General features: G+C 42.9%; 47 protein-coding genes and 2 rRNA genes. 26 read left to right on the top strand and 23 right to left on the bottom strand.

Annotation, left to right across the window (positions count from 1 at the left end):
- The 10 genes from C4S61_RS18825 to C4S61_RS18780 form a co-directional block, all read left to right on the top strand.
- A partial coding sequence (locus C4S61_RS18825; RefSeq protein ID WP_146064425.1) for a transposase occupies positions 1-146 on the top strand: 146 nt, incomplete at its 5' end.
- A 462-nt stretch (positions 147-608) separates the two neighbouring features.
- Positions 609-1502, top strand: coding sequence for an NAD-dependent epimerase/dehydratase family protein (locus tag C4S61_RS18820; RefSeq protein WP_103926338.1), 894 nt, complete (start codon positions 609-611; stop codon positions 1500-1502).
- Positions 1503-1602: 100 nt separating this feature from the next.
- A complete protein-coding gene (locus C4S61_RS18815; RefSeq protein WP_103926337.1) occupies positions 1603-2538 on the top strand; it encodes a tetratricopeptide repeat protein in 936 nt (311 codons plus the stop codon).
- A gap of 162 nt (positions 2539-2700) precedes the next feature.
- Positions 2701-3054 carry a DUF2200 domain-containing protein gene (locus C4S61_RS18810; RefSeq protein WP_103926336.1) on the top strand — a complete coding sequence of 118 codons (354 nt, stop codon included), beginning with the start codon at positions 2701-2703 and terminating at the stop codon, positions 3052-3054.
- A gap of 256 nt (positions 3055-3310) precedes the next feature.
- On the top strand, positions 3311-4144 hold the full coding sequence (locus C4S61_RS18805; RefSeq protein ID WP_103926335.1) for a universal stress protein: 834 nt from the start codon (positions 3311-3313) through the stop codon (positions 4142-4144).
- A gap of 110 nt (positions 4145-4254) precedes the next feature.
- The gene (locus C4S61_RS18800; protein WP_103926334.1) at positions 4255-5142 is read left to right on the top strand and encodes a dienelactone hydrolase family protein; all 888 of its coding nucleotides are present in this window, start codon (positions 4255-4257) and stop codon (positions 5140-5142) included.
- Positions 5143-5311: 169 nt separating this feature from the next.
- On the top strand, positions 5312-5941 hold the full coding sequence (locus C4S61_RS18795) for a hypothetical protein (protein ID WP_103926333.1): 630 nt from the start codon (positions 5312-5314) through the stop codon (positions 5939-5941).
- 27 nt (positions 5942-5968) lie between these two features.
- Positions 5969-6571 carry an MgtC/SapB family protein gene (locus C4S61_RS18790; RefSeq protein ID WP_103926332.1) on the top strand — a complete coding sequence of 201 codons (603 nt, stop codon included), beginning with the start codon at positions 5969-5971 and terminating at the stop codon, positions 6569-6571.
- Positions 6568-7020 (top strand): cupin domain-containing protein, encoded by a 453-nt coding sequence (locus tag C4S61_RS18785; RefSeq protein WP_103926331.1) that lies wholly within the window; start codon positions 6568-6570, stop codon positions 7018-7020. The genes C4S61_RS18790 and C4S61_RS18785 overlap by 4 nt, the downstream gene beginning before the upstream one ends.
- Before the next feature lie 50 nt (positions 7021-7070).
- Positions 7071-7544 carry an acyl-CoA thioesterase gene (locus C4S61_RS18780; protein ID WP_103926330.1) on the top strand — a complete coding sequence of 158 codons (474 nt, stop codon included), beginning with the start codon at positions 7071-7073 and terminating at the stop codon, positions 7542-7544.
- 165 nt (positions 7545-7709) lie between these two features.
- Here C4S61_RS18780 and C4S61_RS18775 read toward each other — a convergent pair whose 3' ends face one another.
- A complete protein-coding gene (locus C4S61_RS18775; protein ID WP_103926341.1) occupies positions 7710-9758 on the bottom strand; it encodes a family 20 glycosylhydrolase in 2049 nt (682 codons plus the stop codon).
- Between the two features lie 181 nt (positions 9759-9939).
- On the opposite strand from C4S61_RS18775, the gene C4S61_RS18770 reads away from it, so the two are divergent.
- From C4S61_RS18770 to C4S61_RS18765, 3 genes are all read left to right on the top strand, one after another.
- Entirely contained in the window at positions 9940-11271 is a 1332-nt protein-coding gene (locus C4S61_RS18770) for a GntP family permease (RefSeq protein WP_103926329.1), read from the top strand.
- 67 nt (positions 11272-11338) lie between these two features.
- Entirely contained in the window at positions 11339-11599 is a 261-nt protein-coding gene (locus tag C4S61_RS21920) for a hypothetical protein (RefSeq protein ID WP_160111274.1), read from the top strand.
- A 647-nt stretch (positions 11600-12246) separates the two neighbouring features.
- Positions 12247-13401, top strand: coding sequence for a DEAD/DEAH box helicase (locus tag C4S61_RS18765; RefSeq protein ID WP_103926328.1), 1155 nt, complete (start codon positions 12247-12249; stop codon positions 13399-13401).
- Positions 13402-13481: 80 nt separating this feature from the next.
- Here the strand turns inward: C4S61_RS18765 and C4S61_RS18760 are convergent, their stop codons facing one another.
- On the bottom strand, positions 13482-15407 hold the full coding sequence (locus tag C4S61_RS18760; RefSeq protein ID WP_103926327.1) for an AAA domain-containing protein: 1926 nt from the start codon (positions 15405-15407) through the stop codon (positions 13482-13484).
- A 63-nt stretch (positions 15408-15470) separates the two neighbouring features.
- Between C4S61_RS18760 and C4S61_RS18755 the strand changes: the two genes are divergently transcribed.
- Together C4S61_RS18755 and C4S61_RS18750 are read left to right on the top strand one after the other, a co-directional pair.
- A complete protein-coding gene (locus C4S61_RS18755; protein WP_103926326.1) occupies positions 15471-16076 on the top strand; it encodes an acyl carrier protein phosphodiesterase in 606 nt (201 codons plus the stop codon).
- The gene (locus C4S61_RS18750; RefSeq protein ID WP_103926325.1) at positions 16063-16521 is read left to right on the top strand and encodes a hypothetical protein; all 459 of its coding nucleotides are present in this window, start codon (positions 16063-16065) and stop codon (positions 16519-16521) included. Before C4S61_RS18755 ends, C4S61_RS18750 begins: the two co-directional genes overlap by 14 nt.
- A gap of 16 nt (positions 16522-16537) precedes the next feature.
- Here C4S61_RS18750 and C4S61_RS18745 read toward each other — a convergent pair whose 3' ends face one another.
- The 5 genes from C4S61_RS18745 to C4S61_RS18725 all read right to left on the bottom strand — a co-directional run bounded on the left by C4S61_RS18745 (position 16538) and on the right by C4S61_RS18725 (position 23338).
- Positions 16538-17077 carry an inorganic diphosphatase gene (locus C4S61_RS18745; RefSeq protein ID WP_103926324.1) on the bottom strand — a complete coding sequence of 180 codons (540 nt, stop codon included), beginning with the start codon at positions 17075-17077 and terminating at the stop codon, positions 16538-16540.
- A 71-nt stretch (positions 17078-17148) separates the two neighbouring features.
- Positions 17149-18246 carry a hybrid sensor histidine kinase/response regulator gene (locus C4S61_RS18740; protein WP_103926323.1) on the bottom strand — a complete coding sequence of 366 codons (1098 nt, stop codon included), beginning with the start codon at positions 18244-18246 and terminating at the stop codon, positions 17149-17151.
- Entirely contained in the window at positions 18239-20350 is a 2112-nt protein-coding gene (locus C4S61_RS18735; RefSeq protein ID WP_103926322.1) for a sensor histidine kinase, read from the bottom strand. Before C4S61_RS18735 ends, C4S61_RS18740 begins: the two co-directional genes overlap by 8 nt.
- Entirely contained in the window at positions 20347-21054 is a 708-nt protein-coding gene (locus C4S61_RS18730) for a hypothetical protein (protein ID WP_103926321.1), read from the bottom strand. The genes C4S61_RS18735 and C4S61_RS18730 overlap by 4 nt, the downstream gene beginning before the upstream one ends.
- Before the next feature lies 1 nt (position 21055).
- Complete coding sequence (locus C4S61_RS18725; protein ID WP_103926320.1) at positions 21056-23338, bottom strand: Rv1355c family protein; 2283 nt, start codon at positions 23336-23338, stop codon at positions 21056-21058.
- Positions 23339-23540: 202 nt separating this feature from the next.
- Between C4S61_RS18725 and C4S61_RS18720 the strand changes: the two genes are divergently transcribed.
- The gene (locus C4S61_RS18720; protein ID WP_103926340.1) at positions 23541-24014 is read left to right on the top strand and encodes a response regulator; all 474 of its coding nucleotides are present in this window, start codon (positions 23541-23543) and stop codon (positions 24012-24014) included.
- On the opposite strand, the gene C4S61_RS18715 is transcribed toward C4S61_RS18720, so the two are convergent.
- The 3 genes from C4S61_RS18715 to porX are packed head-to-tail and all read right to left on the bottom strand — an operon-like array spanning position 24015 to position 27213.
- Positions 24015-25226, bottom strand: a complete 1212-nt coding sequence (locus C4S61_RS18715) for an alanine dehydrogenase (RefSeq protein WP_103926319.1) — start codon at positions 25224-25226, stop codon at positions 24015-24017. It lies immediately after the preceding gene.
- Positions 25216-25647: a tRNA (adenosine(37)-N6)-threonylcarbamoyltransferase complex ATPase subunit type 1 TsaE gene (gene tsaE, locus C4S61_RS18710; RefSeq protein ID WP_103926318.1), complete on the bottom strand. Its 432-nt coding sequence runs from the start codon at positions 25645-25647 to the stop codon at positions 25216-25218. The genes C4S61_RS18715 and tsaE overlap by 11 nt, the downstream gene beginning before the upstream one ends.
- A gap of 6 nt (positions 25648-25653) precedes the next feature.
- Positions 25654-27213, bottom strand: a complete 1560-nt coding sequence (gene porX / locus C4S61_RS18705) for a T9SS response regulator signal transducer PorX (RefSeq protein ID WP_103926317.1) — start codon at positions 27211-27213, stop codon at positions 25654-25656.
- Positions 27214-27272: 59 nt separating this feature from the next.
- Between porX and C4S61_RS18700 the strand changes: the two genes are divergently transcribed.
- From C4S61_RS18700 to C4S61_RS18675, 6 genes are all read left to right on the top strand, one after another.
- Complete coding sequence (locus C4S61_RS18700) at positions 27273-28505, top strand: HD domain-containing protein (protein ID WP_103926316.1); 1233 nt, start codon at positions 27273-27275, stop codon at positions 28503-28505.
- 15 nt (positions 28506-28520) lie between these two features.
- Positions 28521-29543, top strand: a complete 1023-nt coding sequence (gene lpxD, locus C4S61_RS18695) for a UDP-3-O-(3-hydroxymyristoyl)glucosamine N-acyltransferase (protein WP_103926315.1) — start codon at positions 28521-28523, stop codon at positions 29541-29543.
- A 36-nt stretch (positions 29544-29579) separates the two neighbouring features.
- The gene (locus C4S61_RS18690; protein WP_103926314.1) at positions 29580-30974 is read left to right on the top strand and encodes a bifunctional UDP-3-O-[3-hydroxymyristoyl] N-acetylglucosamine deacetylase/3-hydroxyacyl-ACP dehydratase; all 1395 of its coding nucleotides are present in this window, start codon (positions 29580-29582) and stop codon (positions 30972-30974) included.
- Positions 30971-31750 (top strand): acyl-ACP--UDP-N-acetylglucosamine O-acyltransferase, encoded by a 780-nt coding sequence (gene lpxA / locus C4S61_RS18685; protein ID WP_103926313.1) that lies wholly within the window; start codon positions 30971-30973, stop codon positions 31748-31750. Before C4S61_RS18690 ends, lpxA begins: the two co-directional genes overlap by 4 nt.
- 4 nt (positions 31751-31754) lie before the next feature.
- On the top strand, positions 31755-32372 hold the full coding sequence (locus C4S61_RS18680; RefSeq protein WP_103926312.1) for an ABC transporter ATP-binding protein: 618 nt from the start codon (positions 31755-31757) through the stop codon (positions 32370-32372).
- 63 nt (positions 32373-32435) lie between these two features.
- Positions 32436-32921 carry a hypothetical protein gene (locus C4S61_RS18675; RefSeq protein WP_235010109.1) on the top strand — a complete coding sequence of 162 codons (486 nt, stop codon included), beginning with the start codon at positions 32436-32438 and terminating at the stop codon, positions 32919-32921.
- A 46-nt stretch (positions 32922-32967) separates the two neighbouring features.
- Here the strand turns inward: C4S61_RS18675 and C4S61_RS18670 are convergent, their stop codons facing one another.
- A complete protein-coding gene (locus C4S61_RS18670; protein WP_103926311.1) occupies positions 32968-35355 on the bottom strand; it encodes an endonuclease MutS2 in 2388 nt (795 codons plus the stop codon).
- The gene (locus C4S61_RS18665; protein WP_103926310.1) at positions 35355-35708 is read right to left on the bottom strand and encodes a DUF4296 domain-containing protein; all 354 of its coding nucleotides are present in this window, start codon (positions 35706-35708) and stop codon (positions 35355-35357) included. The genes C4S61_RS18670 and C4S61_RS18665 overlap by 1 nt, the downstream gene beginning before the upstream one ends.
- Positions 35709-35813: 105 nt before the next feature.
- Between C4S61_RS18665 and C4S61_RS18660 the strand changes: the two genes are divergently transcribed.
- From C4S61_RS18660 to C4S61_RS18650, 3 genes are read left to right on the top strand one after another with little or no spacing between them, the layout of a single operon-like run.
- Positions 35814-36692 carry a DUF58 domain-containing protein gene (locus C4S61_RS18660; RefSeq protein ID WP_103926309.1) on the top strand — a complete coding sequence of 293 codons (879 nt, stop codon included), beginning with the start codon at positions 35814-35816 and terminating at the stop codon, positions 36690-36692.
- Positions 36685-37581 carry a hypothetical protein gene (locus C4S61_RS18655; RefSeq protein ID WP_103926308.1) on the top strand — a complete coding sequence of 299 codons (897 nt, stop codon included), beginning with the start codon at positions 36685-36687 and terminating at the stop codon, positions 37579-37581. The genes C4S61_RS18660 and C4S61_RS18655 overlap by 8 nt, the downstream gene beginning before the upstream one ends.
- Positions 37562-38605: a vWA domain-containing protein gene (locus tag C4S61_RS18650; RefSeq protein WP_103926307.1), complete on the top strand. Its 1044-nt coding sequence runs from the start codon at positions 37562-37564 to the stop codon at positions 38603-38605. Before C4S61_RS18655 ends, C4S61_RS18650 begins: the two co-directional genes overlap by 20 nt.
- Here the strand turns inward: C4S61_RS18650 and C4S61_RS18645 are convergent, their stop codons facing one another.
- Entirely contained in the window at positions 38606-39688 is a 1083-nt protein-coding gene (locus C4S61_RS18645) for an alkane 1-monooxygenase (RefSeq protein ID WP_103926306.1), read from the bottom strand.
- Between the two features lie 166 nt (positions 39689-39854).
- Between C4S61_RS18645 and hemN the strand changes: the two genes are divergently transcribed.
- A complete protein-coding gene (gene hemN / locus C4S61_RS18640) occupies positions 39855-41213 on the top strand; it encodes an oxygen-independent coproporphyrinogen III oxidase (RefSeq protein WP_103926305.1) in 1359 nt (452 codons plus the stop codon).
- On the opposite strand, the gene C4S61_RS18635 is transcribed toward hemN, so the two are convergent.
- The 10 genes from C4S61_RS18635 to C4S61_RS18585 all read right to left on the bottom strand — a co-directional run.
- Entirely contained in the window at positions 41214-41918 is a 705-nt protein-coding gene (locus C4S61_RS18635; protein WP_103926304.1) for a sulfite exporter TauE/SafE family protein, read from the bottom strand.
- On the bottom strand, positions 41918-42343 hold the full coding sequence (locus tag C4S61_RS18630) for a FixH family protein (protein WP_103926303.1): 426 nt from the start codon (positions 42341-42343) through the stop codon (positions 41918-41920). Before C4S61_RS18630 ends, C4S61_RS18635 begins: the two co-directional genes overlap by 1 nt.
- Positions 42344-42351: 8 nt before the next feature.
- On the bottom strand, positions 42352-43779 hold the full coding sequence (gene ccoG, locus C4S61_RS18625; RefSeq protein WP_103926302.1) for a cytochrome c oxidase accessory protein CcoG: 1428 nt from the start codon (positions 43777-43779) through the stop codon (positions 42352-42354).
- Between the two features lie 49 nt (positions 43780-43828).
- Complete coding sequence (locus tag C4S61_RS18620) at positions 43829-44758, bottom strand: cbb3-type cytochrome c oxidase N-terminal domain-containing protein (RefSeq protein ID WP_103926301.1); 930 nt, start codon at positions 44756-44758, stop codon at positions 43829-43831.
- 190 nt (positions 44759-44948) lie between these two features.
- Positions 44949-47084 carry a cytochrome-c oxidase, cbb3-type subunit I gene (ccoN, locus tag C4S61_RS18610; RefSeq protein WP_103926299.1) on the bottom strand — a complete coding sequence of 712 codons (2136 nt, stop codon included), beginning with the start codon at positions 47082-47084 and terminating at the stop codon, positions 44949-44951.
- Positions 47077-47265, bottom strand: coding sequence for a cbb3-type cytochrome oxidase assembly protein CcoS (gene ccoS / locus C4S61_RS18605; RefSeq protein ID WP_103926298.1), 189 nt, complete (start codon positions 47263-47265; stop codon positions 47077-47079). The genes ccoN and ccoS overlap by 8 nt, the downstream gene beginning before the upstream one ends.
- Position 47266: 1 nt before the next feature.
- The gene (locus tag C4S61_RS18600) at positions 47267-49696 is read right to left on the bottom strand and encodes a heavy metal translocating P-type ATPase (protein ID WP_103926297.1); all 2430 of its coding nucleotides are present in this window, start codon (positions 49694-49696) and stop codon (positions 47267-47269) included.
- Positions 49697-49768: 72 nt separating this feature from the next.
- The gene (locus C4S61_RS18595; protein WP_103926296.1) at positions 49769-50395 is read right to left on the bottom strand and encodes a hypothetical protein; all 627 of its coding nucleotides are present in this window, start codon (positions 50393-50395) and stop codon (positions 49769-49771) included.
- A gap of 373 nt (positions 50396-50768) precedes the next feature.
- Positions 50769-50880, bottom strand: a 5S ribosomal RNA gene (gene rrf / locus C4S61_RS18590).
- Between the two features lie 115 nt (positions 50881-50995).
- Positions 50996-51085 (bottom strand): 23S ribosomal RNA (locus C4S61_RS18585); the annotation flags it as partial.

Below are 51085 nucleotides of genomic sequence, written 5' to 3'. Positions count from 1 at the left end.
AGCGGGCTACCGACGTAGAGCCCGTCTTCGGCCATCTCAAATACAACAAAAGAATGGGCAGGTTCCTGCTCAGAGGCAAAGAAAAGGTCGAAATAGAAACAGGCCTGTTAGCCATCGCTCACAACCTGGCCAAAAAGGCCGGGTAAAACCTCCTCGCTCTACTTTTTCAGCCTTAGCGGACATTTTTCTCCCCCCAATAATCCCAATTCGCTAAAAATCAGCCGAAAAATCACTAAACTTTACGCTGACTGAAAGTCAAAAAAAATGGAGACCAAAAACTGAAAATCGGCCTCCATTGCGTAAATTCGGCTATTCAAATTTTAATATGAAATTTTGAGACAGCCTCAAGCTATCTCCCAGCCAGAGGTTTTTACCTCGGGATTAATAGTGCCGAAACATCTGGCAAAGTCCCGTAGGGACGAACGATATTATTTCATCAGCATTACCCAAATTCCTCGCGATATACGGCTTCGAATATCGATTTTTTAAAAGTCTAAAAAGCATTGGATTCATTCAGCTTTAGACTATATCTTAGCTAAGTGGAAAACAGTTCGGAAACCAAACCGAATTGACCCGGGCAAATCTAAATACCCAAACCCCTAATCAAAATGCGCATCTTTTTTACCGGAGGATCCGGAAAAGCCGGCCGACACGTGATCCCCTACCTACTAGATCAAGGCCATCGGGTGATGAATGTAGATTTGAAACCGCTGGATCATCCTGGTGTGGACAATCTGATTGCTGATATCACCGATTCCGGTCAGATGTTCAATGCAATGAGTTCCTATGCAGGATTTGACGAATTGGAGCCGGGAACCGGCGTGCCGAAGTTTGACGCGGTGGTGCATTTTGCCGCAATTGCGAGAATTCTGATCAATCCGGATAACGAGACTTTTCGTGTCAATGCTATTGGTACTTACAACGTGATCGAAGCCGCTGTCAAACTGGGTATCAAAAAGATCGTCATAGCCTCCTCTGAGACCACGTACGGGATTTGCTTTTCAGATGGAATGACCAATCCCAACTACCTGCCCCTAGATGAGGAATACGATGTGGACCCTATGGACAGCTATGGTCTATCCAAAGTGGTGAACGAACAAACTGCCCGGGCTTTCCAGCGGCGATCAGGAGTGGATATCTATGCCCTTCGCATCGGCAATGTGATCGAGCCGCACGAATATGCGGAGCTATTTCCCCATTATTTCAAAAATCCGGAAGTCCGCCGCAGAAATGCTTTCTGCTACATCGATGCGCGTGATTTGGGTCAGATCGTGGATTTGTGTCTGAAAAAGGACGGTTTGGGATATCAGGTGTTTAATGCAGGAAACGATCACAACGGAGCGATTATTCCGAGTAAGGAACTGGCCGATCGGTTTTTTCCGGGCGTACCGCTCACGCGGGAACTGGAAGAGCATGAGGCCTTATTTTCCAATCGAAAAATCCGTGAAGTTTTAGGATTTCAGGAAGCGCATAATTGGCGGAAGTACGTGAAGGGGGAATAGGCTATGATCCGAACCTTGGAGCTGAGTAATCAGACTTTGGGTTAAAAATCCTTCCGAATGTTTACTTTCAACCTAGTTTTAATTCAGAGATTCTTCCATTATGCGACAAATTTACCTGAGCTTTTTCCTTTCCATCCTCTTTGCATGTACTACCGACACCAAAGAAAAAGTCAGCGACCTTCCGAATTCGGACTCCCTTTTCACGACTCCTTTGGGAAAAACTTATCAGATCCCAACCCCTTCTGCCGAACTGATGGCACAATACCAAAAAGCAAAATCGGCTTTTGAGTCCAATCCCGAAGCTGTGGAGGCCATCATCTGGTACGGCCGTCGAACTGCTTATCTGGGGCAATTCCGACAGGCAATTGACATCTATTCAAACGGTTTGGAGAAATACCCAAACGACCCCAGACTTTATCGGCATCGTGGACATCGATACATTAGCATGCGGGACTATGAGCGGGCAATTGCAGATTTTGAGAAAGCCTCTAAACTGATAGTCGGCACCACTGACGAAATAGAACCCGACGGAATCCCCAATGCGCTCAACATCCCAGTCAGTAGCCTTCACAGCAATATTTGGTATCATTTGGGACTGTCCTATTACCTTACCCATCAGTATGACAAAGCTTACACCGCCTTCCTGAAATGCCGGGAAAGCGGCTCTCATTACGACAATATGGTATCCAGTACACACTGGCTCTATATGATTCAGCGACGACTGGAAAATCCCGACAAAGCAGATTCCCTTCTGGCACCGATTCACGCTGATTCCACGGTGATCGAAAATCAGAGCTATGCAAATCTTTGCCGCCTCTACAAAGGCTGGATACCGGTGGATTCATTGATTCAGGAAGGCCCCGGTAACCCATCAAACGATGCAGTGCGATACGGGGTAGCCAATTGGTATCTGTACAACGGTGATACCACTAAAGCCAGGCAACTGATGGAAGCATTGGTCAGCGAAAAGGCTTTTTCTTCATTTGGGTACCTTGCTGCTGAGGGTGATTTGCTCCGCTATTTTGACTATGATTAAAATTCTGAAGTAAACAGCTGATTCGACAAAATACCCGGTAAATTCTGCTCTACCCCTACCTTTTGTCATTTTCCATCAATCAGCTTAATCTAGTTCCCACCTTAGCATTTCGAAATAGCCCACACTCTACAAGAAAGGGTATATTTTAATGAAAAGTTAGCTATGAAAGATCAGGATCAACGAATTGCAAATATGTCCTTTGCGTCAGTTTACCCGCATTATGTCACCAAAGTGGAGAAAAAAGGCCGGACAAAAGAGGAACTCCATCAGGTAATCACTTGGCTGACCGGCTATTCGAGCCCGGATCTGGAAAGATTAATTCAGGAAAAAGTAACATTTGAGCGGTTTTTTGGGGAGGCCAACCTCAACCCAAATGCATCCTTGATCACCGGAGTCATTTGTGGGTACCGCATAGAAGACATACAAAATCAACTCACACAACAGGTTCGCTACCTTGATAAATTAGTGGATGAATTGGCAAAAGGAAGAAAAATGGAGAAAATTCTCCGAAGCTAGGATTGAGTTTCCGTCTTGGTGAACCTTCCCAAGAGTCATTATTTTTTTGGTTAACCCACCTTAACTACTTTTCTCAAGGTATAGCCATCAGAAAGATCCCCCCTCATCTGCCATATTTCCAGCAAGACTATTCCGGAATACCCCTTCAGATTCATTTTGAGCTGATTTCCTGATATTTATCATCTTAAAATGCGATGTCGAGCAAGTGATTTTAGCAGTTGTGTTCTTACCTTGGAGCAATCAATTAAGCAAGACTATGAAACTTGGATCTAAGATTTTATTACTGACTGATTTTTCGGAAGTGGCTGCACATGCTGCCTTATACACCAAAATAATCGCCGCCAAAACGAAGGGGAAAGTGGAGATCATGCACATCGTACAGCCTCCTGTGGATTGGGTCAAGCTGAGCAAAGATCAGGAGCAATACTACCCGGAAACCAGAAAAGAAATTGCGAATGCCAAAGCGAAACTCTCGGAATTAGTCAGCTCATTTGAAAAATCAGGGATCCAAGCTTACTCGTCACTGATCTATAGTTTTGGACCCGAAAATATCTTTTTCCATGTTCAAAACTCCAAGGCAGATTTAGTTCTCATGGGTTCTCGGGGTGCCGGAGTATCTCGAAGTTTCCTACTGGGATCCAATGCACAGAAAGTGCTCCGAAACCTAACCACACCCACTTTAATCGTCCAAAAAGCTCCCGAAGCGCTCGAAATCAAGAAAATCGCATTCCTGACTACACTCGAAAAAGACCAGGAAGGAGCTTACGCCAAGCTCAAAGATTTTGCGGAATTAATGGGTGCTACCCTTGATCTGATTTTCATCAATACCCCTTACAATTTCTTCGAAAATGAGGAGACGGACCGAAAATTTGACAGGTTTACCTCAGACAAATTGAAATTAAACAAGGTCCTGATCAATGCCCACAACATGGAGCGGGGGATTCTATTCTATACACAACAGTACCAACCCGATTTACTGGTCCTCGCCAAATCTGATAAACCCGGCTTGGTCCAGCTTTTTACTCCAAGCCTGACTGAAAATCTTGTCCGGGAGCATGATTTCCCGATTTTATCCATCCAAATTGAATAAATGAACAGAAACCTTCCATTCAAATCATAAAACTTGGGGATCAGCCCAAAAATTATTTTTCCTTCGCTGATTTTGAATAACTTATAGAGCACTAACAAAATCATAAACACATGGAAAAACTCCGTAAAGAAGATATCCCACAGGAAGCCTTTGACCTCTACGATTATTATTGCCACAATAAACTGGATCGAAGGACCTTTGTAGAAAAACTGTCAGTCTATGCCGTGGGAGGTATTACCATCACAGCACTGATGAGTTCGATGATGCCGGATTATGTCAATACACGCACTGTCGAACCGACAGATGATCGGATGCAAAGCTCCGACTATGTGATGTACGATTCTCCGAAGGGCGGAGGTCAAATTAAGGGATTGCTCTCTAAGCCCGCAGGAAGCGGGAAATTCCCCGGAATCGTAGTCGTCCACGAAAACCGCGGACTCAATCCCTACATCGAGGATGTAGGAAGGCGCTGTGCCGTGGACGGGTTTATTTCCATTGCACCGGATGCCCTTACTCCACTCGGAGGCTATCCAGGAAACGATGATGAAGGCCGCGCCATGCAAGCGAAGCTGGATCGAAATTCCATGCTCGAGGACTTTATCGCAGCCTATGAATTCCTAAAAAACCACCCCGATTGTGACGGAAATGTAGGTGTGGTTGGTTTCTGCTTTGGAGGCTGGATAGCCAACACAATGGCCGTCCGTATTCCTGATTTGGGGGCAGCAGTGCCTTACTATGGTGGACAACCGGCGCTGGAAGATGTCCCCAAAATCAACGCCCCTCTTCTGGTAATTTATGCAGAACTTGACGAGCGGGTGAATGCCGGTTGGCCCGCCTATGAGGAAGCTCTAAAAGCCAATAACAAGAAGTATGAAATGATCAAATACCCGGGTGTAAATCACGGTTTTCACAATAACACCACACCGCGATATGATGAGCCTTCGGCAAAGCTGGCATGGGAAAAAACGATCGCCTTTTTCAAGGAAAATCTTAAATAAAAATGGAGGCTAAGGCCTCCATTTTTTTATGTCTTCCAGGCAATGGTACAGGCCTTCACTTAAAGTTTATATTCAAAACATTTTTTTTCGTCATACTTTATTATATCATTTGATTCTCTTCCAACATTTCCGAATATTTGATATGCTCTTTTCCTAATTTCCTTATAAAATGAAACAAATAACTCCCTACACCTCCTACCATGAGGCAATTGAAGCATTTGACAATGGTGGAAAATTTTTCAACCTTTTCTGCCATGCGCATGATGGAGTGGTATCACCGGCCGAATTGGGGAAGGTAGCAGAAGTGGCTGACGACAAGCAGTCCATGATTCTTTACTTGGTGATGTCAATCTCACGCTTGGACAATCGATCCCGAGAACGAATTTTGGCTCGATTGGATGCTCAATTATTTGATATCTACGAAAAGTACCGGCCCGTTCATATGAGTTTGGATCAGATGCTTGAGCGAGGCAAGGCAGGGATGAGCACCACGCTGGTTGGAACGGTAAAAAAAATCAGCAACTCTTCTGCATTTAGTGGGTCCATCATGGTCCCCGTCGTAATTGACGAAGTGACTACTTTTACAATGGTTCCGATAGAAGATTCATACGAAGTTTATGAATTACGATCAGAGCACAGTAAAAATGTAGCCCTAGTGGCACATCACAAAGAAAAGGAAGGCTTGCCGGAGCGAAAACTTCGAGTTGGCGGCATGATTAATTCCCTAAGTGAGGGAGAAGCAGCGAATCAACCAAATACAGTATTTCTTGAAGTGCAATTTTATATGGAGGAAGACTGAAATTCAGCATTTTATTAAAACCATACTTTGGAAAAATTACTGATTGATCATCAATCCATTTCCCTATCACAATGGGATTTTATAATCCGATTGCTGGTAGCAATCGGCATTGGATCAGTCATAGGGCTGGAGCGACAATTTCATGCTATGAAAGAAAACACCCAAGGATTTGCAGGAATTCAAACTTTTGTATTCTTCGTATTGCTGGGTTTTATCGCTGCCCTTTTCTATTTTCTTTTTTCTCCTTGGGCTTATGTAGCGCTATCTCTAGGAGTTAGCCTTCTGATAGCGACTACGTATTGGTTTTCCACTTCAAAGGGTGACCGAGGGAATAACAGGGCGTTCAGTTCCTTTTTGGCTTTCGTATTGGGATCCATGGTTTTTGTGGGTTTGATTGAGATCAGCTTGATGGTCACAGTATTGATTGTGGTAATACTCTCTTCCAAATTGAAGGGAAAGTCATTGGAGCTCAGCATTGGCGCTGTAGCCATTTTGATTGCAGTGATTTCCAACACCCTGGTAAAAATGGGAATTGGCATTTATGCCGGCAGCAGCGCGCTTCGCAAAAATCTTCTACTAGGATATGGAACGATGTTTCTAACAGCACTTTTGGCTTTTTTTCTACTATGACAAAACTTACTACTTTAATTATCAGCTTTCTCCTTTTACTTTCCCTTCCCGTTCTTCTTAACTCCTGTTTCCAAAAAGAAAAACAACTCCCTGCTCCTACCTCGGAGCTACTTTCTGAGTCCTTTTTATCCTGGAATGGAGACTCCCTACCAAACTATCCTATTGGAAAACCTAAAATCTCCATTGTGAAAATCTCCATTCCACCAAATTCTGAGCTTCCCCATCACTATCATCCTGTCATCAATGCCGGAGTCTTGCTGAAAGGTCGGCTGACTGTGGTGGACGTCAAAGGAAATATTCTCGAAATGAAAGCAGGAGACCCAATTATCGAAGTGGTCAACACGATTCACTATGGCAAAAACAACGGGGACGAATCTGCTGAAATTTTGGTTTTTTATGCGGGAGCGGAAGGGATGGAAATCGTGGTAAAAGATTCCATTTCAAATTAAAGACACGATTAATTCTTAATTTAAAAATCCATCATTCAACAATTGCAGCCATGTCATCACACAAGACCACTTTTCAGTTTATCAGCGAACCTGGCGACGTTAATTTCGGGGGAAAAGTCCATGGCGGCACCGTGATGAAGTGGATCGATCAGGCAGCCTACACCTGTGCGAGAAACTGGGCAGAAAGCTACTGTGTAACCGTCTATGTGGGCGGCATCCGCTTTTACAAACCCATCGGAATCGGCGAGGTGATCAAGATTGATTCTCAGGTGATCTACACCGGCAGCTCGAGTATCCACATCATGGTCGAGGTGTATTCCCGAACCTTCGAGCAGAAGAAGTTTGAGAAAAAGACCCATTGCATCATCATTTTCGTGTCTGTGGATGAAAATGGCAACCCCAAAAAAGTAAAGCCTTGGGTACCGAAAACCGATCAGGAAAAGAAGCTCCAAGAATACGCGCTCAAACTCAAAACCCTCCGGGAAGAGATCCACGAGGAGATGCGGCCTTTTTTTAATGAATGACCGTTTTTCAGGATCTAGAGTTCTTCAGGATTTGCAATCCTGAAGGCTTGCTCAAGGATTTGTAATCCTCCAAATCAACCACCTTCACCACTTTGAATCCAGATATAAAACGGATTAGAAATCCGCAAACAGTTCCTCGGGATTGCAAATCCCGAGGAACTGTACCTACCTCACCTCCCTTTTCACCTTTTCCAAAAACAAGCCCTCCACATAAAACTGCCAGTCGGAAAAGTTCAGTGCCTGATTGGCTAGATGGACGTGGTGATCCTGATCCAGCAGGTAATCAGCAGGTTTGTTCAATTGGCGGGTTTTGCCATAGACTTCCTCCACTTTGGATTGGATTGAAGCCCACTCCGCTTCCATTCCAGCAAGTTTGGCTTGGGCCTGTGCTCTTTTCTCTCCGCTCGGTTCGTCGAGTTCTGCCAGCGTAAGAATCGCCCGATTGGAAAATTGAACTGCATGGGCCACTTGCTCATAGACGTCAAGTGTATAAAAATTTCGAACTGCACGCTTTTTGGATACCTGAATACGCTGAAGAATGGAATCTACCCGAACCAAATTCGCTTTAGCAAGTTCGATTTTTTCCTGATACCTAGTAGTCCACACTCCGGCTGAATCCGGATTAGGAAGAGAAATCAAAGCTTCTTCTATCGGATTTTTGAGTTTTCGCAGGCGATTTCGATCTCTTTTTTTGTCCAAAAGCATATTTTTCCAATCCGCCACCGGACCTTCTAAGGCGTTGATAAATTCATGCTCATCCGAGGCAAGGGCAGGCCCAAAAGCCCTTTGGCGATAAGCCTGATGGAGTTCATTCCTTGATCTTTTCTCCCCAGCCCAAGTGTATTCAGCGAAAATGGAAATGCCCCTTTGGTACAATTCAAAATGCGGAGAATCATCATCCCAGAGTGTCAAGAGCAGTCCATCTGCCTTATTTCGTATGGAAATCAAAGCAAAATCCCGGATATTGTTGGTATTGCTCTGATCCTGCGGCATGAGATTCCATCGGGTTTGTCCGGCCGTGGCTCCCATCACGTTGAAGTCGTTGTCAGTAAACCATTTGATCGCCCGATTATTCCCCGGGGACTCGGGCATATCATAGTTCCAACGCATGTAAACACAGTTTTTCGGAAACATATCAATGTACTTGTTCAGATTTGGTTCGTTGACAGACCAAATACTATCGACTTGTGAAGCGGTCAATTCCCTGTCATAAATGGAACGATAGACTCCGGCATTCTTCAGCGGCATATCATCCCAAAAGATCGGTGTTAGACCCTTTTGCGCAGCATAATCACTCACTCGATTGAGCCAGATCAACTGCAGTTCAAGAGGCGATTTCCCGCTATTTCTGCCTGTCGTATGTACTTCATCACCTCCTACATGCAGGTAATTGGCGTAAGGAAAAGCCTTCAAGGCATCTTCATAGAGGTCAAACTGAACTTGATATGTTTCTTCATTCAGGGGATTGAACGCCCAATCGCTCTCCGGATCATCACGTAAAGGTTCGTACTCTTTGTGTTTCAGGATAAATGAAGCATGTCCCAAGCCCTGAACCAAGGGACTGATCCGGATATTTCGGGCTAGGGCATATTCACTGATTTCTTTCCAGTCTTCGATTGAAAATGCATCCTCGGAACCGACTTTAGGCTGCAGTTCATATTGGAGCTTGTCTTCGATTTCGACGATCACTGCATTGATTTTTTGCGCAGCAAAGCGATCCATTAGCTCAAAGTAGTACTCCTTTTTCTCCAAATGATGCTTCACATCCAGATGGACTGCTCGGTATGCAAGCGCAGGTTCGTCGGAAATAGTACAAATCGGAAGTGGTGCATTTTGGTCTTTGGCATCTTCCAGCAACTGTCCTAAAGTCATCAATCCATACCATAGCCCAGCGTCAGTTGAGGACTCAATTTCTACTTTACGATCTGAAATTTCCAGAACATATCCTTCAAAATTGGCATCAAATTCAGGAACCAAAACAAACGATATCAGCTCATTTTGAAAATCAGCAAGGGATTGACGTGAAGTAAAATGGCTTTTCGCTTCTTGGAATACCAGCTCCACCTCATCACCCTTTAAACCTGAGCTTCCTTTAATTTCAAAAGAAACCGGACTAGGAAGAATTATGAATTGAGCATTGGACTGTGATTTTTTTTCACAGGAGAAAATGAGAAAAAGCAAAAACGCGAAAGCTGAGTAAAGACGGAAGCGCATAGGATTTGGGTGAATTGTTTTCCAAAAATTAGGAAAATCCTGACTATTACCACTCAAAAAATCCGTAATCCGACCAAAATCCATAATCGGGCTTTGTTATTCCTCCTTTTTGCCTAATTTTTAGGTTCTAGAATTTGGACCAAAGTCCGAACCATTAGATTTCAACCACAACCAACCCAAAATGCTGACACTTCTGATTATCCTGGTCGCCTTGGCCTTGATCCTGATTGCCATCGTCAAGTTTGATATTCATCCATTCTTGGCACTTTTTGTTGGAGCGATTACCTACGGCTTAATGATGCAAATGCCAACTGACCTGATCGTCAAATCCATTGCCGATGGATTTGGAGGAGTGATGGGAAGTGTAGGTCTCCTGATTCTGCTGGGGGTCATTATGGGGACTTTTTTGGAAAAAACAGGAGGGGCCATCGTCATTGCCGATCGGATTCTAAAGTGGATCGGAGAAAAGTTCGTCAACCTCTCCATGATGTTGAGCGGCTGGATACTATCGATCCCGGTCTTTGGCGACAGCACGATCATCATGATGAATCCGATTGCCAAGTCACTTGCTGCAAAAAGTGGAATTTCCTATGCCGCAACGATTGTGGCACTTTCGCTTGGAGCCATGGCAAGTCACGCCTTAGTTCCTCCTACTCCAGGTCCCATTGCCACGGCAGGAATCTTAGAAGCAGATCTAGGCCAGGTGATTTTTTGGGGAGCAATTGTTTCCTTGATTACCTTGATTCCGCTTTATTTTTTTGTGAACAAGTTTGTGGTAAAAATCCCTTTAGAAGCAAATTTGGCGCTCGATGAAAAATCCCTTGACAAAAAACAACTCCCCGCATTTTCCTCTGCCTTAACGCCAATTTTAGTCCCTTTATTTTTAATTATTCTCGCCTCAATAGCTAACTATCCTACCAAACCATTTGGAGAGGGCCAATTCTTTCAAGTGATCCAATTCATTGGTGCTCCTGTGATTTCCTTACTTATAGGAGCTCTCCTTTCTTTTACTTTACCCAAAAAATTTGAAGTGAAACTCCTCTCCACCTCCGGATGGATTGGTGAATCCATATTACTGGCGGCTCCGGTTATTTTGATCACGGGAGCCGGAGCGGTTTTCGGGAAAATGCTCCAGAATTCCGGGGTTGGTGACTTGGTCACTTCCAGCATGAGTGATGCGAATTGGGGGATTTTTCTTCCGTTTTTGATCGCCTTTGCGCTAAAGACGGCTCAAGGTTCAACTACAGTAGCCATGATCACGACAGCTTCGATTATTGCGCCTATACTCAGTCCTTTGGGATTGGATTCCGAAACGATGAAAGTATTCACAGCATTGGCTATCGGGGCTGGTTCGCTTTGTATCTCACACGCCAATGACAGCGGTTTCTGGGTGGTCACCCAACTCTCAGGAATGACGATCAAGCAGGGAAATATGTCCCATAGCTTGGGGACTTTGATCGCCGGATTGACAGCAATTTTATTGATTTTTGTATTGACTTTGGTGATTGGGTAAAACGTCCGATGTCGGGTGTCCGAGGACCGATGTAAGACCTACTTCATCATTCGAAATTCAAGATTCGATGTTCAATATTTCTTGTCCGATGTCGGATGAAAATGTGGAGTCTACAAGTCATTATTCGATACCTGACTTCCGGCGGAAGGTTAAGCTACTTGTCTTGAGTTATAGGAGGCTCCAAGCAGAACTTCAAATCCAACTTCGATTTGAAAAGTTCTCAATTCCTCTTCCGCTGTCCTTTCAGAACTGTCTGGTGCTTCTGGAAGCGCACCGGATTCTCTCCAGGAAAAGAAAAGCAAAGCAACATACCAACCGCACAGGTTAGCAGGGTAGTTCGATGCATATACTTACAAGCATTTTGGGTTTGGGTAATCGAACATTAGAATTGACCAATACCGTCGATTCCAATTTGCTTTTATTCCGCTGATTTACAAGATGAAATCATCAGGTGGAAGGAATCCAATTTGAAAAGTCAAGGTTTGGTTCGGATCCGAAGGAGACAGAAGCCATTTGAGGACTTCTTCAGATGGTTCAGGACTTCAGACCTGCCCGATGCAAGCGGGCTTGGACCAATCATTATGAAGTCTTCAGACTGCATTTCAATTACCTCTTCTTACTTCAGACAGTCTGAAGACTGCATTAGCCTAAGCACAAGCCTGCCTTTCGGCTAGACAGGTCGAAATACTTGCACTAATTGAGACTTACTCAAATTGATTTTTCGAACCATTAAGGGAATTAAGAAAATTAAGAAACTCAGCTCAAGACCTTGGTCATAGTTTTCAAACTCTAATTTTCTCAAATCTTAATGCCCTTAATTTCTTAATGGTAAAATCAAAATATTGGAAAATAAAAAGTTATTGAGGTTGTTGATGAGTATTTCAACTATAAAAATTGAGCGTAGATTTCCTCCGACCCGATAGGAAAACAGAAGCCTATTGCCGACTTATCCTAACTTTGCTAAAAATACCTTCTATGAATTTTTCCGACTTGGGATTGTCTACAGATCTGCTAAAGGCTGTTCAACGTGCAAATTATGAAAGCCCCTATCCTATCCAGATTGAGGCTATTCCTGCGATTCTTGACCAAAAAGATCTCTTGGGCTTAGCTCCCACAGGATCCGGTAAAACTGCTGCTTACATCTTACCAATTCTGCAACGATTACTTAGCAAAAAAGCCCCGGAAGATCGATTTATCCCGGTTTTGGTGATCGTACCCACTCGTGAACTGGCGGTACAAGTAGCAGAGGTAACAGAGAATTTCAGCCGTTTTTTGCCCCGAAAAATCAAATCTATGGCAGTTTTTGGAGGAGTTTCGATCAATCCTCAAATGATGAAACTGCATGGAGTGGAGATTTTGATAGCCACTCCGGGACGCTTGATCGACTTGCTTGGAAGAAATGCCCTTGGAATCTCCCGGATTCACACCTTGGTATTGGATGAGGCAGACAAAGTACTGAACATGGGTTTCAGGGAAGAGGTAGAACATATTTTGGAATTGCTCCCAGCTCGTCGACAAAACGTACTTTTCTCTGCCACTACAGACAATGAAGTGGATATTTTGATCCAAAAACTCCTCAGAGATCCGGTCAGAATCCAAGTGGAAGAAGCTAATTTCACCCCTGACCTGATCGATCAACGGGCCTATCGGGTAAGCCCTGAAAACAAAGGGCCATTTCTGAGGCAATTGATTAACTCCGGAGATTTGAGTCAGATTTTGGTATTCACGTCCTCCATCAGAACGGCAGACAATGTGGCGACCAAGCTGACCAAGAACGGAATCGCTGCGGTGGCTTTTCACGGGGATAAAAGCCAAGGTGCAAGAACAGAAGCTTTGGCTCGATTCAAGTCAGGCAAAACCCGAGTTTTGGTAGCAACAGATCTCGCTGCTCGGGGGATTGACATTCAATATTTGCCCCTGGTAGTCAATTATGAATTGCCTCGCTCACCAAAGGACTACATTCACAGAATCGGCCGTACAGGTCGAGCAGGATCAGCAGGAGAGGCAATCTCATTGATCACTCCCGAGGAAATGCATCATTTCAAAGTCATCCAAAAGAAGATGGGAAAGTGGGTTACCCTGCTCAATTCTGAGGATTTTGGGAAATCAAAAGAAGAATCAGATTCCTAATTTTGAACTGACTAATTGATTTGACCAACCAAAAATCCATCTAACGAGCCGTGGTCTGTTGCCTGTGGTCTGTCGACTGATCATAAAAACTCATACACACTTCGATACGCCCCTTTTTCCTCAAAATAACCCAAGAGCGAATCAAAAAAAGGATTGTTGGCGAGCGTACTGCTATCACCGATCACGATCAATTTTCGCTTGGCCCGGGTCAAGGCAACATTCATTCTTCGCTCATCCGCAAGAAAACCAATCTCCCCTTTTTCGTTGGACCTCGTCAATGAAATCAGCATCAAATCCCGCTCTTGTCCTTGAAAGCCATCGACCGTATCAATAGTCATCCAGTCTGAAAAAGCCCTGAGATTAGGAAACTCAAACGTATCGAAAATCAAATGTTTGAGCATCCTGACTTGCGCAGAATAGGGCGCAATCAAGCCAATGGACCAATTTTTTTGTTTGAAATGCGCAAATCCGATGCGCTTTAGAGTATCATTCAAATAGGTGCAGGCAAACCTGGCTTCTTCGGGATTGAAGGTGCTCAAACTTTCCTCATTTACCTGATCGGAAAAACCGGAACCTGCCGTATCGATCCATTCCAAAACCGGCTCTTCTTCTGTAAAAGCATGGAATTCGGTATTTTCTGCAGCCTGCAATTTCCCCTTATAAAACCATTCATTGGAAAAACCCATGATATCTTTTGGCATGCGGTATTGTACCTGAAGCATCTGGGCAGTTTGAGGTTGACGATGGATGATTTTTTCAAAAAGGGTAACTGAAAGTCCGGCTTTAGCGGCTTCGTAGGACTTGATTGTCGGTGGCAATTGACAATGGTCCCCTGCGAAAACCACCTTTTTAGCCTTCAAAATGGGAATCCAAGTCGCTGCTTCCATTCCCTGTGCTGCCTCATCAATAAAAACAATATCGAAAATCATTCCCTTCAGATGGGAAGAGGCAGCACCTACCAGGGTACAGGCAAAAACCTGCGTCCGCTGAAAGATGTCAGACCTGATGTAATCCTCAAGATGACTGGCCGCTTCTCTTATCCTGGAAACTTCCTGAAACATTAACTTCCGCTGCGCACGCTCTTCCGACCCATAATTTCGCTTGTATTGCTTTGCGATTTTCAGGTTTGCTTCACGTTCTTTCCGCAGCTTTTTCAGATCCCTGTAGCTGTCATGAAAAGTGATTTTGGCATCAAGCGTTTGATTTAGGATTTTCTCCTCCACGCGAGCCGGATGCCCCAGTCGAAGCGTGGTCACCTGGGCATCGACCAACTTTTCCACCAATAAATCAACAGCTGCATTACTTGGGGCAGCGACCAAAATCCGTAATCCCTGCTCCGTCGCCTGCTTAATCGCAGCGATCAGCGTGGTAGTCTTGCCAGTGCCGGGAGGGCCATGGACGATGGCAAAATCCTGTGCTGCAGTGATTTTTTGACAAGCTTCGTTTTGTGAAAAATTTAGCCCCTCTTGCGCTAAAGGATGTAGTTGATTGAATTTGGGTTTCTTATCTCCCAAGGCTATATCCCGCAGCTCGACAAGTCGGGGATTTTCACCCGCAATCACTTTTTTGACTGCCAGTTCCATTTCCCGATAGGTGTTTTCATCAAAAAGCAGATCCACGCCCAATCGGGAATCCAGCATCCATTCAGGCAGCTCATCCGCCTGAATTGTGACTACCATTGCATCTTTTTTTACTTGGTTGACCACGCCATTCACCCGGTTTTCGGAACCTTGATACCCCTCATGGGTTGAAAAAAAAGTCACCGATTTACCTGAGGAAAATGAGGAAGGATAGCTGGAATCAAATCGCTCAATCTCCACCAAAAGCCGCTCACCCATGCCAATTTTGCTTTTTTTCAGCTGGATCGGATGCCAGGTAATTCCTGCTTTTTTCTTTTCGGCTAAGGTGGTATTCAGAAATTTCTTTTTGTATTGAGCCAAGTCTTCAGCCCACTCCAATTTGAGAAGTTTAAGTCCTTCCTGAAGTTCATCTACTATATTCGACATCAATTCTTACTTTAGAATATTAACAAGGCAAACGTGATAGGGTTTATCCATCAAATTTAAAACATGAACTTTCTGGCGCACGCTTATCTTTCCTTTGACCGAGAAGGCATCCTAATAGGCAATTTTGTTGCCGATTTTATCAAAGGGAAAGAATTAAATCGGTATCATGACGAAATTTTTACAGGGATATTACTTCACCGAGAAATAGACGCATTTACAGACTCTCATCCATTGGTTAGAGCCGGACAATCTTACCTGAGACCGAGATTTAGACATTATTCCACTGTGATTACAGATATTTTCTTTGATTATTTTTTGGGAAAAAATTGGGAAAAATTTTCCAATATCCCTCTGGAAGATTTTGTAAATCAGACTTATAACACGCTTGAATCTCATTCTGACCTACTTCCGGAATCTTTCAAGGAGATGTTTTATTGGATGAAAAGTCAAAACTGGTTATATCATTACAGAGAAATCGAAGGAATCCAAAAAGCACTGACTGGACTGACCCGTAGGACCACTTTTGATTCCAAAATGAATGAAGCCCCGGAGGTTCTTCTTGAAAAAGAAGCGGAATTTGAATTGATTTTCTTCGCTTTTTTCAAGGAATTGGAGACTTTTGCCCGAGCTAAACTCATCCAACTACAGCAAATTCATGGTAGCCATTAAGCCAAAAATATCCACCTACATCTCCTTAAGTTTGATTTTGCTGGTGTTGCTGATTGGTTTGATCCTTTTGCTGCGTGATTTTGCATACAAGGGGAGCTTCGCGTTATGGTTTTACCTGTTGGCCTGCTCTCTAATTACATTGGTGATGCTGATGCTTTTGGTCAAGATGATGGCGGGTTGGCGATTTATCAGTGTGGTTAAGGACCAGCTAGTCGTCAAACTGCCATTAAAAGGCATGACCAAAGTTTACCCTGTGAATGAAATTATGCTTTGGGAAGAAGAAGTCATTCTTGCCAATAAAAAGGAATTCAGGCAGGTAACCATTGCTTTTACGGATAAAAATTCAATATCGGTATCCAATCACGAGCATGAATCTTACGCTGATTTGGTGAATTACCTGAAGAAAAAAGCAGCAAGGCAAATGATCAAAAATAAAAAAGCCTGAAAATTCAGGCTTTGATTTATTTTTTGGTTCTGAAATTCTTATCGTAAAGCTCGACACTTTCTCGGATAATTCGCATTGTGTCTTCTTTTCCAAGAAAGTCCTCCACTTTTACTTCTTTATTTTCCAGTTTTTTGTAGTCTTCAAAGAATCTGTGAACTTCCTTCATCAAATGAGGTGGAAGTTCGTCGATATCATTGATATAGTTGACGGACTGATCACCTGCAGCTACGGCAATGATCTTGTCATCTGCTTCGCCACCGTCTATCATTCGCATGACACCAATTACTTTGGCCCAAACCAAAGTCATGGAAGGAATATCGATCTGGGAAATAATCAAGATATCCAGCGGGTCATGATCTTCGCAAAAAGTCTGCGGAATAAAACCATAGTTAGCCGGATAGTGGACAGCAGAGAATAAAACTCGATCCAGCATCAACATGCCTGTTTTTTTGTCGAGTTCATACTTTCCCTTCGATCCTTTAGGGATTTCAATTACTCCCATTACAAATTCGGGGGCGTCTTTTCCAATGTTGACGTCATGCCAAGGATTAATCATATTTTTTGAATTTTGTTAAAAAATGGCTTTTTGCCGGCGTAAAGATACAATCCCGGGACAACTTTTCGCTCCTAAAATTCTCCTTTATTCAAAGAGGGAAGGGTGACCGTAATTGTCGTGCCTTCGTTGACTTCTGATTCCAAATCAATTTTACCTCCCATCTGTTCTACAGCTTCCTTCACCATGTACAGCCCCAATCCTGTTCCGACATTCTTTTGTGTTGCTCTGGCGAAAAGATTGAATACCTCCGCTCGGTATCGTTCCTCGATTCCGATCCCATTATCTTCAACAGCGATGATGGCATTTTCTTCAACCACATCTATAGTAAGGCTAATCCATTTTTGTCCGCCATGCTCTTTTTGAAACTGGACAGCATTGCTGAAAAGGTTATTAAGAATAACCCGGATTTTAGCTTCGTCACAGAAAAACGGGATTTGTTGATTGACCTGTACATCCACCTTAAAATGTGTCAGATCAAACTTCTCGCGATAGGCTTCCATTTGCTGGTTTACGATTTCCTGAAAGTGTATTTCTGTGATCTTGTGATCAATCTTAGTAGATCGGTAAAAGTCCAGCATCTTGTAGATGAAATCATCCAATTTGCCTGTAGCTGTATCGATCATTTCGAAATACTCCAGGGCATTGGGATCACTTATTTCCAATTTGGCAAGTTTGGAAATTCCCGAAATACTCATCAATGGCCCTCTCAATTCATGGGATAAGCTGTAGACGAATTGGTTCATTTCAGAGTGGAGCTTTTGAAGTTTAATGGTCTTTTCCTTCAGCTCTCTTCTCATAAAAAAGATATCCGCGGCGTTTTTGATGGAATTTTTGATCTGCTCGATATTCCAAGGCTTATCAATGAAGCGATAGACTTCCCCCTTATTGATGGCATCAATGACACTGGCGATATCTGAATAACCGGTCAGAAGAATCCGGATCGGATCCGGATTGATTTTGATCATTTGTTCGAAAAATTCCGTACCTGTCAATCCTGGCATTCGCTGATCGGCGATGACCACATGAATTTCTTCTTCTTTGGCGATTCGAAGACCTTCCTCAGCATCTATGGCTGTAAAAATCTTGAAGTCCTTTCGCAAGCTTGCTCGGAATGACTTTAGGTTATTATCCTCATCATCGATATAGAGCACATGAATTTTATCACTCATAGTTTGGGGCATTTTGATAAATAGGAAGTGAAATGATAAAAGTTGTGCCCTGACCTTCCTCCGTATTAACCTCCAGGGATCCGTTGTGATTTTCAATAATAGAATAAACTATGGAAAGTCCCAAACCTGTACCTTTCCCAACGGGCTTTGTTGTGAAAAAAGGTTCAAAAATTCGCTGTTTCACTTTTTCAGGCATTCCGGGACCATTGTCTTCTATTTCTACAACCACGTGATCGGCGAAGGCCTTTGTACGAACAGTAATTTTAGGGTCAGCAATCGTATCCAAATGATCCGACAAAGCTTGAACTGCATTATTCAGAATATTCATAAACACCTGATTGATTTTTCCGGCGAGACACTCGACTAAAGGCAGCTCACCAAATTCCCTGATAATCCTGATTTTGCCGGGAATGGTACTGTTGAGCAAAATGAAGGTACTGTTGATCCCGTCATGCAGGTCCACTTTTTTAATGTCCTGTTCGTCTACTCTGGAGAAAATCCGAAGACCCTTTACAATTTCAACGGTTCTTTTCGCCCCGTCGTCCATGCCTTTCAGGAGTTGCTCCACCTCATCAAGTACATAGTCCAATTCCAGATCTTCTTCTAGCTGTTTGGCTTCTTTCTTGGTGCCTTCAGAAAACTCCCTTTCCCCTGAATTTCGGTAGAATTCGATGACTTCCATGATATCCTTGATGTCACGTTTGAGGGGAGTAATGTTCGAACTTACAAAGTTGATTGGGTTATTGATTTCATGGGCGATACCGGCAGTCAATTGACCCAAAGAAGCCATTTTTTCCTGATTAACGAGTTGGCTTTGGGTGTTTTGAAGTGATCTCAAGGCATGCTCCAACTCATCAGTCCTCATTCTGACTTTTTGCTCAAGCATGGTATTCTGTTGTCGGATAAGCTCCTCATTTTCGTGAAGAATGAGAAGCTTTGCCGCCTGCTCTTCCTCTTTTTCTTTCTTGAGGATATTTATTTTATCCGCTAAAGCAAAAGAAAGTAAAACCACTTCCAAAGCTGATCCTAATGGCATGATATAAGCCGTCAGATTATTGGTAGGAATAATTCCCATTTCACTGAATACAAAAAGGAAAATGCCGATCATAAAAACAGTCCAAGCCAATAGGTAATACCTCGCTGGACTATAACCCAATTTAAGAACTGAAAGAGCTACCAATAGCACATATAACACAACTATTGATTGCGTGCCTAGAAGAACTTGATAACTTAAAGTTATTGAAAAGAAAAATGCATTCAATAAGATAAAACCATAAACTATAAAAATAAAATAAAACCCTTTATCAAGCTTTGGAACAAAATGTTTTGTTGATAAAAATTGTCGCAAAAACCAAATACCAACCAAACTAACCAGTGAAGAGAAAATAACTCCTGCCTTTAACTTCAACCATTCAGATTCAGGCCAAATCAATTCAATAGTATATCCCAATATGGAAGACTGAGCAAACCAAACCAAAATAGTGTGAATAACATAAATTAAATAAATTTTATCTTTGACGGAGAAATATAAAAATAGATTATAAAAAAACAACCCTACAATAACACCAGTAAAAATTCCAAATATTATATTCTCTCTATTTATCAAACGTTCAATTGTATGAATATCATTGATAGAAGCAGTAATTATGGTTTTGTTAATACTTTTCACTTTTAAATAAATCTCAATATTTTCTCCATGCGGAAGATCAATTTTAAAAATTATTGATTTTGAACGAATTACCCTCTCACTAAAATCATCTAACCTTCCTCCTTTACTGGTTTGAATTACATTTCCACCTTTAACAATATATAATTCAATATTATCCAGAGATGGATTATTTATAAAAAGGTATTTTTCATGTTCACGAGTAACATTTTTAACCAAATATCTAAGCCAAATAATATCATCATTAATTCCAAAATTTAGATTCTCATTATTCAAAGTAACGAATTCCTTAGAATCTAAAACATCATTGATATCAAGATCCAAATTATCACGCTGAATTAAAAAATCATATTTATTGATTATTTTGCTATTTGAATCAATTATCACTGGATTAGCAAGAAAACCCACAAAAATGAATACATTAATAAAAATCATCATGATTTTCTCCAATTAGGATTTTTTATTTTTAAGTTATACTTTATATCAATTGGTCCTTTGGGAGTTTGCTCAGTTCGTTCACATTGTAATTTTTCTCGCAAATCAAAAATATAATCTCTTTCTTCTTTTACTGCTAGTGGTAAATTTTTTACGTCTTTTAAAACTGCTAAAGTTGCAACTAAATCTAGTTTCGGATAAAAAAAAGTTCCTTTGTTCCCAATGCCTTCTTCTATTTCAAAACCCTTTTGAAGCGTTGGTTTTAAAGTATACTCAGCGCATAATGCAAATAAACTTTGAACATTTAGCTGAGCAGCAATTACCAATGAGGTTCTTGATAAGAATAATGCTCCAATTCCATATCCTGAAATGGCTCTACTATTCCACAACCCACCAATCTCACCTGTCCCTGTATCTCGGTATCTCGTAATTAAATCACTTATTCTGTCATCCACTTGAGAAATAGCACTTTCTAGAGGTAGTGGATAGTTTTGGTTAGAAATATGAATTCTAAGTCCACTAACCACCCTGTCGGTTAGGTTTTCATGAACAGTGACTACAAAAACATAAGGGTTATGTATCCATTCATTATTTGATGATGTAACCTTAGTGACCCCATATTCTTTTAGGACATTAATATGCCCCTCTATGAATTGCTGGCAAATCTCGGGTTCATCTATTGCTCTGAAAGCGTTGAAAGTAAACATTTTAAAGCTGAATTAAGGTGTCTTGCACGTCACGACGAAATGCTCTAACGGTAGGCTCTCCAGCCACATTTAATCGAAACATAAACAAATCCAAGTGATCGCAATCCCCTTCCCTTTTAAATATTTTGTCAAATTTTAACTTTAATTTTTCAATTTCTCTTACTTCATCCAATGAAAATCCGTGATTTCTCTCTTGGAGGACTTTTTGAAAGATAAACAGCATGGCTGTCACGGGTTGAAAACTTATCCCCAGCATATTTGCTTTGATCCAGATTCGTTGGAGTACTTTCCCGCCTTCGAGGTAGGTTTTAGGAGTAAATGAATCCCCTTGAAGCAGCATGATTGCGGATGACTTGGTTATCGTATCTTTAGAAATCTTGGTTAGGCCATAGCCCATCAAAAATTTTCTGAAAAACCTCATAGTTCTAGGGTCTTTCAGCAAGCCCAAGGCAGCTTTTTCGGTACCTGCTAATTCAAGGGTAGCTACATCTATTCCATCTTTGGTTTCTTGGGCATCCTTCTCCGTCCACCGGACTTCTTTGATGAAATCCAGCAAGCCTTCCTCATGGAAAAATCGCATCCGGTCCATTCCTCCTACTATTTCGGCCAGGTTTTCCAGATCGTTGTAAGCTTCCGTCAGCTTGATTTTAAAGCCTTCATTCAAAGCAAAAACCTGCAATTCTTCCAGTTTTGATTTGTCCAGAAGCTGTCTGACCGTATTTTTCCTATTGGTACAACGCAAGGAAATTCCATCCACGAGCTCAAAGTAAGGCACTTGTATCCGGGCTTTGTATTTTGCGACAAACCGAACCGAGCAGATCAACTCTTCCTCAAATTCACGAATATGATCTATCATCTCGATCTCCATCCCTTCCTGAGCTGCTGCCAGTCTTAAATTCTCCAAGGCTGCTCCAAATGCGATCAAAGATCCTGTACCCTTAAAATCCAGCATGGAGTGACTACGCTGCTGGTCATGAAATAGATGGAGGATCCCCTTGCGGTCAAAAACCCAAATCCACGGCTGAATATTCCCTCCCGATGGGGCCATGTTGGCCAATGACAGTAACCGCTTCAATTCCGAATGGGAAAGGATATACCCAGATTGCAGGATATGATCAGGAATTTGACTGATCAATCTATCTGAAAATGAAGCTACATTTTCAATTCGTGGTAAAACCAATTTCTCCTCAAACTGATCGATTTTGATTATTTCATCCAAATCGACATAATACCTACCCGAAGGCACATCATCTCCTAAAAGAAGCCTTCTCCCAACGTGAGCGACAGTAGCTCCTCCCAGGAAAACACCAGAAGCCAATTGCGGCCAAGAGGTGATAGAGGTGCCGATTTCCAGCAGAGAGGCTTTCATTCTCGGGGAGAGAGTTTCCAAGCCTGTAATTTTCAATCCAATGGCTACGCGCTCTTTATTGGACAGATTGGCAAGTTCAGACTTGGTAATCCCCTCCAGCAACCCGTGAAATATTGGTCTGTTGGGCTCTTTGTCAAAACGCTCAACGTCCAGCATTCCCCGATCCGACGTATCCATCATCACCGGGATGCCTTCGCATCTTGCCCTTTCTCTTACTAATAGTTTTATGTCAAGACTATCGCATTCATCTATCACCAAGTCAAGTTTGCCGTTTCCGGTCAAAAATTCTTCGAGATTATCCTCATTGATCCCTTCTCTGAAAAGCACCACTTTCAAATACGGATCGATTTCAGAGATTTCTCTGGCCGCAATCACCACTTTCTCAAGTCCAAGACTGGTGACTCCTGCCTTTAGCCTATTCATATTACTTAGCTCCAAGGTATCAAAATCAGCAAGTCTGATTTCCCCAAAGCTCCTTTCCAAAGCCATGGCTAAGGCAATGCTTTGGCCAACAGATAGTCCAACTATTCCAACCTTTTTTTGGCCCAGTACCTTTTGTTCTGAGGGTGTGATTTTGTAATTATTGCGAAGCGTGCGAATTCGTATGAAATCTGTTTCACCAAGAATATGGACCAGTATGTTTTTCCAGGGATAATAAACCCAGTTTCCAAAAAAATCTTTGTCTTTATCCTTAAAAAATTCAACTACCTTAATATTTAATTCATCTTTGGAAAATTGGTTTTCGGGATGATCTGATTTAATCAAATCGATAACCTGACTATCGATTTCATCTATAGTTTGAACATAATTGCTCGATCGCAACTCCTGAATTTCTTCCCAATCCAGCGAATTTGTCGGAAAGAAAATTAGAGGCTTGATTTGATCTTTAAGATCAAACCTTGTTCTGGTAAGCATGTTTTACTTTAGGGTGAGGAAGCTAGGTAAAGTTAGTTCTTTCTGCCTAAAGTCAAATTATTCACTATTTTTTTTTTAAAAATAGTGTCATAAAAGCCTTAGGCCTCAGAAGCAAATCAATCTGCTGAAATTTAATACTTGTTTTTTAAGTTAAAAACAGATTATTTGGCCAGTGTATTTCAACCTTTTGCGGTACCCTTGGATGGAAAATCAGCCTGAAGAAAAAATCAAAATCCTATACGTAGACGATGAAGAGAACAATCTTCAAGCGTTCAAAGCAACATTCAGAAGGGATTACAGGATCTTTCTTGCGATTTCGGCCAGAGAGGGAGAGGAAATTCTTGCCAAAGAGGAAATAGATATCATCATCACTGATCAACGCATGCCTGAAAAGACGGGGGTGGAATTTTTGGAAAGTATAATCCCGAAGTACCCTAAGCCAATCAGACTTTTACTTACCGGATATACTGATATTCAAGCCGTAATCGATGCGATCAATAAGGGTCAGGTTTACCATTACCTCACCAAACCCTGGGAAGAAGACTACCTCAGAACTGTAATCAAAAACGCCTTTGAAGTCTATGCTTTAAGGAGGGAAAACGAAAGATTGACCGAAGCCTTGCTCAAAGCAAACGAACAGCTGGAGTTTTTACTCCGTCAAAATCTCCTTTCCTGATCAATATCGGGCTGCTAACAGCAGTTGCAACTCTTTATGATTCAACCCAAACTTACGGGCTAAAAACGCATTGGTTAGACTACCTCTGTAGGTATATACCCCTCGGAGAAACCACTTGTAGTTAAAAATCATTTCCTCAGCTCCTCCCAAATCAGCCATTTGCAAAATAAGTGGAGTAAAAATATTGCTCAGCGAATAAGAGGCAGTCCGCGCTACCCGAGAGGCAATATTAGGGACACAATAATGGATAATATCATGCACCAGGTAGACCGGTTCGTCGTGTGTGGTCATCCTCGCAGTCTCAATGCACCCCCCTTGGTCTATACTTACATCAATGATAATACTACCGTGAATCATGTTGGCAACCATTTCCTCTGTGACCACAATTTTATTTCTGCCTTTTTCAGCCCTTAAAGCGCCAATCACTACATCAGCTTCTGCCAAGGCTTGGCCCAAACTAAAGTTATCAATTGTGGATGTATGGATCTGTTGCCCCAGCAGTTGCTTAATCCTTCGAAGTTTGTAGATATGATTGTCAAAAACTTTAATATTGGCTCCTAATCCGATGGCTGTTCGAGCTGCATACTCTGCCACAGTCCCTGCTCCAATGATTACCACTTGAGTAGGGGGCACACCGGTTACACCTCCGAGAATCAACCCTTTTCCTTCATTCACACTCGACAGGTATTCTGCAGCGATCAGCATCACCGTACTCCCTGCGATCTCAGACATAGCCCTCACCACCGGCATACCTCCGACCTTATCTTCAAGGTATTCAAAAGCTACCGCTGTGATTTTCTTTTCATTCAGCGCTTTGATGAATTCCGCATCCTGCTTTTCGAGCTGAAGGGCCGAAATCAGGCAACTTCCCGGAGACATTTCAGCAATTTCTTCGATACTCAGCGGATCTATCTTCAATACCACGTCAGCAGTAAGCACTTCCGTCCGTGAATAGGCGATTTTTGCACCCGCATCCGAATAATCCTGATCCTTGAACTTTGCACTGAGACCTGCCCCTGTTTCTACTATCACCTGAATGTCGTTATTGCTCAATAAGCCGACAGCTTCAGGTGTAAGTACCACTCTTTTTTCCTGAGTTGAAGTCTCCTTGGGGATTCCGACATGAAGTGGTTTTGCCCCCTTTTTTACCTGCAAGGGCGATTCTTTTGTAATAAGACCTACAGAAGTAAGTTCGCTTAATTCAGTTGACATTTTGGGTATGTTGAAGGGTGATGGTTCTGTCCTCGTCAGCGTCAATGACTATCTTAATTAAGAGAAATTCATCCGGAAGAAACTGAGCAATTTTCTCTGCCCACTCAATCCAACAATAATCTCCGCTATAAAAATACTCTTCTATTCCGATATCCAATGCCTCCCTGGGATCATCGATTCTGTAAAAATCAAAATGACAAATCCGCTGTCCGGAAATGGTTTCATATTCATTTACAATGCCAAAAGTAGGGCTACTCACCTGATCCTGCACTTCCAATTCTTTGGAAAGGGCTTTGATCAGGGTAGTTTTTCCGGCACCCATCTGCCCCTGAAACACCCAAATCTTTTTGTCACCTGCACGGGCAATAATCTGACGGGCAGCATCTTGGATCTGATCGAGTCGGTAGTGAATGGTATTCAAGAATTTTTAACGTTTGGCGGTCAGGTGCACAATCGGCACAATCATTTCTTCCAAAGATATACCTCCATGCTGAAATGTGTCCTTATAAAAATTAACATAGTAATTATAGTTGTTGGGATAAGCGAAAAAATAATCCTCCACAGCAAAGACATACGAGGAAGACACATTTAATCGGGGAAGCTTAGCGTCTTCCGGCTTTTTGATCTCAAAAACCTTCCCTGTCTCGAAATTCAAATTTTTCCCCTGCTTATAGCGGAGATTCGTAGACACATTTTTATCACCGATGATTCGATAGGGTTTGTTTACTCTCTTAGTGCCGTGATCCGTGGTGACCATTACCTCTGCTCCTGCATTATGAATCTTCTTGAAAAGATCAAAAAGAGAAGAATGCTCAAACCAACTGCGAGTCAGGGATCGGTAGGCTGATTCATCCGGAGCCAATTCACGGATCATTTTCATGTCCGTCCGCGCATGGGAAACCATATCCACGAAATTATAAACCAGTACATTCAGATCATTCTGCAAAAAAGTATGAAACAGATCCAAAACAGCTTTGCCCTGCTGCGTCTGAATAATTTTATTGTAGGTGAACTTAATCGGAAGACGGTTTTTGTCCAGGTTGACTCTGATCCAATCCTCTTCAAACTTATTCTTTCCTTCATCTGAATCTTCGTCTTCCCACAGTGCGGGATAGAAACGCGCCATATCCATGGGCATCATACCACTAAAAAGCGAATTTCTGGCAAAAGCAGTAGTAGTCGGCAAGATACTATAGTAGGTATCCTTTTCCTTCACATTGAAGTAGGGGGTCAATAGCTGCTCGAGATCCTCCCATTGATCGAGGCGAAGGTTGTCAATGACAATTAAAAACAATGGCTTCTTATCTTTCAATACCGGAAATACTTTTTCCTTCAAAACATGGTGGGACAACAGCGGCTTGTCTGGATTCTTCTCTGACATCCAATCCAGGTAATTTTCCTTAATGAAGCGCGCAAAAGAAGCATTTGCTTCAGATTTTTGGTTTTCCAAGACCTCAAGCATGTTTTTATTTTCGGTCGAATCTATCTGCAATTCCCAGAAAGTCAATTTCCGATAAAGCTCTGCCCAATCTTGATGATCCTCTGCATCTCCCAATGCCATGCTGATCTGCATGAATTCCTGCTGATAGCTTTGGGTGGTCTTTGAGTCAATGAGTTGCTTATTTTGGACAATCTTCTTTACAGAGAGCCAAATCTGACTGGGATTCAGCGGTTTGATCAGGTAGTCCGCTATTTTGCCTCCTATCGCATCATCCATGATGTGCTCCTCCTCGCTTTTGGTGATCATGACTACGGGAATTTGAGGCTTGATCTGCTTGATCTGCTGAAGGGTCTCCAAGCCTGTCATCCCGGGCATCATCTCATCCAGAAAAATCACATCAAAATTCCGATCTTCTACTTGCTCGATTGCATCTACTCCAGAATTGACGGTAATGATCTCATAGCCTTTCTGTTCCAAGAAAAGAATGTGTGGCTTAAGTAGGTCGATTTCGTCATCGGCCCAGAGAATTGAAGATTTTTGAGACATTTGGGTTTCCCTTTCTTTTAAAATTATAATTACTTTTGAGTCAATCAAATCAGCGCTGATTGAAAAGCCAGAAAATTCTGAATGATCCTGTTTATGGGTTCATTACTATTCCGAGTGAATTAATATTCACGATCATTGACCATCCCTACTTCCAAAGGTTACGCCGGATCAAGCAATTGGGTTTGACGGATTTTGTCTATCCGGGAGCGCTTCATACGCGATTTCATCATGCGATAGGAGCCATGCACCTGATGAGCATAACCTTGGACAATCTACGAATTAAAGGAACAGAAATATCCGATCAGGAATATGAGGCAGCTCTGATTGCTATTTTACTTCATGATATTGGCCACGGGCCTTTTTCCCATGCTTTGGAGTACAGTCTGCTCAAGGGAATTCCCCACGAAGCGCTTTCACTCCTGACCATTGAACTCCTAAATGAACAATTAGGTGGCCAATTGGACCTCGCTTTACGAATTTTTAAGAATCAATATGAGCGGAAATTTCTAAACCAATTGGTATCCAGTCAGTTAGACATTGATCGCTTAGACTACCTTCAGCGAGATTGTTTTTTTACTGGAGTTTCGGAAGGCACAATCGGAGCGGACCGCATTATCAAAATGATGGCTGTAAAAGACGGTCAATTGGTCATTGAAGAAAAGGGAATTTATTCGATCGAGAATTTCCTGAGTGCCCGGCGACTGATGTATTGGCAGGTTTATCTTCATAAAACTACCGTGAGTGCTGAAAAAATGCTCATCAATCTAATTCAGCGGGCTAAGTCTCTGGCTCAGACCGGCCATAAGTTTACTGTGACCGAAGAGTTTGAGTTTTTCCTCAAAAATGATTTCGAACTCGAAGATTTCAGAAAAAATCAAAGAATTCTGGAAAGTTTTCTGAGTTTGGATGATTTCGATATTTGGGGAGCGATAAAACTTTGGAAGCGGCACGAAGACTATGTACTTCGCAATATTTCTCAGATGTTTTTGACCCGAAACCTGTTCAAAATAAATCTGGTCAACGAAGCTTTTTCACCAGCCGAACTACAAGAAATGAAAGCCAAAACGCTCAAAAAATTACAAATACCGGAAGCCGATATCGATTATTTCTTTTGCACCGGAAAGGTGAGTAATTATGGATATTTGGCGACAGATCGGATAAATATTCTAACCAAAAAAGGTAAGGTAATGGACGTGGCCACAGCCGCTGACCTACCAAATATTAAAGTAATGAGCAAGATTGTGGAGAAACATTATGTATGTCAGGCTAAAAACCTAATTTTAACTCCCTAAACCCGAAAGCTGAATATGGAATTTACATTAGGCCAACTTGCAGCACTTTTAGAAGGAAAAGTAGAAGGGGATGATAGCCAGAAAGTAACCCGTCTTGATAAAATCCAAGAGGGTAAATCGGGAGGAATCAGTTTTTTGGCAAACGAAAAATACGAGCCTTTTCTGTACGAAACTGAATCAACTGCTGTGATTGTTTCTGAAGATTTTCAACCGGTAAAGCCATTTAAAACTACTTTGCTCCGAGTAAAGGACGCCTACTTAGGCTTCACCAAGCTTCTGGAAGCCTATGCACAACTCAGCAAAGCGATGCTAGTCGGCGTAGAGGAACCTAGCTATATGCATCAGACGAGCACCATTGGTGAAAATCATTACCGTGGAGCTTTTTCATACATTGGAAAAAATTGTCAGTTGGGCAAAAACGTGAAAATCCATCCTCAGGCTTTCATTGGAGACAATGTAAAACTTGGGGATAATTGCATCATACATCCCGGAGTAAAAATTTGCGCTGACACACAAATAGGCGATAACTGCGAGGTATTCCCTGGTGCAGTCATCGGTGCGGATGGATTTGGATTTGCTCCCCAAGCAGATGGTACTTATAAAGCCATTCCCCAAATCGGCAATGTGATCCTCGAGGACAATGTGTCAATTGGCTCCAATACCACCATTGATTGTGCCACCCTGGGCTCAACGATCATCCGAAAAGGAGTCAAAATTGATAATCAAGTACAGATCGCACATAATGTAATCGTCGGAGAAAATACGGTTATTGCCGCTCAGACTGGCATATCTGGTTCTACCGAAATCGGTAAAAACTGTGTAATTGCAGGAAAAGCAGGCATTGTAGGCCATATCAAAATCGCCGACCATACCACTATCGGGGCAAATACAGGCATCAGTAAATCGATCAAAAAATCCGGAGAAACGCATTTTGGATACATGTCAATGGATATGAAGGATTTTTTGAAGTCATACGCCCTGTTCAAAAATCTGGATAAGCTGGAGAAGCGAGTCAAAGAACTGGAAAAAAAGGGCTAATTTTGCTGCCTTTAAATTCCGCAAGGAAAGTAAAACATGAAAGTAAAACAGCACACTATAAAAAGACAGGTGAACCTAACCGGTGTAGGCCTGCATACAGGAGTCGTTTCCAATATGACTTTTGTACCTGCGCCACCCAACCATGGGATCAAATTCCAACGTGTAGATCTCGAAGGTCGTCCTACCATTGATGCCGATTGTGACTTGGTGGTGGATGTATCCAGAGGCACAACGCTGGAGCAAAGTGGCGCCAGAGTCTATACAGTGGAGCATGTTCTGGCTGCTTTGGTCGGCTTGGAGATCGACAATGTTCTGATCCAACTCGATGGTCCAGAGCCTCCGATTATGGATGGGTCATCGATTCAGTTTATCGAAGTTTTAGAAAATGCGGGCTTTGAGGAGCAAAATGCGCTGCGTAGATTTTTTGAAGTACAGGAAAGCATCCAATACAAAGACGTAGCTCGTGAAGTAGAGATGGTTGCCCTACCCACAGACAATTATCGGGTGACTGTGATGGTAGATTACAATTCTCCGGTTTTGGGAAGCCAGCATGCTTCCATCACTGACATTAGCCAATTCCGGACAGAAATTGCATCCTGCCGGACGTTCTGCTTTCTTCACGAACTTGAAATGCTTTACAACTCCAATCTGATTAAAGGGGGAGATTTGAATAATGCCATCGTCGTGGTGGACCGAGTGGTGGAAAAAGAGGAACTAGCCAATTTGGCTAAAATGTTTAACAAACAAAGTGTAGAAGTCAAAAAGGAAGGCATTCTAAACAATGTGGATCTTCGCTACCGCAACGAACCGGCCCGACACAAGCTTTTGGATGTGGTGGGTGATCTGGCTTTGGTAGGAAGACCGCTGAAAGCTCAGATTCTTGCCGCCCGCCCGGGGCATGCAGCGAATGTGGCTTTTGCAAAAAAGCTCAAAAGAGCTATGGAAAAAGCCGGAGCTTCCCACATCCCGCATTACGACCCGAAGCTGCCACCGGTGATGGATATCAATCAAATCAGCAACATTCTTCCTCACCGTTATCCTTTTCAGTTGATTGACAAAATCATCTATTTGGATGAAAGTGTGGTAGCCGGAGTGAAGAATGTAACGATGAATGAGCCATATTTTATAGGACATTTTCCAGGAAACCCAGTCATGCCCGGAGTTCTTCAGGTGGAAGCTATGGCACAAACAGGCGGAATTTTGGTTTTGAGTACTGTAGATGACCCCGAAAATTACTGGACCTATTTTCTGGGAATTGAAAATTGCAAATTTCGAAAAATGGTGTTGCCCGGCGATACCCTAGTTTTTAAATGTGAACTTTTGGCACCAATTCGCAGAGGCATAGCTAAAATGAAAGGTGAAGCCTATGTAGGAAACACCCTCGTGTGCGAGGCTGTAATGACTGCCAGCATAACCCGAAAAGAATCATGATCAGTCCCTTGTCATCCATCGATCCCAATGCAAAACTTGGCAATAACGTACAGGTAGACCCATTTACCATGATTCACGAGGATGTAATCATTGGAGAAAATTCATGGGTAGGATCCAATGTTACCATCTATCCGGGTGCCAGAATAGGCGAAAACTGTAAAATCTTCCCAGGAGCGGTAATCGCTGGCATCCCCCAAGACTTGAAGTTTCAAGGGGAAGATTCTACTGTTGTGATCGGTGATAATACCACGATCCGGGAATGCGTCACCATCAGCCGAGGCACGGTGGACAAGCAAACTACCGTCATTGGAAGCAACTGCCTTTTGATGGCCTATGTACACGTGGCTCACGATTGTGTAATCGGCAGTAATGTAATTATTGCCAATTCGGTTCAGATAGCCGGACACGTATCCATTGATGATTGGGCCATCATCGGAGGATCCAGCGCTGTACACCAGTTTGTCAAGGTCGGAATGCACGCCATGATCTCGGGAGGTTCATTGGTAAGAAAGGACGTGCCTCCATTTACCAAAGCTGCACGGGAACCCCTTTCCTACGCCGGTGTCAATTCTTTGGGACTGAGAAGAAGAGGCTTCTCCAGTGAAACAATAGCACACATTCAGGAAGTTTACCGCTACCTGTTCCTGAACAGCCTCAACAACAGCCGCGCGTTAGAAGAAATCGAAGTAAACCTACCTGCTACCAAAGAGCGGGATGAAATCCTGAATTTCATCCGGTCCTCTGAACGTGGCGTAATGAAAGGCTATATCAACTAATTCTGTGAAAATCCAGCTCCAAGAAGCCTCCAAGCGATTTCAATACGAGTGGATTTTTAGAAATCTCAACGTGGAACTCTCAGATGGGGATTCGCTGGCAATCACTGGCGGTAACGGTTCAGGAAAATCAACCTTACTTAAATGCATCTCCGGAGCGATTCCTTTTTCATCAGGTAAAATAACTTTCGAATCTGATAAGAAACTGATTCCTGAAACTGATTGGTATAAGCATCTGGCTATCTCCGCCCCATACCTGGAGCTCCCCGAAGAGTTTAGTCTCCTCGAACTGGTAAACTTTCACTTTAAATTCAAAAATCCGCTCAACCAAATTCAACCCAAAGAACTCATCGAAATCCTCTACCTGGATCAGCATGCAAGCAAACCTGTTTCCCAATTTTCCTCAGGAATGAAGCAACGCTTAAAATTGGGAATTGCGCTGTTTTCGGATGTGCCCGTGATTCTTTTGGACGAACCTACCTCCAATCTTGACAAAAAAGGAATTGCTTGGTATTCGGATTTAATCAATGATTTTCTGAAGCATCGAATTCTGATTGTATGCTCAAATGAGCCTAGGGAATACGAGTTTTGTAAACAAAAATTAGCCTTGGAAGATTTTAAGTAAAAACTTAGGCTTTGAACTTTCAGCGATATCTTTAATTTTACAACAGTTAAAAATTACGCGTATATGAAGATGAATTGGTGGAAAATAATCCTGGCAGGTTTGGTGGTGGCAGGAATGCAGGCTTGTGGAGGGGATGATCCTACGCCAACTCCTCCCAAAACTCCAGAGCAAATCGCAACAGAGGTATTGACAGGAACAGGCACGCAGGCTTGGGGCATTGCCGGAGGAGGGAAGGTAACCCGCGGAGGAAGTGATGTAACTGACCTTTATTCCACTTTTGAACTCATTTTGAATTCAGGTTCGGCTAAAACCTATACTTCCAGAAACAGCAATGACCTATTTGATCCCAATGGAAACTGGGCATTTGCAGGGACTAATTTTGATAAAATCACGCTGACAGGAACCAAACCTGCCGCAGCAAGAGAAATGTCTTTCACTCAGACTGGAAATTCATTGAAACTGGTTTTCTCCATTCCCGCTCCCGGGGCAAGAATAAACGGTCAATTTGCCATCGCTGGCGATTATGTATTTGACCTAATCAAAAAATAAAATCTACCCATCAACACAAAAAAGGGAGCCTCATCGCTCTCTTTTTTTATTTCAGCGTCACTAAAGTTACCCCGGCACCTCCGCGGTCTGCATGCTCATCCTCCATTTTTCCTACGGGGGACATTGCCCTCAGCAGATTTCTGGTAATCTCTCTCAAAATTCCATCACCCTTGCCATGGACGATTCGTAGATTTTTTATCCCAAGCATGTGACCTTCATCAATAAAAGTCTGGATCAAAGACAAAATCTCCTCTCCTCTTTTCCCTCTCAAATCAAGATTGGGGGAATAATCCATCATCTTGGCGTTGGTGTTGTAGTTCCCTCGCTGAGAGAGTACTTTCTGCTCTTTTTTTACCTCACTTTTGGAGATTTTTTCCAGTCTTGATAGCTTGACGTTTGATTTCAGATCGCCAATAGCTATTTCAACATCTTTATTTTTCAAAGCCACCACCTGGGCGACAGCTCCATTATCCTTAAGTCGTACCCAATCCCCTTCACCGATCTTCCCGCCGACTACCAGAATCTCCGGATCATTTGCCTCCAATTTTTCAGGCTTGATTTCCTTTTTGAATTCCTCCAGCTCTTGCCTTACCTGCTTTGTAATTTCCTTTTCAGCCTTCCCTTCCCGGATTTCCCGGATAGTCGCTTCGATTTTCTTATTTGTTTGATCCAATAAAGACTTGGCTTCCTGCTTGGCTTCCTGTATGTATTTCTTTTTGGTCAATTCCAGCGTTTCCTTCAACTGATTGTATTCTTTCAGTCTGATCTGGAGGAGCTTTTCCTTTTCTTTGACCTCTTTGAGTAATCCCGAATACTGGTTTTTCTCATTTTCCAGCTGTGTCAAGAGTCGATCATAGCGCACCCGCTCTTCTCCGATTTGATCTTTGGCATAGGCCAAAATCTCTTTTGACAATCCGATTTTAGAAGCAATCTCCAATGCAAATGAGGACCCGGGCTTACCGATTTCCAATTCATAAATCGGCTCCAAGCGATCGACATCATACCGCATGGCACCATTGACCAAGCCTTGATTTTTATTGGCTACTTGCTTCAGATTGCCATAGTGGGTGGTTACTACTCCAAACGCTCCCAACTTATTCAGAGAAAGTAAAATCGATTCCGCTATCGCCCCTCCAAACTGCGGCTCGGTACCGGTCCCAAATTCATCAATGAAAAGGATCGTCTTCTTATTGGCAAACTGGGTGAAATGCTTCATGCTCATTAGGTGAGAGCTGTAGGTACTCAGGTCATTTTCCAAATTTTGCTCATCACCGATATCAATGAAAAAGTTGTCAAAAAGGGAGCTTTTGGAATCCGGATGCACCGGGATCAAAAGCCCGCACTGCAGCATGTATTGCAATAAGGCAACTGTTTTTAATGTTACTGATTTTCCACCGGCGTTGGGCCCTGAGATCACCAAAAGACGCTCGTGACCACCAAGTTTGATGTCGACAGGGACAATTTTCTTTCCTTGGGACTTTAGTGCCATTTCCAAAATCGGATGCCTGGCCCTGGTCCAATTCAACACCCGTTCTTTGACAATCTCCGGCTTACAGCTGTCTGTCTTTTGGGCAAATTTTGCTTTGGCACGGATAAAATCCATCAATCCAAGAAAGTTGGTTGCTTTTCTCAAAGCTGGAATAGCAGGCCTCAACTGATCTGTCAGACGCGTCAAAATCTTTATTATCTCCCGACGCTCCATGTATTCGAGGTCACGGATTTCGTTATTGATATCCAGGGCCTCCTCAGGCTCCATGAAGACGGTCTGGCCCGTAGCTGATTCATCATGAATAAAGCCCCGAAGTTTTCGTTTGTTTTCTGCGGCTACAGGGATCACCATTCTGCCACCCCGAATGGTCATGGCGGCATCTTCCGGGGTGAGACCTTTTGCCCGGGCTTCCTTAAAAATCCGCTCCATCACTTTTCTTAGCCTTCCCTCCTCGTACAGAAGTTGGGTTCGGATCAGTTGCAGTTCTTTACTTGCATTACTTCGGATTTTTCCTTTTTCATCGATGATCAGATCGATCGCCTTGAGGAGATTCATATCCAAATCGAGCAACAGCCCCAGTAGCGCACTTAGCGTCGGGTATTTTTCTCCGTGATTTTGGAAAAAAGTGACACAACCTCGTAACGTTTGCAGGGCAAGTTTTACCTCGTAAAACTCCTCTTGATCCAGAAAAGCGCCCTCAAGTTTTGCCTTTTCCAAAAAGGGATTGAGGTTAGTGAAATTGGAACTCGGGAAAGCCTCGCCGGCAATAAGAATCTTCCTAAACTCTTCCGTCTGATCCAAAAGCCGCCGGACTAAGTTGAAATCAGAAGAAAAAGAAACTTTGTCCACATAGTCTTGACCCAAAGAGGAGGAACACTCCGACTTCAGCAAGTCTTTTATTTTGACGAAATTTATTTTTTGATCGAGATTTTGGGGATAAAGCATCAGAATAAATCCTCTTTTTTTGCTGGGTTTGATTCTCTCACTACCAGAGAATCGATCACGCGGGAATAGATTTGGTCCATTTTTCGGGCATCTTCGAGATAGTAGCGCATACTATTCACAAAAACTGAATCTTCTACTCCATGTTTAATAAAAATTTCTTTCTCCATCAAGGCGTATAGTACCTGTGAGGAATCGTAAGAAATCGGAAGTGCACCTACCATTCCCTCCGTCAATTGGATATCAATCAGGACATTGACCACTTCATCCTCCGACAGCACTCCGGAGGGAGTTCGATCCGAGTCACAGGAAAATGAAAATACCAGGAAAAGAAAGGCTAAAAGAATTCGTTTCACGGCATAAAATTAGGTTTTTTTAACTGATAATGTCCCGACGGTTTACCTAACTCAAATTTTATAATTCAGTTCAAGACTTTAACTTAGCCAGTTCAAATATCCCTCATGGATCAGCTGTTCAGTAAGCTTAGGAAATACGAAATTATGATCAGAAAGGTGGCAAACAACCACCTTCAAGGAGAGTACCAGTCGCTTTTCAAAGGCTCGGGGGTGGAGTTTGATGACTTAAGACCTTATCAGTACGGAGATGATATCCGAACAATCGAATGGAAAGTATCTGCTAAAGGACACGGAACATTTGTCAAAACGTTTCGGGAGGACAAAGAGCAGTCTGTCTATTTTCTTCTGGACATCTCCGGTAGTCAGGATATTGGCCAGCAGGGAAATAAAAAGATCGACCAGGAAAAATTAATCGCAGGTGTCCTGACACTGGCGGCAGTTTATGAAGGGAGTCAGATCGGGCTGATATCCTATTCAGACGAACTGGAAAAACTCATCCTTCCTTCCAAAGGGAGCAAACAAGGTGTAAAAGTCATCCGGGGAATCTTTGATCATCAAAACAAAAGTCTAAAAACCAGCCTCAATGGGATGTTTACTTTTGCACTTAATCTGATCAAAAAACGAAGCATCATTATTATTATCTCAGATTTTATCGATCAGGATTACGAGCGGTCCTTTCGGGCATTGGCTGAACGTCATGATGTAGTGGCAATTCAATTAACAGACCCACGGGAATCAGCCTTGCCTTCCCTGGGTATTATTCCGATCTACGACAAAGAGCGGGGAAAAACAACCTGGGTAAACACTGCCTTTGGGAGCTTTTCCAAGAAAATATCAGAAACTTTCACTTCCGAACGGGAATATCTGAAGGATATCTGCAAAAAGAATCAAATCAATTACCTCGCTATCGATACGACTCAGGATATTGTGGGGCCCTTAATTGAACTGTTTAAGTACCGTAACAAACGAATGAAGCGTGGGTAAAATCGGTATTTTTCTCTCCTTGCTCCTATTTAGCCATTCCTCTTTTGCACAGTCAGTGCAGGTGGAGGGTTATTTTACACAGGATTCAGCCAAATTGGGTGAGCGGGTTGGATTTGTCCTCAAAGCCCGCTATCCCGAATCCTCCCAGGTCATTTTCCCTGACTCTACCTACGATTTATCCCCTTTGGTATTGCTGGAAAAGAAAACCTTCATCTCCCAAACTCAAGATGGGGAAACACTGGACAGTGCAATTTATTACCTCTCCAACTTCTCCCTGGATCCCAGTGTCTATCTTTCCCTTCCGGTCTATGAACTGAGTCGCTATGACAGCATCACGTATTTTTCCAATGAGGCGGAATTAAAGCTCAAACTGACGCTCGATTCGATCCCCGAGCAACCGGTATTCCAGGAAAACAATGTCTACCAACCCATTGAAAAGAACTTCAATTGGCTCTTGGCAGCTTTGATTATTGGGGGAATAGTCCTTCTCCTGGGTGGATTCGCCTTGCTTTTTGCGAAACGTATTAAAGCGTTGTTCAAACGGAACCGAGAGAAAATCAGGTGGCTCCAATTTGAACGAAAATGGAAAAAGTTAACCGGATTGCTGGCGCAAAATCCAGCCTTAGAGCTAGCTGATGAAGTAGTCGGACTCTGGAAAGGATACATGGAAAGTATCACCGACCTGCCTTTCCAGGAGTGGACTTCCAGTGAAATCTCAGAGGCACTGGACGATAAAGAAATCTTCAAGGCACTCAGATCGATGGATATGATCATTTACGCTGGAAAAGAAGCCAAATCTGAAGAAGCGACAAACTATCTTCTAGGGATAGCAAAAATAAAGTATCAGGAAAAACTAAACCACATCAGAAATGAGAGAGCAACTCGCTGAGTTTTTTGATTGGTCGTGGTTTCTTCCCGAGACCTTCAAAACCTACGAATGGGACAACCCAATTTTATTGAACTTACTTTGGGCCATTCCTCTTTTGATTCTCTTGCGAAAAGGGATCAAATTCCTGAAGAATCCCGTATTGGAGTTGTCCCTCCCCAAAAGGATAACAAGAGGGAATCCCTGGACCTATTTGCGTTTGATTCCAACGGGATTTTTCTTTCTTTCCCTCATTTGCATTGTGATTGCCTTGGCCCGTCCCCAGCGAAGCAATGAACGCGTCGAACAGTTTACAGAAGGTATTGACATCCTGTTGGTGATGGATATTTCAGAATCGATGGACCTGCAGGATTTTAGACCCAATCGGCTTGAAGCCGCCAAAAGTACAGCCATAGATTTTATAAATGGTCGATTCGGAGACCGAATCGGGATGGTAATTTTCGCAGGAGAAGCCTACTCATTGGCTCCTTTGACCAATGATTATGAATTGTTGACTGCTTTGATTTCGGATATTTCCTTTGACATGATCGAAACCAAGGGCACAGCAATTGGCTCAGCCATCGCCGCCGGAACCAACCGATTGAAGGAAAGTGAGACTCCTTCCAAAGTCATGATTCTCCTCTCCGATGGCGAAAGCAATGCCGGAAATGTCGACCCACTCTTTGCTGCACAACTAGCGTCCGCTTTTGATATCAAAATCTACACGATAGCCGTGGGCAAAGACGGAATGGTGCCCTATGGCACTGATTTCTTCGGAAGGCCTCAGATGGTAGAAAGCTACCTCGATGAAACCACTCTTCGGGAAATCGCAAGAATCGGAAACGGGGAATTTTACAGGGCATCCGACGCTACTACACTTCAGCAGATTTTTGAGCGAATCGATACCTTGGAAAAAGCAGAAATTCAGGAAAACCGCTACAAAGAGACTGCAGATTATTACCGGATTTACCTCTTTTGGGCAATGTTGTTTTTCCTGATTTGGTTGGCCTTGAAGAGTTCTTTTTTCAATAATTTCCTGTTGGATTAATCAGGAAAGCTGCTTCTGTTTCCATTTATCCAGCCTTGGATTCATCATTGCAAACCAAACTGGAGGAAAAAACGCCACTAAAATCATCGCCGAATACCCGGCCGGCAATTGGGGACTTTCCTCATAATGGTTGAGCACCTGATAAGGTTTGAAAGCATACGCATGATGATCAGAATGCCGCTGAAGCTGAAAAAGCAGAAAATTACTGACACTCTGACTGGCATTCCAGGAGTGGAGTGGTGTGACTTTTTCATACAAACCTGAGGATAAGCGCTTTCGCTCCATCCCATAATGCTCCAGGTAATTCACCGCTTCCAACAAGGAAAATGCAAGAATACTTTGGCCAAAGAAAAAAACAGGGACTTCCCAAACTATGCGGTTTTGAATCAAGGAGAACACCAGGAATGCGGTTCCTGCAAAACCAAGCGGTAAAATCTGAAACCAGATCATTTGATTTTTCATAGTCCAGACAGGAAGTCCCCTTTTGATTAGCCGGCCTTTTTCGAGCTCCCATGCACTAAAAAAACCATCTCTCACAGATCTGACCCAAAACCCATAAAAATTCTCTCCAAACCTACTCGTGGCGGGGTCCTCCGGAGTGGCCACACGGACATGGTGACCTCTGTTATGCTCGATGAAAAAGTGCATATACGAAACCGTCATCAACAGAATCTGCGCATACACTTGCTGTATTTTCTCCGGTTTATGTCCCAATTCATGTGCTACGGTGATTCCAATTCCACCGGTAACCAATGCCACTCCGGAAGTAAATGCAAGCCATTCCCACCAACTATATTCTGCCGTACTCACCACGTAAAACCCCCAAATGACAATCGCCAACTGCACGTACACCCAAATGAAAGTGATGAGTTTGTAAAAATATTCCTTGCTCAATTGGCCTATGGCCTCTACGGGAACATTGGAAGTATCAGTTTTGAGTAAAAAATCCATCAATGGAACCAGTAGAAAAACAAATCCATGAATCAACCAAAGATTTGCTCCGCCCAATTCCACTCCCAGAACAAGCAACGCTGGCAGAATCAAGGCACTGAAAAAACCGATTTTCTTCAAACTACCATACATAAACTATCCGATTTGGACAAAATTTAGAAATAATAGGTTGGAATTCGAAATGATTTTTCCTTTTGCGCGATTTCCTAAAAAACACTGATAAAAGTCAGATTTTCAAAGTACTTCAGTCACAAAAATAACCGGTCTTATACGACATCTTTGACCAAAGCATAGACCGATGACTCTTTCACCCAAGCTTATTCAGAAGTATAATCAGCCCGTACCAAGGTATACCTCCTATCCTACCGTCCCGTTCTGGGAGGGAAATTTAAATTCTCGGAAATGGGAATTGTTGGTAAGGAAAGCATTTCAGCTGATTGGAGAAGAGAAAGGGCTTACACTTTACATTCATTTACCCTTTTGTGAGAACCTCTGCACTTATTGCGGTTGTACCAAGCGAATCACCAAAAATCATGGTGTAGAAGATCCCTATCTGGAGGCAATATTCAGAGAATGGTCCCACTACCTTGGGTTATTTAAGGGATCACCAAAAATCGCAGGAATTCATCTGGGTGGCGGTACGCCCACATTCTTTTCTCCCCAAAATCTGAAGTTTCTCATTTCCAAAATCTTAAAATCAGCCGAAATCCTACCCGATCATGAGTTCAGCTTTGAGGGTCACCCAAATAACACCACCTTCGAGCACTTGCAGAAATTGGCAAAACTAGGCTTTGATCGAGTGAGCTATGGGATACAGGATTTTGATCTTACCGTACAAAAAGCAATTCACAGGATCCAACCTTTCGAAAAAGTAAAAGAGGCCACCGAAAACGCACGGAAACTTGGCTATACTTCGGTGAATTTTGATTTGATCTACGGCCTACCCCATCAAACCATAGCAACCCTTAAAGAAACCTTTGATCGTGTTTCAGAATTGAAACCGGATCGAATTGCTTTTTATAGCTATGCGCATTTGCCTTCCGCTTTTCCAGCGCAGAAAAGCTTCGAGTCCTACCTACCAAACGAACAAGAGAAAAGGGCACTGTATGAAGTCGGAAAGGAGATGTTGCTCGCCATGGGCTATGAAGAAGTCGGAATGGATCATTTTGCATTGCCAGACGACCCCCTTTGCAGTGCCAAAAGATCAGGCAATCTACATCGCAACTTCATGGGATACACCACATCTCCCTCAGAGATGCTGATCGGATTGGGAGCAAGCAGCATCAGTGATATTGGTCTGGGCTTTTCCCAAAATGAAAAAAAAATCGAAGTCTATGAGCAAATCTTAAAAGAAAATAGGCTTCCCGTCACCAAAGGACATACTCAGACAGAAGAGGATCAGCTTATCAGAAAAGTGATTTTAGATTTGATTTGTAGAGGAAAGGCAGAAATCCCATTTATCATCTGGGAAAAATTACCCTTGGAAAATCTGAATGTCCTATTCGAAATGGAGAAGGAAGGATTGATCTTCAGAGATCAGAGGAGGATTGAAGTGACGACAGACGGGATGGCAGTGGTCAGAAATATCTGTGCCTTGTTTGACATGAGAATGGTCGCTTCCAAATCCCAGAAAGTAACCTTCAGCAAATCCATTTAATCAGTGACAAAGGGTGATTTCCACCTGCTGTGTACCATAGTCAAAGACAGCCAACTCGGGACTTAGACCGGGAATCCCAAGTCCAAGCCCTCTGAAAACCATAAGCAAACCAATCAAAATCCCGAGATAGGGTATCGCTTTTTGGAATTGCTGACGTCGGATAGCCGGTAGAAGATTGCCGGATATCATTAGTCCTAGCAGCATAGGAATCGTCCCCAGCCCGAAAAAAAACATATAGGTCGCACCTAAAATCGGGCTTTGCATCCCCAAGGCTACAATCAGTGCCATATATACCATCCCACAGGGAAGCAGTCCATTGACCAATCCTGTGGAGAAAAAGGCAAGTTTACTACCGTTTCTGAGGTATTTCGTAAGGCGACTTTTAATCCATACTACGATACCCGAAAATGCCGGGATCGTCAAAAATTTGTCAGCTTTTTTGTAACTGACAGAAAGCAATACGACCATAAGCCCCATCGCGATGGAAACACCCTGTTGCACACCTGCGAGAGAAAGAGAAAAACCAATGCTTCCTATCACTAAGCCAAGCAATGAATAGGTGAGACTTCTGCCCAGGTTGTAGATAATTTTATTCCAAAGAAAAGGCTGTCCACTCTTCCCACCGACAGCCAAAGCAATAGGTCCGCACATTCCAATGCAGTGGAATGAACCCAAGAAACCCAAAACCAAAGCTGTCCAAAGCATCAAATGGTAATTTTCTTTTCCTGATAAAAATCCACCCCATTTTCAGTCCAGGTAAGCTGAACTTTCCAATAGCCGGACTTCAATTTCTCAAGTGGTACGGTGGTCTTTCCTTCTTTCAGAATTTCCAGTAAAAGATCCTGATCCAATCGGGCATCAGAAGGACGGAAAAGCTGCAGACTCCCCTTAGCTCCCACAGGAAGATCCAAAATCACTGACTTAGTCTCGGAATCATAAACCAGGACTTCCCGATCCAAACCCGCGGCCGATGTTTCCCGGTTGATATGCTCCTGATATTTAATTTCCTTTTCGTAGTAATTCTCCGTGACCAGATGAATGTCATCCTGACGGACTGAGATCACCACAAGCGTCAAAATAAAGCCTACAAAGGCTATGATGGTCAATAAAATTCCTTTTCCCCAATCCATAGTTTTGTTTATTTATTGGCCCCGACCGGAGCCATAAAGTTTGTTTGAATCTCATCAAATTCCTCTCCCTGATTCAGGAGTTGAAGCATAACCTTCTCCTGTGGTACCTTCACCTCTGATTGATCCCGCACTAAGAAGAAACGCCCCTCCAACTTAGTCTGAGGCGCCAAAACCCAATCAGAAGCTCCAACAATTTCTACTTCCATCCCCTCAGCCAAGGCTTTGATAGCTACACGTTGGGATTCAAATGTTTTATTGATCAGCGTAATATTGTACAGGTTGGATACCTTTCCTGCTTCCCGTTCCTGATAGGTCATCCCCGGAAAACGTGTAATCGTTCCTTCTAAATCTTCCCGTGTTGCGATCAGGCCAATAAATGCCGCCACCAATACAACCAGAACAGCGGTATACCCTTTTACCTTACCTGTCAGTAATTTCTGAAAGCCTTGTCGGATGCTATTTTCGGATGCATATCGAATTAAGCCAACGGGCCTGTCGACTTTAACCATCACTTCATCGCAGGCATCAATACAAGCAGTACAGCTCACACATTCCATTTGAGTTCCATTCCTGATGTCGATGCCTGTAGGACAAACCTGCACACATAGTCCGCAGTCGATGCAATCCCCTTTCGGAGTAGGTGCCACTTCATTTTTCCGGATAGGGTTCCTGGGTTCGCCCCGGATATAGTCATACATGACATTAATGCTATTGTCATCCAAAAGCACACCCTGAAGTCTTCCATAAGGACAAACGACCAAGCAAGCCTGCTCTCTAAACCAAGAGAAAACGAACATGAAAATTCCTGAAAATGAAACCAGACCGATAAATCCGGCCATATTCTCAGTAGGTGGTTTGGTGATAATTTCTTTCACTTGATCGACTCCTATCAGATAGGCCATGACTAAGTGGCCAATAATCAAAGAAATAAGGCCAAAAACACTGATTTTCAACCCTTTCTTCCAGATTTTCTCACCAGTCCAAGGCGCATCATTCAGCGCGCGCTGCTGATTTGCATCCCCCTCGATCAGGTATTCAATTTTGCGAAAAACCATCTCCATGAAAAGTGTCTGAGGACAGGCCCAGCCACACCAAACCCTTCCAAAGACCACGGTGAACAAAATCACAAACACAAAAAATATCAGTAACAGAAATATCAGCAAGTGCGTATCCTGGGGCCAAAATGCGGCTCCAAAAATGATAAACTTTCGTTCAAATATATTGAACAGCATATAAGGCCTACCATTCACCTGAATAAATGGTCCAACAAACAAAATCGCCAATAAAATCCAGGACAGATAGGTCCGATACTTATAAAAGTACCCGGTGACTTTTTTGGGATACACCCAATTTCGCTTACCGTCCTCTTTGACAGTAGCAAGGGCATCCCGGAAGGTCTCTGGATTCAAATGTGGATTTAGGTTTTTCTTTGCCATGGTTTAGGTAAATTACTCCCGAAAGAATTCACTCTCGGCAGTGATTAATTTACTCTATAGTTGCGACTACCTCAGTGCTATCAGTCACAGGCAGCTCTTCCTCAGGAGCTGGCGCAAACAACTCCCCTTGTGGCGCTTTCGGAATTGCAGGTGTGGTCCCTTTGAGTGTCAGAATAAAGGAAGACACCTGCTGAATTTGTTCCGGACTTAATTGGTCCTGCCAAGGAATCATTCCTTTTTCCACTACTCCGTATTTTATAATTCTGAATACATCCGAAATAGATCCCCCGTGAATCCAATACGCATCAGTGAGGTTTGGACCCACTCCCCCACCCCCATCAGAGGCGTGACAGGCAGCACAGTTGGTTTCAAAAATTGTCCTTCCGGCATTCACAGCTGTGGCAGACCCATCAAAAACCACCGTATTCTCATCAATTCCAGCCAACATATTTGCCTGCCTGTACTCTGCTGCTATCGCTTCCAATCGTAGTTCTTCCTCATATTCCTCGACCCCTGTTGGTCCATTACCCAACACAGAATAGTGGACAAAATATACTACTGCAAAAGCAATAGTACCGATGAATACCCATTGAAGCCAAGGAGGCATAAAATTGTCCAACTCAGAAATTCCATCGTAGGAATGATCAGACATCATTTTAGCCTTTTCTTCCTTACCTCCGACTTCGTCTACTTTTCCCGTTACAAAGCGCTCTTTGAAAGTATCCCACCAAGATGGCTCATCTACTGCTATTCCGGGACTTTCTTTACGCAGCACCGCCGACATAAAGGACATCAGGTACACCATCAGAATCAATAGCAAAACGATCACAGTCAAGACAATCCCGAGAATCACCAAGAGCGTCAATTGACCAGAATCCATAGCTTGCAGTTTGGTGTACCAATTAGATTCTTCCGTTTGGGCCCATACCGGAAAAGTAGTGAGCCCTAAAATTGCGAATATTGAAAATAGCTTTTTCATAGCTGTTTGATGGTTGAATCTTGATCATCGAAGGGAAGAGACTCCATGTGTTTGATGTGGTCTTTGGGTGTCCTAACGACCCAAATAAACATGCACACAAAAAACGACAGGAAGATGATCAGTGAGATGATTGGATAGATCTCGATATTTTCAATTGATCTTAGAATTTCTTTATACATGGCTTCTATGATTATTGGTTTGGCACTGCGGCTTGCTGCTTAATATCTGTTCCCATACGCTGCAGATAGGCAATCAATGCTACGATTTCGGTATTTGGAGCAACCTCGACTCCTGCATCTTTGAGGTTGGCTACAATTTTTGAGGCTTGAGCATCGTAATCAGCTGTTGCCTCCTGGTCAAATCCCTCAGGGTATGGGACACCTAATTTCTGAAGGGTTCTGATTTTGGCAGGTAGATCGGATTTATCCAATTCATTGGTAGTCATCCATGGATAAGGAGGCATCAGGGAGCCAGGAGACATAGAGCCAGGATCCACCATGTGATAGTAGTGCCAACTGTCTGGATATTTTCCACCTATTCGATGAAGATCCGGACCAGTTCGCTTGGATCCCCATAGAAATGGCCGGTCATACACAAACTCACCTGCTTTTGAATATTCTCCGTAGCGTTCTGTCTCAGACCTGAATGGACGAATCATCTGAGAGTGGCAACCAACGCACCCGTTGGCGATGTAAAGATCTCTCCCCTCCAATTCCAGAGGGGTATAGGGTTTTACAGAGGTGATAGTCGGTACATTTGATTTGATCAAAATAGTGGGAATGATCTCAATTGCTCCACCGATAGCGATGGCAATCGTCGCCAGAATTGTAAAGAATACCGGCTTTCTTTCCCAGGCTCTATGCCAAAACTCACCGCTTGGATTGTAAGCTTTTGCCAATGCAGGAGCTTGATCTTCTTCGGTTTCCTGGAAAACACCTTGCTTAGCTGTCATCCACATGTTGTACATCATCACGATAGCCCCACTTAGGTAAAGCAATCCACCGAAAGCTCTAAGCATATACATCGGAACGATTTGGATCACTGTTTCAAGAAAATTAGGATAAGCTAAGCGACCAGCTTCATTGAATTCCTTCAACATTAGGAATTGAGTCAAACCGGAAACATATAAGGGAAGTGCGTAGAAAACAATCCCCAAAGTCCCCAACCAAAAGTGCGTATTGGCAAGCTTAGTTGAGAAAAGGCTTGTTTTGAATAGTCTTGGCCACATCCAATAAAGCATGCCAAACGTCAGAAAACCATTCCATCCAAGACCTCCAATATGTACGTGTCCAACGATCCAGTCGGTATAATGGGCTATGGCATTCACATTTTTAAGCGAAAGCATTGGTCCTTCAAAAGTAGCCATACCATAGGCAGTGATGGCGACAACCATGAATTTCAATACCGGCTCATTTCGGACTTTATCCCAGGCTCCTCGAAGTGTCAAAAGTCCATTGACCATTCCTCCCCAAGAAGGGGCTACCAACATTACTGAAAACACAGTTCCCAGAACTTGGGCCCATTCAGGAAGTGCAGTGTAAAGCAAGTGGTGGGGTCCTGCCCACATGTAAAGGAAGATCAGCGACCAGAAGTGTACGATGGATAGTTTGTAAGAATAAACTGGTCTATTTGCAGCTTTTGGCAAGAAATAATACATCAACCCCAAAAATGGAGTAGTCAGGAAAAAAGCAACAGCATTGTGTCCATACCACCACTGAACTAGCGCATCCTGAACTCCGGCATAAGCGGAGTAGCTTTTCATAAATGAAACAGGTAGCTCAAAGGAATTGAAAATATGAAGCACAGCGACCGTGACAAATGAAGCGAGATAGAACCAGATCGCCACATACATGTGTCGCTCACGTCGCTTGATCAGCGTTCCGATCATATTTGCCCCAAATGCTACCCACACCAGTGCAATGGCAATATCAATCGGCCATTCCAATTCTGCATATTCTTTGGAAGTGGTAAATCCTAAAGGCAGTGTGATGGCCGCAGCGACAATAATCAACTGCCAGCCCCAAAAGTGAAACCAACTTAGGAAGCTATTCCACATTGGGGTTTTAAGCAACCTGGGCATGGAGTAATAAACCCCTGCAAAGATGGCGTTACCCACAAATGCAAAGATGACTGCATTGGTATGCAGCGGGCGTATCCTTCCAAAGGTCGTGTAAGGGTTGCCCAAATTGGCCTCAGGAAGGAACAGTTGAGTAGCGGCAAGAAGCCCCACCAACATTCCCACTAGACCCCAGATTATCGTAGCGGCACTAAAGTACTTGACAATTTTATTGTCATAGTGAAACCGTTCCAAAGTAGAATCATTCATAGGACTTGGTTTTTTTTGGTTGATCTTTTTTTGATTTTTTAGGCTGATTTTCAAATAAAATTCGAACTGAAGGAGTATAATCGTCATCAAACTGCCCGTCCTTCATTGCTCTGAAAAAAAGGAATAAAAACGAAACTGCGAGAATGAGACTTACTGCGATAAGTATGAAAATAACTTCCATTTTAGGGTTTGTTTAGGTGAATGAGACCCTTGCGAATCCCCATATAATTAGTGGCAAGAGTGGTAAACACCACCACAGAAATACTGCTCAAGGGCATGAGAATCGCACATAGAACCGGACTGAGCAGTCCTTGTACTGCAAGACTGATTCCCACGATGTTATATAAGAAACTCAGCCCAAAACTGGCTTTGATTATAGAGCGACTTTGCTTGGCAAATGAGAGGAAACTTGGAATCTTGTCGAATGATGCCGCATCAAGAATGGCGTCGCTTGCCGGAGAAAAGTGGCTGACGCGATCAGTAATCGCTATCCCAACCTGACTTTCCTGGAGCGCTCCGGCATCATTGAGCCCATCTCCTACCATGAGTGTATTTTTTTCTTGCTTATTGAGCGCTTTGAGATAGTTGAGTTTGTCTTTTGGACTTTGTTCGAAATTGAAGTTTAGCCGCGAGGATAGTCTTTGTATGAGGGATTCCCGTTCATGAGCATGATCCCCTGAAAGCACGTGAAGTTCATAGTCTGGTATGAGGTCATTTACTACTTTGACCGCACCTTCTCTCAATCCTGATTGGATATGGAAGTATCCCAAATTCACTCCCTCAACACTGAGGTAGACGTGATTGCCTTCTTTTCCAATCGGATGATCCAATCCGCCTGCAAAGCGCTGAGAGCCTAATCTGAATTCTTGGTTCTTATAATCAGCCAAGATTCCAGAACCTTTAATTTCCTGCACATTGGCAAGGCTAGTCGGATCTGCTTTGGTCAAAAACAGGTTGATTCTATTGCTCAACGGATGGGTGGATCGGGCTACCATAGCCTTGAGGATAGATTGGGTTTCGGATGAAAGCGGCTCACCGAAGTACTCAATAGAAGCATTAGCGGGATCTGTCAAGGTGCCGGTTTTATCAAAAACTAGGGTATCCAATAATGCAAGCCGCTCTACCACTGCTGCATTTTTTAAATAAAATTTACTTTTCCCAAAAATTCGTAAGGTATTGCCTAAAGTAAAAGGTGTGGACATAGAAAGGGCGCATGGGCAAGCGACAATAAGCACGGTAGTAAATGCTTTCACAGCAATAGAAAGGTCTTTTCCAAACCAAAAAACAAATGCTACCACGGCAATAGTCAGCACTGACCAGGTAAATACTCCACTGATCCGGTTTGCCAAGGGTTCTAGCAGTCTTGTACTTGATTTTTCAAAAGATTCATTATTCCACAAATCCGTCAAGTAGCTTTGAGAAGGGGATTTTTGAATGGTGAGAAGTACTGAGTCCCCCTTTTGCCTTCCCCCGGCATAGATCCATTCGCCTTTACACTTGGGAACGGGTACTTCTTCGCCAGTGACAAAGCTGTAATCGATATTAGCGTGGTTGCTGAGCAGTAAAGAGTCTGCCGGAATCAATTCTTCATCGCGTACCAAGACCACATCACCGACCTGAAGCTTGAAAAGTGGGATGACTTCTTCTCTATTTTGAACTAATCGGGTAACTGCAATTGGAAAATAGGATTTATAATCCCGGTCAAATTCAAGTGTGGCGAAGGTTTTTTGTTGATAAATTTTCCCAAGCAAAAGAAAGAAAAGCAGCCCACCGAGGCTGTCCATGTATCCAGCATTCCCCTGAGCGAAGATCTCCCAAAGGGAATAAAGGAAAAAAGCAATGATTCCTAATACAATGGGTACATCCATGTTAATCTTGCGCTGACGTATTGCATTCCAGGCAGACAAATAGTAATCACTGGCCGAATAGAATACAATAGGAAGCGAAAGAACCACATTCAGGTAATCGAATAGCCTCTTAAAATCTTCTCCAAGAAGTCGGGCTTCTGAAAAATACTCCGGGAGGCTAAAAAGCATCATATTCCCAAAACAAAAACCCGCAACTCCCAGCTTGGTCAGCGTCTTCCTATCAATTGAATTCTTTGTCTTATGGTCGAGATCTGAGAGATTAATTTTTGGTTCGTAGCCAAGTGTAGACAGCAAGGTTACGACTTCTTTCAGACTGATTTGCTCATGAGAAAACTTAATTTGGACTTTCTTTTTGACAAAATCCACCCGACTTCCAAAAATCGATTTATTGATTTGGAATAAATTTTCAAGAAGCCAAATGCAAGACGCACAGTGAATTAAAGGTATGTAAAAAGTAATGTGGCTCTCTTTTTCATCCTTAAAATCCAAAAGCTTTTGAATCACCTCGGAATCATCCAGATAATCAAATCGATTCTTGAAGCTGGAATTGGCTTTTTGGCTTTTCCCAGGGGTAGATTCCATCTGGTAGTATTCGCAGAGGTCGTTTTGGGAAAGAACTTCATAAACCAGCTTACAACCTTGGCAACAAAACCTTCTATCATCAAAAACAAGGCTTTCCTGCTCACAGGTTTCCCCGCAGTGGTAACATTTGGCTTGAATTTCAGAGGAAGAAACGGGTTTCATCAAAAGTTATTTTTATAAAATTACCTGAGCGATTATTAGAAAATCATGACAAAAATCAGCGAATTCCATGATTTAAACCGAGAGATAAAAGGAAAGCCTTGAACTCCAGAGCTTCCCTTTATAAAAATGAAAGAGTACTTTGGCCAAGTCTGCTTGGTAATTTTTTGACGTTACGAGAAGTGTACAGTCATTTTTGACACTATAGGACCAGAAATCTCCAATTCTGGAGAAATTGAATTTTATAAAACTGGTTTCGCTGGTCGATGAAGTTATTAATTGAATTATTTCCCGTTCTTCTTTGATTTTTGATTTTGGGATAAAGTTTGGGGAAATTATAGTGGCCTTACTTTCAGGTATTAAATTTCCAAAAAGCGTAATAAACTTTCTGATTAAATCAGCAGAATGAGACGAACCGTCAAAATGAAACAACAAATGTTTGGTTGAAAAATCAGGAGCATATACCAAGACAGGGGTATTGCAAGGCTCTTTTTCTAATGGTCTTGGATATTCGTGATCATGAAGCCAATCCAGCGTTTTATACAAATCCATTGCAAACAGAGACGGCTCATCCTTTTCATTACAATAGCCATTCACCACACTGGAAGGGGAGAATGATTCCGGAAATCTTTCACAGAAAAATTCATTTATTACGCCTTCTGGTAGCCCAAATCCCGGAACCGGTACAGACCTTACCTTCATAATTAAGATTTATTCCCAAATCTAGCTTCTGCCGATAAAGTAAGGGATGACTAATTCCCTTTAGGAATATGATAAAAATCAGGATTTATTTTAATCCTAAGCAAATTGGTGCTTGAATGATATAATCAACCACATTTCAGTTTATAAAATGGAAATCCAAGATCACAGAGGAGCGTCAAACATCGAATTCTCCCGAAAAACTCCATAATCCCTAGGGCAAAAGTAGACTGAGGTAATCCATCTCTTGCAATTCTTTCTTTAAACAAAGAAAATCGATTCACTCAAATCCCCCAACTTTTAAGACTGATCCGATTTTTTTTTAGAAGCGTTTAAACGCAAAAAAGCCTCTGGATTTCTCCGGAGGCTTTGAATAATGTGGCGGCTACCTACTCTCCCGGGTGTAACCCCAGTACCATCGGCGCTGCAGGGCTTAACTTCTCTGTTCGGGATGGGAAGAGGTGGGACCCCTGCGCTAGGCCGCCTAAATTGGAAGACTTAAGTAGCTAGGATCAAGTATCAGGATTTCCCATTCCTTGTCTAACTTCTTGCGTCTAATATCTTATGTCTTTAACATATCTGGTAGAAACTGTAACAAAACTGTAGCGTAAGCTTTTGGGCAATTAGTACTGCTCAGCTATGCCATCACTGACTTTACACCTGCAGCCTATCGACCTCATCGTCTCTGAGGGC

This window comes from Algoriphagus boritolerans DSM 17298 = JCM 18970, from assembly GCF_900108085.1.
In the GTDB taxonomy this organism is placed as follows: Bacteria; Bacteroidota; Bacteroidia; order Cytophagales; family Cyclobacteriaceae; genus Algoriphagus; species Algoriphagus boritolerans.
Note: the sequence above shows the minus strand (reverse complement) of the source record. Positions and strands in the feature narration are given on the sequence as shown.

Coding starts and splice junctions, on each gene's coding strand:
- C4S61_RS18660 (WP_103926309.1), top strand. CDS start 35,814: ATGGATCAGCTGTTCAGTAAGCTTAGGAAATACGAAATTATGATCAGA.
- C4S61_RS18670 (WP_103926311.1), bottom strand. CDS start 35,355: ATGCTTTATCCCCAAAATCTCGATCAAAAAATAAATTTCGTCAAAATA.
- C4S61_RS18620 (WP_103926301.1), bottom strand. CDS start 44,758: ATGAAAAAGCTATTTTCAATATTCGCAATTTTAGGGCTCACTACTTTT.
- C4S61_RS18805 (WP_103926335.1), top strand. CDS start 3,311: ATGAAACTTGGATCTAAGATTTTATTACTGACTGATTTTTCGGAAGTG.
- C4S61_RS18715 (WP_103926319.1), bottom strand. CDS start 25,226: ATGTCAACTGAATTAAGCGAACTTACTTCTGTAGGTCTTATTACAAAA.
- C4S61_RS18650 (WP_103926307.1), top strand. CDS start 37,562: ATGAGAGAGCAACTCGCTGAGTTTTTTGATTGGTCGTGGTTTCTTCCC.
- C4S61_RS18775 (WP_103926341.1), bottom strand. CDS start 9,758: ATGCGCTTCCGTCTTTACTCAGCTTTCGCGTTTTTGCTTTTTCTCATT.
- C4S61_RS18740 (WP_103926323.1), bottom strand. CDS start 18,246: ATGAGTGATAAAATTCATGTGCTCTATATCGATGATGAGGATAATAAC.
- C4S61_RS18690 (WP_103926314.1), top strand. CDS start 29,580: ATGAAAGTAAAACAGCACACTATAAAAAGACAGGTGAACCTAACCGGT.
- C4S61_RS21920 (WP_160111274.1), top strand. CDS start 11,339: ATGTTCAATATTTCTTGTCCGATGTCGGATGAAAATGTGGAGTCTACA.
- C4S61_RS18720 (WP_103926340.1), top strand. CDS start 23,541: ATGGAAAATCAGCCTGAAGAAAAAATCAAAATCCTATACGTAGACGAT.
- lpxD (WP_103926315.1), top strand. CDS start 28,521: ATGGAATTTACATTAGGCCAACTTGCAGCACTTTTAGAAGGAAAAGTA.
- C4S61_RS18750 (WP_103926325.1), top strand. CDS start 16,063: ATGGTAGCCATTAAGCCAAAAATATCCACCTACATCTCCTTAAGTTTG.
- C4S61_RS18810 (WP_103926336.1), top strand. CDS start 2,701: ATGAAAGATCAGGATCAACGAATTGCAAATATGTCCTTTGCGTCAGTT.
- C4S61_RS18785 (WP_103926331.1), top strand. CDS start 6,568: ATGACAAAACTTACTACTTTAATTATCAGCTTTCTCCTTTTACTTTCC.
- C4S61_RS18675 (WP_235010109.1), top strand. CDS start 32,436: ATGAAGATGAATTGGTGGAAAATAATCCTGGCAGGTTTGGTGGTGGCA.
- C4S61_RS18635 (WP_103926304.1), bottom strand. CDS start 41,918: ATGCTTTGGACAGCTTTGGTTTTGGGTTTCTTGGGTTCATTCCACTGC.
- C4S61_RS18600 (WP_103926297.1), bottom strand. CDS start 49,696: ATGAAACCCGTTTCTTCCTCTGAAATTCAAGCCAAATGTTACCACTGC.
- C4S61_RS18800 (WP_103926334.1), top strand. CDS start 4,255: ATGGAAAAACTCCGTAAAGAAGATATCCCACAGGAAGCCTTTGACCTC.
- C4S61_RS18780 (WP_103926330.1), top strand. CDS start 7,071: ATGTCATCACACAAGACCACTTTTCAGTTTATCAGCGAACCTGGCGAC.
- porX (WP_103926317.1), bottom strand. CDS start 27,213: ATGTCTCAAAAATCTTCAATTCTCTGGGCCGATGACGAAATCGACCTA.
- C4S61_RS18730 (WP_103926321.1), bottom strand. CDS start 21,054: ATGTTTACTTTCAACGCTTTCAGAGCAATAGATGAACCCGAGATTTGC.
- ccoG (WP_103926302.1), bottom strand. CDS start 43,779: ATGGCAAAGAAAAACCTAAATCCACATTTGAATCCAGAGACCTTCCGG.
- C4S61_RS18820 (WP_103926338.1), top strand. CDS start 609: ATGCGCATCTTTTTTACCGGAGGATCCGGAAAAGCCGGCCGACACGTG.
- C4S61_RS18725 (WP_103926320.1), bottom strand. CDS start 23,338: ATGCTTACCAGAACAAGGTTTGATCTTAAAGATCAAATCAAGCCTCTA.
- lpxA (WP_103926313.1), top strand. CDS start 30,971: ATGATCAGTCCCTTGTCATCCATCGATCCCAATGCAAAACTTGGCAAT.
- C4S61_RS18795 (WP_103926333.1), top strand. CDS start 5,312: ATGAAACAAATAACTCCCTACACCTCCTACCATGAGGCAATTGAAGCA.
- C4S61_RS18745 (WP_103926324.1), bottom strand. CDS start 17,077: ATGATTAATCCTTGGCATGACGTCAACATTGGAAAAGACGCCCCCGAA.
- C4S61_RS18770 (WP_103926329.1), top strand. CDS start 9,940: ATGCTGACACTTCTGATTATCCTGGTCGCCTTGGCCTTGATCCTGATT.
- C4S61_RS18595 (WP_103926296.1), bottom strand. CDS start 50,395: ATGAAGGTAAGGTCTGTACCGGTTCCGGGATTTGGGCTACCAGAAGGC.
- ccoS (WP_103926298.1), bottom strand. CDS start 47,265: ATGGAAGTTATTTTCATACTTATCGCAGTAAGTCTCATTCTCGCAGTT.
- C4S61_RS18645 (WP_103926306.1), bottom strand. CDS start 39,688: ATGTATGGTAGTTTGAAGAAAATCGGTTTTTTCAGTGCCTTGATTCTG.
- hemN (WP_103926305.1), top strand. CDS start 39,855: ATGACTCTTTCACCCAAGCTTATTCAGAAGTATAATCAGCCCGTACCA.
- C4S61_RS18815 (WP_103926337.1), top strand. CDS start 1,603: ATGCGACAAATTTACCTGAGCTTTTTCCTTTCCATCCTCTTTGCATGT.
- C4S61_RS18760 (WP_103926327.1), bottom strand. CDS start 15,407: ATGTCGAATATAGTAGATGAACTTCAGGAAGGACTTAAACTTCTCAAA.
- ccoN (WP_103926299.1), bottom strand. CDS start 47,084: ATGAATGATTCTACTTTGGAACGGTTTCACTATGACAATAAAATTGTC.
- C4S61_RS18765 (WP_103926328.1), top strand. CDS start 12,247: ATGAATTTTTCCGACTTGGGATTGTCTACAGATCTGCTAAAGGCTGTT.
- C4S61_RS18735 (WP_103926322.1), bottom strand. CDS start 20,350: ATGATGATTTTTATTAATGTATTCATTTTTGTGGGTTTTCTTGCTAAT.
- C4S61_RS18630 (WP_103926303.1), bottom strand. CDS start 42,343: ATGGATTGGGGAAAAGGAATTTTATTGACCATCATAGCCTTTGTAGGC.
- C4S61_RS18755 (WP_103926326.1), top strand. CDS start 15,471: ATGAACTTTCTGGCGCACGCTTATCTTTCCTTTGACCGAGAAGGCATC.